The 57,671-nt window shown below is 48.8% G+C and carries 51 protein-coding genes (1 of these 51 running past the window's edge); 38 read left to right on the top strand and 13 right to left on the bottom strand.

Annotated elements, in window-relative coordinates; translation table 11 throughout:
• The 6 genes from FEK50_RS13780 to FEK50_RS13755 form a co-directional block, all read left to right on the top strand.
• On the top strand, positions 1-4,689 hold part of the coding region annotated (locus FEK50_RS13780) for an autotransporter outer membrane beta-barrel domain-containing protein (protein ID WP_138211667.1) (this coding region is incomplete at its 5' end). Its footprint begins 868 nt before the window's first position; 4,689 of 5,557 annotated nt are visible.
• A gap of 220 nt (positions 4,690-4,909) precedes the next feature.
• Positions 4,910-5,761: a pyridoxine 4-dehydrogenase gene (gene pdxI, locus FEK50_RS13775; RefSeq protein WP_131162343.1), complete on the top strand. Its 852-nt coding sequence runs from the start codon at positions 4,910-4,912 to the stop codon at positions 5,759-5,761.
• 74 nt (positions 5,762-5,835) lie between these two features.
• Positions 5,836-6,441, top strand: a complete 606-nt coding sequence (locus tag FEK50_RS13770) for a CDP-alcohol phosphatidyltransferase family protein (protein ID WP_131162344.1) — start codon at positions 5,836-5,838, stop codon at positions 6,439-6,441.
• Entirely contained in the window at positions 6,441-7,337 is an 897-nt protein-coding gene (locus tag FEK50_RS13765; protein WP_131162345.1) for a phosphatidate cytidylyltransferase, read from the top strand. Before FEK50_RS13770 ends, FEK50_RS13765 begins: the two co-directional genes overlap by 1 nt.
• Before the next feature lie 15 nt (positions 7,338-7,352).
• A complete protein-coding gene (locus tag FEK50_RS13760) occupies positions 7,353-9,110 on the top strand; it encodes a bifunctional alpha/beta hydrolase/class I SAM-dependent methyltransferase (RefSeq protein WP_131162346.1) in 1,758 nt (585 codons plus the stop codon).
• Between the two features lie 13 nt (positions 9,111-9,123).
• Positions 9,124-10,425, top strand: a complete 1,302-nt coding sequence (locus FEK50_RS13755) for a phosphatase PAP2/dual specificity phosphatase family protein (protein WP_240780282.1) — start codon at positions 9,124-9,126, stop codon at positions 10,423-10,425.
• 41 nt (positions 10,426-10,466) lie between these two features.
• Here the strand turns inward: FEK50_RS13755 and azoR are convergent, their stop codons facing one another.
• Positions 10,467-11,072, bottom strand: a complete 606-nt coding sequence (azoR, locus tag FEK50_RS13750) for an FMN-dependent NADH-azoreductase (protein ID WP_000048948.1) — start codon at positions 11,070-11,072, stop codon at positions 10,467-10,469.
• Between the two features lie 200 nt (positions 11,073-11,272).
• Here azoR and hrpA point away from each other — a divergent pair, with 200 nt between their 5' ends.
• From hrpA to aldA, 3 genes are all read left to right on the top strand, one after another.
• Positions 11,273-15,175, top strand: coding sequence for an ATP-dependent RNA helicase HrpA (hrpA, locus tag FEK50_RS13745; protein WP_130210243.1), 3,903 nt, complete (start codon positions 11,273-11,275; stop codon positions 15,173-15,175).
• A gap of 272 nt (positions 15,176-15,447) precedes the next feature.
• The gene (ydcF, locus tag FEK50_RS13740; protein WP_130210241.1) at positions 15,448-16,248 is read left to right on the top strand and encodes a DUF218 domain-containing protein YdcF; all 801 of its coding nucleotides are present in this window, start codon (positions 15,448-15,450) and stop codon (positions 16,246-16,248) included.
• Between the two features lie 195 nt (positions 16,249-16,443).
• On the top strand, positions 16,444-17,883 hold the full coding sequence (gene aldA / locus FEK50_RS13735) for an aldehyde dehydrogenase (RefSeq protein ID WP_131162348.1): 1,440 nt from the start codon (positions 16,444-16,446) through the stop codon (positions 17,881-17,883).
• A 40-nt stretch (positions 17,884-17,923) separates the two neighbouring features.
• On the opposite strand, the gene gap is transcribed toward aldA, so the two are convergent.
• Positions 17,924-18,925: a type I glyceraldehyde-3-phosphate dehydrogenase gene (gene gap, locus FEK50_RS13730; protein WP_130210237.1), complete on the bottom strand. Its 1,002-nt coding sequence runs from the start codon at positions 18,923-18,925 to the stop codon at positions 17,924-17,926.
• A gap of 188 nt (positions 18,926-19,113) precedes the next feature.
• Between gap and cybB the strand changes: the two genes are divergently transcribed.
• Positions 19,114-19,644, top strand: a complete 531-nt coding sequence (gene cybB, locus FEK50_RS13725) for a cytochrome b561 (RefSeq protein WP_130210235.1) — start codon at positions 19,114-19,116, stop codon at positions 19,642-19,644.
• 272 nt (positions 19,645-19,916) lie between these two features.
• Positions 19,917-20,090, top strand: a complete 174-nt coding sequence (locus FEK50_RS13720) for a hypothetical protein (RefSeq protein ID WP_130210233.1) — start codon at positions 19,917-19,919, stop codon at positions 20,088-20,090.
• A gap of 65 nt (positions 20,091-20,155) precedes the next feature.
• Here the strand turns inward: FEK50_RS13720 and FEK50_RS13715 are convergent, their stop codons facing one another.
• Both FEK50_RS13715 and hokB read right to left on the bottom strand, forming a co-directional pair.
• The gene (locus FEK50_RS13715) at positions 20,156-20,305 is read right to left on the bottom strand and encodes a type I toxin-antitoxin system Hok family toxin (RefSeq protein ID WP_064527420.1); all 150 of its coding nucleotides are present in this window, start codon (positions 20,303-20,305) and stop codon (positions 20,156-20,158) included.
• A gap of 347 nt (positions 20,306-20,652) precedes the next feature.
• Positions 20,653-20,802, bottom strand: coding sequence for a type I toxin-antitoxin system toxin HokB (hokB, locus tag FEK50_RS13710; RefSeq protein ID WP_130219272.1), 150 nt, complete (start codon positions 20,800-20,802; stop codon positions 20,653-20,655).
• Positions 20,803-21,202: 400 nt separating this feature from the next.
• Between hokB and FEK50_RS13705 the strand changes: the two genes are divergently transcribed.
• Positions 21,203-22,843 (top strand): methyl-accepting chemotaxis protein, encoded by a 1,641-nt coding sequence (locus FEK50_RS13705; protein ID WP_131161510.1) that lies wholly within the window; start codon positions 21,203-21,205, stop codon positions 22,841-22,843.
• A 30-nt stretch (positions 22,844-22,873) separates the two neighbouring features.
• On the opposite strand, the gene FEK50_RS13700 is transcribed toward FEK50_RS13705, so the two are convergent.
• Positions 22,874-23,797 carry a LysR substrate-binding domain-containing protein gene (locus FEK50_RS13700; protein ID WP_130210229.1) on the bottom strand — a complete coding sequence of 308 codons (924 nt, stop codon included), beginning with the start codon at positions 23,795-23,797 and terminating at the stop codon, positions 22,874-22,876.
• A gap of 216 nt (positions 23,798-24,013) precedes the next feature.
• On the opposite strand from FEK50_RS13700, the gene FEK50_RS13695 reads away from it, so the two are divergent.
• From FEK50_RS13695 to rimL, 4 genes are all read left to right on the top strand, one after another.
• Positions 24,014-25,357: a VOC family protein gene (locus FEK50_RS13695; RefSeq protein ID WP_131161509.1), complete on the top strand. Its 1,344-nt coding sequence runs from the start codon at positions 24,014-24,016 to the stop codon at positions 25,355-25,357.
• A 224-nt stretch (positions 25,358-25,581) separates the two neighbouring features.
• Positions 25,582-27,237, top strand: a complete 1,656-nt coding sequence (opgD, locus tag FEK50_RS13690; protein ID WP_131161508.1) for a glucan biosynthesis protein OpgD — start codon at positions 25,582-25,584, stop codon at positions 27,235-27,237.
• Between the two features lie 141 nt (positions 27,238-27,378).
• On the top strand, positions 27,379-27,603 hold the full coding sequence (locus FEK50_RS13685) for a YdcH family protein (RefSeq protein ID WP_001296778.1): 225 nt from the start codon (positions 27,379-27,381) through the stop codon (positions 27,601-27,603).
• Positions 27,604-27,665: 62 nt separating this feature from the next.
• Positions 27,666-28,205, top strand: coding sequence for a 50S ribosomal protein L7/L12-serine acetyltransferase (rimL, locus tag FEK50_RS13680; protein WP_131161507.1), 540 nt, complete (start codon positions 27,666-27,668; stop codon positions 28,203-28,205).
• On the opposite strand, the gene ydcK is transcribed toward rimL, so the two are convergent.
• Positions 28,197-29,177, bottom strand: coding sequence for a YdcK family protein (ydcK, locus tag FEK50_RS13675; RefSeq protein WP_131161506.1), 981 nt, complete (start codon positions 29,175-29,177; stop codon positions 28,197-28,199). The genes rimL and ydcK overlap by 9 nt on opposite strands.
• 123 nt (positions 29,178-29,300) lie before the next feature.
• On the opposite strand from ydcK, the gene tehA reads away from it, so the two are divergent.
• The 3 genes from tehA (at position 29,301) to FEK50_RS13660 (ending at position 31,849) form a co-directional block, all read left to right on the top strand.
• On the top strand, positions 29,301-30,293 hold the full coding sequence (tehA, locus tag FEK50_RS13670; protein WP_130210219.1) for a dicarboxylate transporter/tellurite-resistance protein TehA: 993 nt from the start codon (positions 29,301-29,303) through the stop codon (positions 30,291-30,293).
• Complete coding sequence (gene tehB, locus FEK50_RS13665) at positions 30,290-30,883, top strand: tellurite resistance methyltransferase TehB (RefSeq protein ID WP_130210217.1); 594 nt, start codon at positions 30,290-30,292, stop codon at positions 30,881-30,883. The genes tehA and tehB overlap by 4 nt, the downstream gene beginning before the upstream one ends.
• A 297-nt stretch (positions 30,884-31,180) precedes the next feature.
• Positions 31,181-31,849 (top strand): DUF3313 domain-containing protein, encoded by a 669-nt coding sequence (locus tag FEK50_RS13660; protein WP_130219290.1) that lies wholly within the window; start codon positions 31,181-31,183, stop codon positions 31,847-31,849.
• Between the two features lie 34 nt (positions 31,850-31,883).
• Here the strand turns inward: FEK50_RS13660 and ydcO are convergent, their stop codons facing one another.
• Entirely contained in the window at positions 31,884-33,095 is a 1,212-nt protein-coding gene (ydcO, locus tag FEK50_RS13655; protein ID WP_131161505.1) for a BenE family transporter YdcO, read from the bottom strand.
• Positions 33,096-33,147: 52 nt separating this feature from the next.
• Here ydcO and FEK50_RS13650 point away from each other — a divergent pair, with 52 nt between their 5' ends.
• Positions 33,148-33,684, top strand: coding sequence for an XRE family transcriptional regulator (locus FEK50_RS13650; protein ID WP_130210213.1), 537 nt, complete (start codon positions 33,148-33,150; stop codon positions 33,682-33,684).
• A gap of 72 nt (positions 33,685-33,756) precedes the next feature.
• A complete protein-coding gene (gene rlhA, locus FEK50_RS13645; protein WP_130210251.1) occupies positions 33,757-35,718 on the top strand; it encodes a 23S rRNA 5-hydroxycytidine C2501 synthase in 1,962 nt (653 codons plus the stop codon).
• Positions 35,719-35,810: 92 nt separating this feature from the next.
• Here the strand turns inward: rlhA and FEK50_RS13640 are convergent, their stop codons facing one another.
• Entirely contained in the window at positions 35,811-36,041 is a 231-nt protein-coding gene (locus FEK50_RS13640; RefSeq protein WP_130260851.1) for a YncJ family protein, read from the bottom strand.
• Positions 36,042-36,262: 221 nt separating this feature from the next.
• Here FEK50_RS13640 and hicA point away from each other — a divergent pair, with 221 nt between their 5' ends.
• From hicA to patD, 8 genes are all read left to right on the top strand, one after another.
• The gene (gene hicA / locus FEK50_RS13635; protein ID WP_000813796.1) at positions 36,263-36,439 is read left to right on the top strand and encodes a type II toxin-antitoxin system mRNA interferase toxin HicA; all 177 of its coding nucleotides are present in this window, start codon (positions 36,263-36,265) and stop codon (positions 36,437-36,439) included.
• Positions 36,440-36,482: 43 nt separating this feature from the next.
• Positions 36,483-36,899, top strand: a complete 417-nt coding sequence (gene hicB, locus FEK50_RS13630; RefSeq protein WP_130210249.1) for a type II toxin-antitoxin system antitoxin HicB — start codon at positions 36,483-36,485, stop codon at positions 36,897-36,899.
• 79 nt (positions 36,900-36,978) lie between these two features.
• On the top strand, positions 36,979-38,388 hold the full coding sequence (locus FEK50_RS13625) for a PLP-dependent aminotransferase family protein (protein WP_131161504.1): 1,410 nt from the start codon (positions 36,979-36,981) through the stop codon (positions 38,386-38,388).
• A gap of 241 nt (positions 38,389-38,629) precedes the next feature.
• Positions 38,630-39,775, top strand: coding sequence for a putative ABC transporter substrate-binding protein YdcS (ydcS, locus tag FEK50_RS13620; RefSeq protein ID WP_131161503.1), 1,146 nt, complete (start codon positions 38,630-38,632; stop codon positions 39,773-39,775).
• A gap of 17 nt (positions 39,776-39,792) precedes the next feature.
• Positions 39,793-40,806 (top strand): ABC transporter ATP-binding protein, encoded by a 1,014-nt coding sequence (locus tag FEK50_RS13615; protein WP_131161502.1) that lies wholly within the window; start codon positions 39,793-39,795, stop codon positions 40,804-40,806.
• Positions 40,807-41,748, top strand: a complete 942-nt coding sequence (locus FEK50_RS13610; RefSeq protein WP_131161501.1) for an ABC transporter permease — start codon at positions 40,807-40,809, stop codon at positions 41,746-41,748.
• The gene (locus tag FEK50_RS13605; RefSeq protein ID WP_130260846.1) at positions 41,738-42,532 is read left to right on the top strand and encodes an ABC transporter permease; all 795 of its coding nucleotides are present in this window, start codon (positions 41,738-41,740) and stop codon (positions 42,530-42,532) included. Before FEK50_RS13610 ends, FEK50_RS13605 begins: the two co-directional genes overlap by 11 nt.
• Before the next feature lie 21 nt (positions 42,533-42,553).
• Positions 42,554-43,978, top strand: coding sequence for an aminobutyraldehyde dehydrogenase (gene patD / locus FEK50_RS13600; RefSeq protein ID WP_131161500.1), 1,425 nt, complete (start codon positions 42,554-42,556; stop codon positions 43,976-43,978).
• A 98-nt stretch (positions 43,979-44,076) separates the two neighbouring features.
• On the opposite strand, the gene yncL is transcribed toward patD, so the two are convergent.
• The gene (gene yncL, locus FEK50_RS13595) at positions 44,077-44,172 is read right to left on the bottom strand and encodes a stress response membrane protein YncL (RefSeq protein ID WP_074399477.1); all 96 of its coding nucleotides are present in this window, start codon (positions 44,170-44,172) and stop codon (positions 44,077-44,079) included.
• Positions 44,173-44,366: 194 nt separating this feature from the next.
• Here yncL and FEK50_RS13590 point away from each other — a divergent pair, with 194 nt between their 5' ends.
• On the top strand, positions 44,367-44,540 hold the full coding sequence (locus tag FEK50_RS13590; RefSeq protein ID WP_130260844.1) for a GhoT/OrtT family toxin: 174 nt from the start codon (positions 44,367-44,369) through the stop codon (positions 44,538-44,540).
• Positions 44,541-44,625: 85 nt separating this feature from the next.
• Complete coding sequence (gene ydcY, locus FEK50_RS13585) at positions 44,626-44,859, top strand: DUF2526 family protein YdcY (protein WP_113649882.1); 234 nt, start codon at positions 44,626-44,628, stop codon at positions 44,857-44,859.
• Here ydcY and FEK50_RS13580 read toward each other — a convergent pair whose 3' ends face one another.
• Both FEK50_RS13580 and mddA read right to left on the bottom strand, forming a co-directional pair.
• Positions 44,860-45,309, bottom strand: coding sequence for a DMT family transporter (locus tag FEK50_RS13580; RefSeq protein ID WP_001548534.1), 450 nt, complete (start codon positions 45,307-45,309; stop codon positions 44,860-44,862).
• Entirely contained in the window at positions 45,306-45,824 is a 519-nt protein-coding gene (gene mddA / locus FEK50_RS13575; protein ID WP_130210195.1) for an L-methionine sulfoximine/L-methionine sulfone acetyltransferase, read from the bottom strand. Before mddA ends, FEK50_RS13580 begins: the two co-directional genes overlap by 4 nt.
• Before the next feature lie 180 nt (positions 45,825-46,004).
• On the opposite strand from mddA, the gene curA reads away from it, so the two are divergent.
• Together curA and mcbR are read left to right on the top strand one after the other, a co-directional pair.
• Complete coding sequence (gene curA / locus FEK50_RS13570; protein ID WP_131161499.1) at positions 46,005-47,042, top strand: NADPH-dependent curcumin/dihydrocurcumin reductase; 1,038 nt, start codon at positions 46,005-46,007, stop codon at positions 47,040-47,042.
• Between the two features lie 198 nt (positions 47,043-47,240).
• Entirely contained in the window at positions 47,241-47,906 is a 666-nt protein-coding gene (gene mcbR, locus FEK50_RS13565; RefSeq protein WP_131161498.1) for a colanic acid/biofilm transcriptional regulator McbR, read from the top strand.
• Positions 47,907-48,048: 142 nt separating this feature from the next.
• Here the strand turns inward: mcbR and pqqU are convergent, their stop codons facing one another.
• Positions 48,049-50,151 (bottom strand): TonB-dependent receptor PqqU, encoded by a 2,103-nt coding sequence (gene pqqU / locus FEK50_RS13560; protein ID WP_131161497.1) that lies wholly within the window; start codon positions 50,149-50,151, stop codon positions 48,049-48,051.
• A gap of 240 nt (positions 50,152-50,391) precedes the next feature.
• Here pqqU and FEK50_RS13555 point away from each other — a divergent pair, with 240 nt between their 5' ends.
• Positions 50,392-51,453: a YncE family protein gene (locus FEK50_RS13555; protein ID WP_105268474.1), complete on the top strand. Its 1,062-nt coding sequence runs from the start codon at positions 50,392-50,394 to the stop codon at positions 51,451-51,453.
• 80 nt (positions 51,454-51,533) lie between these two features.
• Here the strand turns inward: FEK50_RS13555 and ansP are convergent, their stop codons facing one another.
• On the bottom strand, positions 51,534-53,033 hold the full coding sequence (gene ansP / locus FEK50_RS13550; RefSeq protein WP_131161496.1) for an L-asparagine permease: 1,500 nt from the start codon (positions 53,031-53,033) through the stop codon (positions 51,534-51,536).
• Between the two features lie 973 nt (positions 53,034-54,006).
• Between ansP and FEK50_RS13540 the strand changes: the two genes are divergently transcribed.
• The 4 genes from FEK50_RS13540 (at position 54,007) to FEK50_RS13525 (ending at position 57,599) form a co-directional block, all read left to right on the top strand.
• A complete protein-coding gene (locus FEK50_RS13540; RefSeq protein ID WP_131161495.1) occupies positions 54,007-54,537 on the top strand; it encodes a type IV secretion protein Rhs in 531 nt (176 codons plus the stop codon).
• Positions 54,534-54,890, top strand: a complete 357-nt coding sequence (locus FEK50_RS13535; protein ID WP_130210181.1) for a hypothetical protein — start codon at positions 54,534-54,536, stop codon at positions 54,888-54,890. Before FEK50_RS13540 ends, FEK50_RS13535 begins: the two co-directional genes overlap by 4 nt.
• Before the next feature lie 210 nt (positions 54,891-55,100).
• Entirely contained in the window at positions 55,101-57,095 is a 1,995-nt protein-coding gene (gene tssI / locus FEK50_RS13530) for a type VI secretion system tip protein TssI/VgrG (protein ID WP_131161494.1), read from the top strand.
• Between the two features lie 51 nt (positions 57,096-57,146).
• Positions 57,147-57,599 (top strand): DcrB-related protein, encoded by a 453-nt coding sequence (locus tag FEK50_RS13525; protein ID WP_131161493.1) that lies wholly within the window; start codon positions 57,147-57,149, stop codon positions 57,597-57,599.
• The last annotated feature ends 72 nt before the right edge of the window (positions 57,600-57,671 follow it).

Here is a 57,671-nt window from a genome sequence, read left to right as displayed (position 1 = left end):
GAAGGCGACAGCACCATCACCAACGGAGGCACCGGCACACAGATTAACGGTGACGACGCCACGGCGAATAACGGCGGCAAAACCACCGTTGATGGCAACGATGCCACTGGCACGGAAATCAACGGCAATAACGGCACCGTTATTCAGGACGGCGATCTGGACGTCAGCGGCGGCGGTCACGGGATTGATATCACCGGCGACAGCGCGACGGTGGATAACAAGGGCACCATGACCGTCACCGATCCGGAGTCCATCGGTATTCAGATCGACGGCGACAAGGCGGTTGTCAATAACGAAGGCGACAGCACTATCACCAACGGCGGCACCGGCACACAGATTAACGGTGACGATGCTACCGCCAACAACAACGGCAAAACCACCGTTGACGGCAAGGACTCCACCGGCACAGAAATCGCTGGAAATAATGCGACAGTCAATCAGAACGGTGATCTGAATGTAAGTGGCGGGGCTCATGGAATGGATATCACCGGTGACAGTGCGACGGTGAATAACAAGGGCACCATAACCGTTACAGATGAGGGTTCGATCGGTATTCAGATCGAAGGTGAGAACGCGACCTTTTCGAATACCGGCAAGGTTGATGTTACGAATTCAGCTACCGGGTTTAGCATCACTACTAATAATGGGGATGTCTCAGTGGCTGGCGATATGCAGATTGGTGATTTCTCCACGGGGCTTGTGCTCAATGGTGACGACAACAAATTAACGTTGGCTACGACCGATCTGAATGTAACCGGGCAGTCGGCCACTGGGGTTAATGTTAATGGTGATGGTAATAACGTTGATATCACTGGCAACATCAAGGTTGATAAAGATCAGTTAGCGGATAATGGTGCTGAAAAATTTTACGATACTTCTACTGGCATTAGTATTAAAGGCAATAATAACAATACAAATGTCGATGGTAAATTGACAGTTGTTGCCGATAGTGAAACGACTACCCAGTCATATTTAAAATATGATGGTAGTCAGGAGAATATCTCTGGTTTGGTAGTGACAGGTGATGACAATACAATTAATTTAAATAGTGGCATTCATCTGGTAGGTGAGGCTAATCAATTAACCGATGGTTCTGCTATAGCTGCGCAGCGCAAGGGATATGGCGATGTTCAGGTCATTAGTGTTGATGGACAATCCACTGTTCATCTTAAAGGGGATTCAACAATAAGTGGTGATTTCCCATTAGGTTATGAAAGTATCATTCAGTTAAATAATAAAGCTATACTTGAGGTCGATGTTGGTGCCACACTAAGTATGGGTGATATTACTTCTTATGATCATTACAACACGCCAGAATCAAGACTCATAGGTGTTAATTCAGGAGCGAGTGCAATAAATAATGGTGACATAGCACTAAGAAACATTGGATTTGCAACAGTATCAGACGCTGACTCTACCGGTATTAACAATGGTTCCATTACATTGGAACAATATTTTTATGGGCAAGTACAAACTGCTGGTGCTGGATTCTTTGCGACACAAGATGGTAATGCAACAAATAATGGGACAATTACCGCAAAAATAATGCAGCAACAGAGTGTGATGAATATCTATTCTGACCTTGGAAGTACAACCCCAGCTGCGTTCTATAATAGAGCATCTGGCACTACAGGGATGGAGTCGTTCATCAATGGCTCAGTGGTCAATACTGTAGACGGAATTATTGATTTGTATGGACGCGGCACGATCGGTATGCTGGCCATTGATAATTCCACTGCAGATAATGCGGGGAAAATCAGTCTGGATTCGTTGTGGGTTGATGTAAACGACACAACTACGTTGAATAATAACATTGGCTCCGCTGACGCCAGAGATTTTGGCGTAGGTATGGCTGTGGGTACCGATACAGGTAGTAGCCCAAAAGAAAACGCAGTTGCAACCAACCAGCAAGGCGGGGTCATCACCGTCTATAACGCCGGTGCAGGGATGGCTGCTTATGGTGCAAGCAATATCGTCATAAACCAGGGGACGATTAATCTTGAGAAAAATAGTCATTATGATGCAAACCTGGCAGCAAACACCCTGGTAGGGATGGCTGTTTATAACTATGGTACTGCTATCAACGACCAGACAGGTATTATTAATATTAATGTTGATACCGGTCAGGCGTTTTATAACGATGGCACAGGTACAATCCTTAATTATGGTGCTATTAATCTGTTTGGTGTTCCTATGGATGAAGCTGATCCACATATGGGGGCTACAACAGAAAACAAAGATCTATTAAGAGAGCTGAGCAAGAGTGGTGAATCAGTTACCAAAACATCCACTAAGGATGGATTTATCATTACTGCGCCATTAGTTAATGATGGTAATGAAACGTTGAATGGTGATTTAAAAGCATCAAACTGGTTGTACAATGAAGAAAATGCCAGTCTGACGGTTAATGGTAAGTTGGATATCATAAAAGGATTGGAAAATAAAGGAGTGCTGGAGTCCGACACCATCAATGCTAGTACCAGTATTTATAACCGTGCTTCGGGAAGTATCACAACCGATCTGTTAACGTTGAATGGTGGAATAAACTTCTATAATGAAGGTATTTTCAGCGGTGTTATTAATGGAACTAGTTATAAACAAAATATTGTTAACACTGGTGATATGACAGTAACTGCTGATGGTAGCTCTTTAATAAACGGTAGTTTCTTGCTTTATAATGAAGCAGGTTCGACGCTCACAAATAGCGGCAATGCTATTGCGGGAGGGGAAAATGCTATCGTTAATGTGACTCGTACTGGTGATTCACTTGCCCAGGTTAACCGCGGTACTATTACCGCGACTAATGGTTACAGCGCGATTAAAACCGCTAATACCGGTTCAAATAGTAATGGTAAGTGGATCTGGAATACGGAAACTGGCGTTATTAATGGTATTAATCCAACTGCGCCATTGATTGATTTAGGCCGTGGATATAATTTCGCAAATGCCGGAACAATCAATATTCAGGGTGATGGTGCAGTTGCCATTAGTGGAGGAGCTACCAGTTACACAATCCAGTTGGTGAACAGTGGCACGATTAACGTGGGTACTGAACAGGGCAAAGCTGATGGAAGCAACGGTGAAGGCCTGATTGGCATTAAAGGTAATGGTTCTGCAACGACGATTAATAACACTAAAGACGGCGTTATTAATCTTTACGCAGATAATTCATGGGCGTTTGGTGGTTCCACTAAAGCGATCGTCAATAACGGTATTATCAACCTGCTGTGTAATATTGGTTGCGATATTTATGCACCAAATACAACAGGGACGAGAAATGATCATGATGGTACTACTGATATCACCGTACCGAATGCTTCTGCGACACCAGGACAAGGCAATGTACCTGCTGCGCCTGTTGAGTCAGTTACCCAGCAAAAACTCACCAATTACACCATTGGTACCAACAGTGACGGAAGTTCCGGCACGTTGAGAGCCAATAATCTGGTCATAAGTGACAACGTCACGGTCAATACCGGCTTCAGTGCCGGTACTGCTGATACCAGCGTAGTGATTGATGATGTTTTCAAAGGTGAAAATATCAGCGGCGTGGAGAATATTACTTCCTCCTCAGTTGTCTGGAACGCTAAAGGCAGCACCGATGTCAATGGCAACGTTGACGTCACCATGAGTAAAAACGCCTACACCGAGGTGGCAACTGATGCTTCGGTGAATGACGTCGCGAAAGCACTGGATGCGAGTTATACCAACAACGAGCTGTACACCAGCCTTAACGTTGGTACTACGGCAGAATTGAATAGCGCACTTAAGCAAATCAGCGGCAGCCAGGCCACGACAGTGTTCCGTGAAGCGCGCGTGTTAAGTAATCGCTTCAGTATGCTGGCGGATGCGGCACCGAAGGTGGGTAACGGTCTGGCGTTCAATGTAGTCGCAAAAGGCGATCCGCGTGCCGAGTTGGGCAACAACACCGAGTACGACATGCTGGCATTGCGTAAAACTCTCGATCTGAGCGAAAGCCAGAGCCTGAGTCTGGAGTATGGTATCGCGCGTCTCGATGGCGATGGTGCACAGAAAGCGGGTGATAACGGGGTGACTGGCGGCTACAGCCAGTTCTTTGGCCTGAAACATCAGATGTCCTTCGAGAATGGCATGAGCTGGAATAACGCATTGCGTTATGACGTGCATAACCTCGACAGCAGTCGTTCAATTGCATTTAGCAACACGAGCAAAACGGCAGATACCGATGTGAAACAGCAGTACCTTGAGTTCCGTAGCGAAGGAGCGAAGACCTTCGAGCCGAGCGAGGGGCTGAAGCTCACACCATATGCGGGTGTAAAACTGCGTCACACACTGGAAGGTGGCTATCAGGAGCGAAATGCCGGAGACTTTAACCTGAGTATGAACAGCGGCAGCGAAACGGCAGTAGACAGTATCGTCGGGTTGAAACTGGACTACGCAGGCAAAGACGGCTGGAGCGCGAACGCGACACTGGAAGGTGGGCCAAACCTGAGTTATGCGAAGAGCCAGCGTAATGCAAGCCTTGCCGGCGCAGGCAGTCAGCACTTTAATGTTGATGACGGTCAGAAAGGCGGCGGTATTAATAATCTTGCAAGCGTTGGCGTGAAGTACAGCAGTAAAGAAAGTTCGCTGAATCTAGATGCTTACCACTGGAAAGAGGATAGCATCAGCGATAAAGGCGTAATGCTGAACTTTAAGAAAACGTTCTAATGATTAGGTCGTGAAGAAAACCGCAACGCTGATTCAGGTTGCGGTTTTTTATTGCCAGATGCGACGCCTGGCATGTCTTATCCAGCCAACGGTTTGCTGCTTTTCCCTGCGCCGGTATGTGCAGTACATCCGGCAATCTTGTTTACGTCTTCGCATTTATTTTCGTTTTTCATTTCTATACTGATTTTTCGTATTCCGTTTTATTACAGGGCAGGGTGTTATGAGCAGCAACACATTTACTCTCGGTACAAAATCCGTTAATCGTCTTGGTTACGGTGCAATGCAACTGGCTGGGCCTGGCGTTTTCGGCCCTCCGAAAGATCGCCATATCGCAATTACCGTGCTGCGTGAGGCACTGGCATTGGGCGTCAATCACATTGACACCAGCGACTTTTATGGTCCGCATGTCACCAATCAGATTATCCGTGAAGCGCTTTATCCTTACTCTGACGACCTGACAATTGTCACTAAAATTGGCGCGCGGCGTGGTGAGGATGCTTCCTGGCTGCCCGCTTTTTCTCCGGCAGAGCTGCAAAAAGCGGTGCACGATAATCTACGTAATCTCGGCCTGGACGTACTGGATGTGGTTAACCTGCGCGTTATGTTTGGCGATGGTCATGGCCCAGCGGAAGGATCGATTGAAGCCAGCCTGACCGTGCTGGCGGAGATGCAACAACAAGGGCTGGTAAAACATATTGGTCTGAGTAACGTCACACCGACGCAGGTTGCAGAGGCGCGTAAGATTGCCGAAATCGTCTGTGTACAGAACGAATACAACATCGCGCACCGTGCTGATGACGCAATGATTGATGCTTTGGCCCGCGATGGCATTGCATACGTACCGTTCTTTCCGCTCGGTGGTTTCACGCCGCTGCAATCCTCCACGCTTTCGGAAGTGGCAGCAAACCTTAATGCGACACCGATGCAGGTGGCGCTGGCATGGCTGTTACAGCGTTCACCGAATATTTTGCTTATCCCTGGGACGTCTTCCGTCGCGCATTTACGGGAGAATATGGCTGCTGAAAAATTGCATCTTTCTGAGGAAGTGTTGTCTACGTTGGATAGTATTTAACAAACAACAGGGGGGAACATTCCGGTTCCCTTTTTTACAGCATGGAGTGCATATGTTTAAAACAAGGATTGATAATGACGCTCTATCAGGTTAAACCGCTTTTCCAGTCGTTGTTAAGACCGGTAATGTTTTGGCTTCATAAGCGTCATGTCACAGCAAATCATATTACTCTTGCTGCACTGGCACTTTCTCTTCTTACCGGATTGCTGTTAACGCTACTGCCACAGCCGATGTTGTTTCTGCTACTGCCCGTCGTTTTGTTTGTCCGTATGGCGCTTAACGCGCTGGATGGTATGCTGGCGCGCGAGTGTAATCAGCAAACACGACTGGGCGCAATATTGAATGAGACGGGCGATGTTATTTCTGATATCGCGCTCTATTTTCCGTTTCTGTTTTTACCTGACAGTAATGCATCGCTCGTGATACTCATGTTATTTTGCACCATATTGACCGAGTTTTGCGGTTTACTCGCGCAGACGATTAACGGTATTCGCAGTTATGCCGGTCCATTTGGCAAAAGCGACCGTGCGTTAATATTTGGTATATGGAGCATAACTATTGCTGTCTATCCACAGTGGATGCAATGGAATAATATTTTATGGGGCATTGCGATAATACTGCTGCTATGGACGGCGATTAATCGTTGTCGGAACGCGCTCCTTATGGGAGCTGAAAAATAATGCTAGAGAAATCACTGGCGATACTTTTTGCTCTCTTAATATTAGCGACGCTGATAAATCTTTTTCGGGTACGGCGGATACCAGAGAGAAAGAAGGATGAAGTCTCATTACGTATTCGTAGCTGGTGGGGCATTATTATTTGTTTCTCACTGGCAATTTCAGGGCCATGCTGGGTAACGCTAACGTTTTTTTCGTTGATTAGCTTTCTGGCGTTGAAAGAGTATTTAAGGCTTATCTCCATCGATTTTCCTTGTTGGTTATATGTAGTCATTCCCATTAACTATTTGCTGGTTAGTTTTAATTATTTTGAATTGTTTCTGCTGTTTATACCGCTGTGTGGATTTTTGATATTAGCCACACGGCAGGCCTTCGTTGGTGAAACAGCAGGTTTTCTGCATTCCGTAAGCTGTATTTACTGGGGCTGGATAATGACCATCTTTGCGCTGAGCCATGCCGTATGGTTATTGATGTTACCAGCTATACATATTCAGAGTGGGGGATTGTTGGTGTTGTTTCTGCTGACGTTAACTGAATCAAACGATATTGCGCAGTATTTATGGGGAAAATCTTTCGGCAAAAGAAAAGTAGTACCTAAAGTGAGCCCAGGAAAAACACTGGAAGGCCTGGTGGGGGGCGTAATCACCACGATGATTGCGTCACTGATTATTGGACCGTTACTGACGCCGCTAAATACAATACAAGCATTATTAGCGGGTTTGTTAATTGGTATTAGTGGTTTTTGTGGCGATGTAGTGATGTCAGCCATCAAACGAGATGTTGGTGTTAAAGATAGTGGCACACTATTTCCTGGACATGGTGGTCTGCTGGACAGGATTGACTCATTAATTTTCTCCGCCCCGTTGTTTTTTTATTTCATTCGCTACTGCTGTTACTGAAGGAAAATAGAGAAAATGGAAAATTCACGCATCCCTGGGGAACATTTTTTTACCACCAGCGATAATACAACGTTGTTTTATCGGCACTGGCCCGCTTTACAGCCAGGGGCGAAAAAGGTCATCGTCTTATTTCATCGCGGTCATGAACATTCTGGTCGTCTACAACATCTCGTTGATGAACTGGCTATGCCAGATACTGCTTTTTATGCCTGGGATGCCCGAGGGCATGGAAAAACTTCGGGGCCGCGTGGTTATAGCCCGTCTCTTATGCGCTCAGTGCAGGATGTTGATGAATTTGTCCGTTTTGCTGCCAGCGACAGCCAAGTCGGACTGGAAGAAGTGGTTGTGATCGCGCAAAGCGTCGGCGCAGTGCTGGTTGCCACATGGGTTCATGATTATGCGCCTGCAATTCGTGGGCTGGTGCTGGCTTCTCCGGCCTTTAAGGTTAAATTGTATGTGCCGCTGGCACGTCCTGCGCTGGCGTTATGGCATCGTCTGCGTGGTCTGTTTTTTATTAATTCCTATGTGAAAGGACACTATTTGACCCACGATCGGCAACGGGTAGCGAGTTTCAATAACGATCCGCTGATCACACGGGCGATTGCCGTCAATATCTTGCTCGATCTCTATAAAACGTCTGACCGTATTGTCAACGATGCGGCGGCGCTTACGCTCCCCACGCAACTTCTGATATCAGGCGATGACTATGTTGTGCATCGCCAACCACAGATCGACTTTTATCTGCGTTTACGTAGTCCACTGAAAGAGCTGCATCTGCTGCCAGGCTTTTATCACGATACGCTGGGCGAAGAGAACAGGGGGCAGGCGTTTGAGAAGATAAGCCGTTTTATTAGACGCTTGTACGCAAATGAGCCACAGACGTTTGATTATCAACATGAGGACCGTACAGGACCATCGGCGGATCGCTGGCGACTGCTTTCTGGTGGCCCTGTGCCGCTATCTGCTGCTGACCTGCAATACCGTGTGATGCGTAAAGCAATGAACGTGTTGGGTGAGCAGTCTGTTGGCGTACAGCTTGGAATGAGCACTGGCTTTGATTCAGGCAGTTCGCTGGATTATGTCTATCAAAATCAACCGCAAGGTAGTAACGCATTCGGGCGCTTAATCGACAAAATCTACCTAAATAGTGTTGGCTGGCGCGGTATTCGCAAGCGCAAAACCCATTTACAAATGCTGATTAAACAAGCCGTTGCCGATCTCCACGCCAAAGGTTTACCCGTCCGCGTGGTTGACATTGCCGCAGGGCATGGGCGCTATGTACTGGATGCACTGGCAAACGAGCCTGCCGTAAGCGATATTTTGTTACGTGATTACAGTGAGTTAAATATTGCACAGGGGCAAGAGATGATTGCCCAACGGGGAATGTCTGGGCAGGTGCGTTTTGAACAGGGCGATGCGTTTAACCTGGAGGAACTCAGCGCGTTAACTCCGCGGCCTACCTTGGCGATTGTCTCTGGACTGTATGAGCTTTTTCCCGAAAATGAGCAGGTAAAGAACTCCCTCGCAGGTCTTGCCAATGCCATCGAACCGGGCGGCATTCTCATCTACACCGGGCAGCCGTGGCACCCACAACTGGAGCTGATTGCCGGGGTGTTAACCAGTCATAAAGATGGTAAACCGTGGGTGATGCGCGTGCGTTCGCAAGGGGAGATGGATTCGCTCGTGCATGATGCCGGATTTGATAAATGCACACAACGGATTGATGAGTGGGGTATTTTTACGGTTTCGATGGCGGTGCGTCGTGATAACTGAACGCCGGAACGTATTGCTACAAGGAGCTGGCTGGTTATTGTTGCTTGCCCCGTTTTTCTTCTTCACCTATGGATCTCTTAATCAGTTCACCGCGGTTCAGGACCTTAACAGCCATGATATCCCCAGTCAGGTATTCGGTTGGGAAACGGCGATCCCTTTTCTTCCTTGGACTATTGTTCCTTACTGGAGTCTGGATCTTTTATATGGGTTTTCGTTGTTCGTTTGTAGTTCGACATTCGAACAGCGCCGACTGGTTCACCGGCTTATTCTGGCAACGGTAATGGCCTGCTGCGGTTTTTTTCTCTATCCGCTGAAGTTTAGTTTTATCCGTCCTGAAGTGAGTGGGGTGACAGGATGGCTATTTTCGCAACTTGAACTGTTTGATCTGCCTTATAACCAGTCTCCTTCGCTGCATATTATTCTCTGCTGGCTACTTTGGCGTCACTTTCGTCAGCATCTGGCTGTGAGGTGGCGTAAAGTCTGCGGCGGATGGTTTTTACTCATCGCCATTTCGACGCTGATGACCTGGCAGCATCATTTTATTGATGTCATCACGGGGCTGGCGGTAGGTATGTTAATTGACTGGATGGTGCCCGTCGACCGTCGTTGGAATTACCAGAAACCTGATCAACGTCGAATCAAAATAGCACTGCCATATGTCGTAGGCGCGTGCTCGTGCATTGTGTTGATGGAGCTAATGATAATGCTTCAGTTATGGTGGTCAGTCTGGTTATGTTGGCCAGTATTATCGCTATTCATTATTGGCCGTGGGTACGGTGGGCTTGGCGCGATAACAACAGGGAAAGATAGTCAGGGGAAACTCCCGCCCGCCGTTTACTGGCTGACATTGCCCTGGCGTATCGGGATGTGGCTGTCTATGCGTTGGTTTTGTCTTCGCCTGGAGTCGGTGAGCAAAATTACTACTGGTGTTTATTTAGGGGCGTTTCCACGACATATTCCGGCACAGAATGCGGTTCTGGATGTCACCTTTGAATTCCCTCGTGGACGAGCGACAAAAGATCGACTCTATTTCTGTGTGCCGATGCTGGATCTGGTGGTTCCGGAAGAGGGGGAGCTTCGGCAGGCCGTGGCGATGCTGGAAACATTACGCGAAGAGCAAGGCAGCGTTCTGGTCCATTGCGCATTGGGATTATCGCGCAGTGCTCTGGTGGTGGCGGCATGGTTGTTATGTTACGGACACTGTAAAACCGTTGATGAAGCGATTAGCTATATTCGAGCCAGACGCTCGCAGATTGTGCTGAAGGAAGAGCACAAAGCGATGCTGAGATTGTGGGAAAATAGGTTAGCGGATTGAGATGTGGACTGAACTACAGTCCACATCAAGATCGTGTCCGGTTATGCAGCAACAATGCTATCAATGGCTGCTTTCGCGTCAGACTGTGCTTTTGCTGCCATTTCCGGACCGTAGGCAATCCCTTCGGCGAAAACAAATTTCACATCGGTAATGCCGATAAAGCCGAGGAACGTGGACAGATACGGCGTCACCAGGTCCGTTGGTCCATCTTTGTGGATCCCACCGCGGCTGGTAATAACGATGGCTTTTTTACCCGTTACCAGACCTTCCGGACCATTCTCGGTATAGCGGAAAGTAACGCCTGCACGTGCAACCAGGTCAAAATAGTTTTTCAACTGAGTCGAGATGTTGAAGTTGTACATCGGTGCCGCAATAACGATAACGTCGTGGGCTTTCAGCTCGGCAATTAGCTCATCGGAAAGCGCTAAAGCCTCCTGCTGACGCGGAGTCAGCGGCGCATCGCTCGGACGCAGAGCGCCAACCAGTTCACCATCCAGGACCGGAATCGGATTTGCAGCCAGGTCACGAACAGTGATTTCATCAGCGGAATGCTTTTCACGCCACTGTTCAACAAAATAATCGGACAACTGATTAGACTGAGAGTACCCTGCCAGGATGCTGGATTTAAGAACTAATACCTTGCTCATGGTGTTTCCTTATAGATGTTTGAATGGGCGATGCCCCGTTGCTTGTTGACACTTTATTCACAATCCTGCCACAGAGATAGCGCAATATATCGAAGTCTATGTTCGAATTTATTGAACAACACATAAAAAGCTGCGATGTGGTACTCTATATCTATCATTTAAAAGAAAATTAATCAGGCACGACGCTGCCCTCTAACGTTATGACAGAACAACAAAAATTGACCTTTAACGCCTTACAGCAACGGCTGGATTCGCTGATGCTGCGTGACAGACTGCGTTTTTCTCGCCGTCTGCACGGTGTGAAGAAGGTTAAAAATCCTGATGCACAACAGGCCATTTTCCAGGAGATGGCGAAAGAGATTGACCATGCGGCAGGGAAAGTCCTGCTGCGTGAAGCGGCACGACCGGAAATTACTTATCCGGACAATTTACCGGTTAGTCAGAAAAAACAGGACATTCTCGAAGCAATTCGTGATCACCAGGTGGTGATCGTCGCCGGGGAAACGGGTTCTGGTAAAACGACTCAGCTACCGAAAATCTGTATGGAGCTGGGGCGCGGGATTAAAGGGCTGATCGGCCATACCCAGCCGCGTCGCCTGGCGGCAAGAACGGTGGCGAACCGTATTGCGGAAGAGCTGAAAACGGAGCCGGGCGGTTGCATCGGTTACAAAGTGCGTTTCAGCGATCACGTAAGTGATAACACGATGGTCAAGCTGATGACCGACGGTATCTTGCTGGCGGAAATCCAGCAAGATCGCCTGTTGATGCAGTACGACACCATCATCATCGACGAAGCGCACGAACGTAGCCTGAACATTGATTTTCTGCTCGGCTATTTGAAAGAGTTGCTGCCGCGGCGTCCTGACCTAAAAATCATTATCACTTCCGCGACTATCGACCCGGAACGCTTTTCGCGCCACTTTAATAATGCGCCGATTATTGAAGTCTCCGGTCGGACCTATCCGGTGGAAGTGCGCTATCGCCCGATTGTTGAAGAAGCCGATGACACCGAGCGCGACCAGTTGCAGGCTATTTTCGATGCCGTAGATGAACTGAGCCAGGAAAGCCCTGGCGACATTCTGATCTTTATGAGCGGCGAGCGAGAAATTCGCGATACCGCCGATGCGCTGAACAAGCTGAACTTACGCCATACCGAAATCTTGCCGCTTTATGCGCGGCTTTCGAACAGCGAACAGAACCGCGTCTTCCAGTCGCACAGCGGACGGCGCATTGTGCTGGCGACCAACGTTGCAGAAACCTCGCTGACCGTACCGGGTATAAAGTACGTTATCGATCCAGGTACGGCGCGTATCAGCCGTTACAGCTATCGCACTAAAGTGCAGCGTTTGCCGATTGAGCCAATTTCGCAGGCTTCAGCTAATCAGCGTAAAGGCCGCTGCGGACGTGTGTCAGAAGGGATCTGTATTCGTCTCTATTCGGAAGACGATTTCCTCTCGCGCCCGGAGTTTACCGATCCGGAGATTCTGCGTACTAACCTGGCATCGGTTATTTTGCAGATGACCGCGCTGGGGCTGGGCGATATCGCCGCGTTCCCGTTTGTTGAAGCGCCAGATAAACGCAATATTCAGGATGGTGTGCGTCTGCTCGAAGAGCTGGGCGCGATCACCACGGATGAACAGGCCAGTGCCTATAAACTGACGCCGCTCGGTCGCCAGCTCTCGCAGTTGCCTGTCGACCCACGTCTGGCGCGTATGGTGCTGGAAGCGCAAAAACATGGCTGCGTGCGTGAGGCGATGATTATCACGTCCGCGCTCTCCATTCAGGATCCGCGCGAGCGTCCGATGGATAAACAGCAGGCATCGGACGAAAAACATCGTCGCTTCCACGACAAAGAGTCTGACTTCCTCGCGTTTGTAAATCTGTGGAATTATCTTGGCGAGCAGCAAAAGGCGCTTTCTTCAAACGCCTTCCGTCGCCTGTGTCGTACCGATTATCTCAACTATCTGCGCGTGCGCGAATGGCAGGATATCTACACCCAGTTGCGCCAGGTAGTTAAAGAACTCGGCATTCCGGTGAACAGCGAACCGGCGGAGTATCGCGAAATTCACATCGCCTTACTGACCGGTTTGCTTTCCCATATCGGCATGAAAGATGCCGATAAACAAGAATATACCGGCGCACGTAACGCGCGTTTTTCCATTTTCCCCGGTTCCGGTTTATTCAAAAAGCCGCCGAAATGGGTGATGGTGGCGGAACTGGTAGAAACCAGCCGCCTGTGGGGGCGCATTGCGGCACGCATCGATCCGGAATGGGTGGAACCCGTCGCTCAGCATTTGATTAAACGCACCTACAGTGAACCGCACTGGGAACGGGCGCAGGGCGCGGTGATGGCAACGGAAAAAGTCACCGTTTATGGCTTGCCGATTGTCGCCGCGCGTAAGGTTAACTACAGCCAGATTGATCCTGCGCTGTGTCGTGAACTCTTTATTCGCCATGCGCTGGTGGAAGGTGACTGGCAGACGCGTCACGCTTTCTTCCGCGAAAACCTGAAACTGCGGGCAGAAGTGGAAGAGCTGGAACACAAATCACGTCGCCGCGATATTCTGGTTGATGACGAAACGTTGTTTGAGTTCTACGACCAGCGCATCAGCCATGATGTGATCTCTGCACGCCACTTCGACAGCTGGTGGAAAAAAGTCAGCCGCGAAACGCCTGATTTGCTCAACTTTGAAAAGAGTATGTTGATCAAAGAAGGTGCGGAAAAAATCAGCAAGCTGGATTACCCAAACTTCTGGCATCAGGGCAATCTCAAGCTGCGTTTGAGCTATCAGTTTGAGCCAGGTGCAGATGCTGACGGTGTGACCGTACATATTCCGCTGCCGTTACTTAACCAGGTTGAGGAGAGTGGGTTTGAGTGGCAGATCCCCGGCCTGCGCCGCGAACTGGTGATTGCTCTGATTAAATCGTTGCCAAAACCGGTACGCCGTAATTTTGTACCCGCGCCAAACTACGCCGAAGCGTTTTTAGGCCGCGTCACACCGCTGGAGTTACCGTTGCTCGACAGCCTTGAACGCGAGCTACGGCGGATGACCGGCGTTACCGTTGACCGCGAAGACTGGCACTGGGATCAGGTGCCTGATCACCTGAAAATCACCTTCCGCGTGGTGGATGACAAAAACAAGAAGCTAAAAGAAGGACGCTCGCTACAAGATCTGAAAGATGCCCTGAAAGGCAAAGTGCAGGAAACGCTGTCTGCGGTGGCGGATGACGGTATCGAGCAGAGCGGCTTACATATCTGGAGTTTTGGTCAACTGCCGGAAAGCTACGAACAGAAGCGTGGCAACTACAAAGTGAAAGCGTGGCCGGCGCTGGTGGATGAGCGCGACAGTGTGGCGATCAAACTGTTTGATAACCCGCTGGAGCAAAAGCAGGCAATGTGGAACGGTCTTCGCCGTCTACTGCTGCTGAATATTCCATCGCCGATCAAGTATTTGCATGAGAAGTTACCAAACAAAGCTAAGCTGGGGCTGTACTTTAACCCGTATGGTAAAGTGCTGGAGCTGATTGACGACTGTATTTCCTGCGGTGTGGATCAACTGATCGACGCCAATGGTGGACCGGTCTGGACGGAAGAAGGCTTTGCTGCGCTGCATGAAAAAGTGCGCGCTGAACTGAACGACACGGTGGTGGATATTGCGAAGCAGGTCGAACAAATCCTCACTGCGGTGTTCAATATCAACAAACGCCTGAAAGGTCGGGTGGATATGACGATGGCGCTGGGACTGTCGGATATCAAAGCGCAGATGGGCGGGCTGGTTTATCGCGGTTTTGTTACTGGTAACGGCTTCAAACGGCTGGGCGACACGCTGCGATATTTGCGGGCGATTGAAAAACGACTGGAAAAACTGGCGATTGATCCACATCGCGACCGTGTGCAGATGCTGAAAGTCGAAAACGTCCAGCAGGCGTGGCAGCAATGGATCAACAAACTGCCGCCTGCACGTCGTGAGGATGAAGACGTGAAAGAGATCCGCTGGATGATAGAAGAGCTGCGCGTTAGTTACTTCGCTCAACAGTTGGGGACACCTTATCCGATTTCAGATAAGCGTATTTTGCAGGCGATGGAGCAGATTAGCGGTTAACCCTGCTATTTGCCTGATAAATCTAAAACCCGGTAAGCCTATGCTGCTGGGTTTTTTATTAATTCTAAAAACGGTAAAGGCAAAAATTGGGGAATTCAGAAAAATACAATTCTCTGCTGCAAGATGAATAATGTTTATCTACAGCTTTTCCGTAAAAGATATGTCAGGCTTGCGGAGAGGTGGTTAAGGAAATACGGCTTCCTCCTTTCAGAGTGCTCCGCTTCTCATTATTATCTCACGCAGTATTCTTAAGGGAACGATAAGGAGGGACCATGAATATTAACCCGTTTCCGACGCTTTCAGCGTCAACCATTGATGCTATAAACGTTATCGGTCGATGGCTGGCGCAGGATGATTTCTCCGGTGAAGCTCCGTATCAGGCCGATTGCGTGATACTTGCAGGCAATGCTGTCATTCCCACTATCGATGCCGCTTGTAAGATTGCAAGAGATCAGCAAATTCCTTTACTGATTAGCGGTGGTATAGGTCACTCGACAACTTTTTTGTATAGCGCCATCGCACAGCATCCGCACTACAACACTATCAGCACCACTGGCAGGGCAGAAGCTACCATCCTGGCGGATATCGCTCATCAGTTCTGGCACATTCCGCAGGAAAAAATCTGGATTGAAGACCAGTCAACTAACTGTGGAGAAAATGCCCGTTTCAGTATCGCATTATTGAATCAGTTAGCAGAGCGAGTCCATACCACGATTGTCGTCCAGGATCCCACTATGCAACGCCGAACCATGGCGACGTTCCGTCGTATTACCGGAGATAATCCTGATGCGCCTCGCTGGCTAAGTTATCCGGGATTCGTACCACAGTTGGGAAATGATGCAGGCAGCGTGACGTTTGCTAATCCGCTGACAGGACTATGGCCAGTTGAGCGATATTTGTCTCTACTTACTGGCGAGCTGCCACGCTTGCGCGATGACAGCGATGGCTATGGACCGCGCGGACGCGATTTTATCGTTCACGTCGATTTTCCGTCAGAAGTTATGCAGGCATGGCAGCTATTACAGTATGACGCTGTGCTTATTGAGGCAATGGAGAGTCGCTCACTGCGCTAATAATTGCCCGTTTGTGAACAAATGATTGCAAACGGGTAATAATCTGATCTTTTTCTTCCTCTCTTTATTCCCGTCGTATCTCTTTTTATGAAGCCTTTCACAAAATTGCACATCCACGATGCCTTCTCTGCTGTGATTGATGTTAATTAACGCATGAGTTACAAAATATAAACATATCAATCGCAGGAGTAGCCCATGTCTGTACCCGTTCAACATCCTATGTATATCGATGGACAGTTTATCACCTGGCGCGGCGACGCATGGATTGATGTGGTTAACCCCGCAACAGAGGCAGTGATTTCCCGCATTCCTGATGGCCAGGCTGAAGATGCTCGCAAAGCAATCGATGCGGCAGAGCGAGCGCAGCCAGAATGGGAAGCATTACCCGCGATTGAACGAGCGAACTGGTTACGGAAAATCTCTGCGGGGATCCGCGAACGGGCCAGTGAAATTAGCTCATTGATCGTCGAGGAAGGTGGCAAAATTCAACAGCTGGCCGAAGTCGAAGTCGCTTTTACTGCTGACTATATCGATTACATGGCGGAATGGGCTCGTCGCTACGAGGGCGAGATTATTCAAAGTGATCGTCCTGGGGAAAACATCCTGCTGTTTAAACGTGCGTTGGGCGTAACGACCGGTATCCTACCGTGGAACTTCCCGTTTTTCCTGATCGCTCGCAAAATGGCGCCAGCTCTTCTCACAGGCAATACCATCGTCATCAAACCGAGCGAATTTACGCCAAACAATGCGATCGCATTTGCTAAAATCGTCGACGAAATTGGCCTACCACGCGGCGTGTTTAACCTTGTGTTAGGACGCGGTGAAACGGTAGGTCAGGAGTTGGCGGGTAATCCAAAAGTCGCTATGGTCAGCATGACAGGCAGCGTCGCTGCCGGAGAAAAAATCATGGCGACCGCGGCGAAAAATATCACCAAAGTGTGTCTGGAGCTGGGGGGCAAAGCCCCTGCTATCGTGATGGATGACGCCGATCTTGAATTGGCCGTCAAAGCCATTGTTGATTCACGCGTGATAAATACCGGGCAGGTGTGTAACTGTGCGGAACGTGTCTATGTGCAGAAAGGTGTTTACGATCGCTTTGTTAATCGACTGGGCGAGGCAATGCAGGCGGTTCAATTTGGTAACCCCGCCGAACGTAACGACATTGCGATGGGGCCGCTGATTAACGCTGCAGCTCTGGAAAGGGTGGAACAAAAGGTAGCGCGGGCAGTAGAAGAGGGCGCGAGAATCGCGTTGGGTGGTAAGGCTGTAGAAGGGAAAGGTTATTATTATCCGCCAACGTTGCTTTTGGATGTCCGCCAGGAAATGTCCATTATGCACGAAGAAACCTTTGGGCCAGTGCTGCCGGTAGTCGCTTTTGACACGCTGGAACAGGCTATCTCCATGGCCAACGACAGCGATTATGGCCTGACGTCATCGATATATACCGAGAATCTTAACGTGGCGATGAAAGCCCTCAAAGGACTCAAGTTTGGCGAAACCTACATCAACCGAGAAAACTTCGAAGCTATGCAAGGTTTCCATGCTGGATGGCGTAAGTCGGGTATTGGCGGCGCAGATGGCAAACATGGTTTGCATGAGTATCTACAGACTCAGGTGGTCTATTTGCAGTCGTAAGATATGAAAGAGGCGGAGGTTTTTCCTCCGCCAGTGCTGGTCAGAGTTTGGCGAATTTTTCCAGAGTACGAATGAGTTGAGTGACAAAACCATACTCGTTATCGTACCAGGCGACGGTCTTCACCAGTTGTAAATCGCCCACTGCGGTGATTTCCGTTTGGGTCGCATCAAACACCGAACCAAAATGGCTGCCAATGATATCGGAAGAGACAATCTCTTCGTCGGTATAACCAAATGACTCGTTATTGGTCGTTGCTTTTTTAAGTGCGTTATTCACCTCTTCAGCAGTCACTTTTTTCCCAAGGATAGACACCAGCTCGGTCACTGAACCTGTTTTCACTGGCACGCGTTGCGCATGGCCTTTAAGTTTGCCGCTAAGTTCCGGGATCACCAGACCAATGGCTTTTGCCGCACCGGTAGTGTGGGGGATGATATTTTCCGCCGCTGCCCGCGATGCACGTAAATCTTTACCACGCGGACCATCCACCAGAGACTGGGTGCCGGTATAGGCATGGATCGTTGTCATTGTGCCAACTTCTATCCCAAAACTGTCATGCAATGCTTTGGCCATCGGCGCAAGACAGTTGGTTGTGCATGACGCCACAGAAATAATGGTGTCGTTGCCATCCAGAGTGCCATCATTGACGTTATAAACGATGGTTTTCATTTCTCCTGCCGGTGCGGAAATCAACACCTTTTTCGCTCCAGCGTCCAGATGCGCCTGGGATTTTTCTGCGGAAGTATAAAAACCGGTACATTCAATGACAATTTCAGCACCTTTTACTTTCCAGGGGATATTTTTCGCGTCTTTTTCGGCGTAAACCGCAATACTTTTTCCATCAACAATAAGTGAATCCTCTGTGAAATCGACGCTCCAGGGGAAAGGACCGTAGTTTGAGTCGTGCTTTAGTAGGTAGGCGAGAATTTTCGGAGACGTAAGATCATTAATGGCGACAACGTCAATGTTACTTTTAATCTCAAGTAGCCGACGTAATACCAGTCGGCCGATACGACCAAAACCGTTAATGCCAACTTTGCTCATGGTTTTCTCCAGTCAAGAACTTGTGGGTAAAAATTAGTCCTTTCCAGGCTTAGACCAGGATGACAGGATGGGCAATCTACCTTTTTGCCATGAAACGTAACGTACTGAAAACGGGTGAACAATATTTAATGAAATTTTAAGAAAAGCTCGTTATGTTAACGGCAAATTGTGTTAAAGCAGGAAATGTTATGGGAATTAGATATTCAAGGTTACAAATTGGCATTCACTGGTTGGTCTTTTTGCTGGTTATTGCAGCCTATTGTGCGATGGAGTTTCGTGGATTTTTCCCGCGTAGCGATCGTCCGGTGATCAACATGATCCACGTTTCATGTGGCATCTCAATTCTCGTGCTGATGGTGGTTCGTCTGTTACTCAGATTGAAATACCCAACGCCGCCCATTGTACCGAAACCCAGGCCCATGATGACGGGACTCGCTCATTTGGGACATTTGGTGATCTATCTCCTGTTTATTGTATTGCCAGTGATTGGTTTGGTGATGATGTATAACCGGGGTAATCCGTGGTTTGCGTTTGGTCTGACAATGCCTTACGCGTCAGAGGCCAATTTTGACCTGGTGGATAGATTAAAGTGGTGGCATGAAACGTTGGCCAATCTGGGATATTACGTTATCGGGCTTCATGCGGCTGCTGCTCTGGCACACCACTATTTATGGAAAGACAACACGCTTTTGCGCATGATGCCGCGTAAGCGCTCCTGAAGGTATTAGAAGAAAGCGCCTGTACTAAACCAGACCCGTGGTACAGGCGAAGAATACGGGCCTACATCGGAAGCGCCTATTATATTTATTTGTATGACAAATAAAACCATAATCCGAGTTTATATGTTCAACGGGTTGATATTTAATCAATATATATACTGTTAAGATTGAAATTCAATTTCTCCAATCTTTGATCTCCCTAAGTGAAATAAAGACCGCACAGCGTATAACTTTTATACCGAACATAAGATTCGGCAAGCCATGGAGGTTGTATGAAAAAGTTGCTCTTTATTTTACTGATGGGATTACTGATGTCTTTTTATGTTGATGCCGGGCGCAAACCCTGTTCTGGTGCGAAAGGGGGGATCTCTCACTGTACAGCTGGCGGCAAATTTGTCTGTAATGATGGTTCTATCAGCGCATCGAAAAAAACATGCACTAACTAAAAGGGGCGCCATGAGAAAATGAACTCGTCAACCAGATGCGCGGGGAATGCTCCCCGCGCAGGCCCTTACCTGGACTGACAGGCCATGAGAGCCGCTACCTCCTTATCACCGTCCCGGAATCGCAGTTCGTAGAGCGTTTGTCGGGTCAGGAGTGTGAATGCCAGAATCGTGATACAGATAATGAGCAGACACACCACCAGGGGGTTGCGCTTCATAGCCTTTCTCCTTGCCGGATGGCAGGTAAGAGGCTAACATCTGAATTGCTAGGTTCATTCGTTGGCCTCGGTTGATAGAAATATCGGTCGGGGCCTTCGTCTTTCTGATTCCCGGTAAGCCTGAAAACAGAAAGTCTCAGGCGCCCGCAAACATCCTATGTAATTACCCTTACCATCGAAATAATCACTTCACGAAATTGCGTGACGGCTTCCGGTAAATCGTTATCAGAGAACACTCGCGGCAAGACTCAATGCGAGCGAGTTTCCAGTTGAGGCATGAATAAGGGGCGCCATGAGAAAATGAACTCGTCAACCAGATGCGCGGGGAATGCTCCCCGCGCAGGCCCTTACCTGGACTGACAGGCCATGAGAGCCGCCACCTCCTTATCACCGTCCCGGAATCGCAGTTCGTAGAGCGTTTGTCGGGTCAGGAGTGTGAATGTCAGAATCGTGATACAGATAATGAGCAGACACACCACCAGGGGGTTGCGCTTCATAGCCTTTTCTCCTTGCCGGATGGCGGGTAAGAGGCTAACATCTGAATTGCTGGTTTCATTCGTTGGCCTCGGTTGATAGAAATATCGGTCGGGGCCTTCGTCTTTCTGATTCCCGGTAAGCCTGAAACCAGAAAGTCTCAGGCGCCCGCAAACATCCTATGCAATTATCCTTACCAGCGAAATAATCACTTCACGAAATTGCGTGGCATTTTCCAGAATTTTTCGTAATACGCCTTACAAGGTATAACTACTCGTAAGTCTCTTCATTCCGATGGTAATAATCTCTCATCGCAAAAATTGTTGTAAAAATGTGATATGAACAGGTTTTTGCCAGTAAGCAATTACCATCGATTGCCGATGACTCACTATCGGGAGTAAACCAGGAAGAGAGACAACGGTCATGAATACAACATCCTCACACCGCTTAGGCTTTTTACATCACATCAGGCTGGTTCCATTATTTGCCTGCATTCTTGGCGGCATCCTGTTTCTGTTTGCCTTGAGTTCATCCCTGGCGGGGTATTTTCTCTGGCAGGCAGACCGCGATCAGCGTGACGTCAGCGGCGAGATCCAGATACGCACGGGTTTAGCAAACAGCTCTGATTTATTGCGTTCAGCCCGGATCAATATGATTCAGGCCGGGGCAGCAAGTCGTATCGCTGAAATGGAAGAGATGAAACGAAATATTGCGCAAGCGGAATTGCAAATAAAGCAATCGCAACAAGGCTATAACGTTTACCGTACTCGTCTGGTGAAAACGCCCGCTGACGATGCGCTGGACGGAGAATTAAATCAGCGTTTCCAGGCTTATATTTTCGGTCTGCAACCCATGTTGAAATATGCCAAAAATGGCATGTTTGAAGCCATTATCAATCATGAAAGTGAGCAGATCAGAACGCTTGATAATGCCTATAACCAGCAGTTAAGCAAAGCCATTGAAATACGTAGCGCCAGAGCTAACCAGCTAGCGGAACAGGCGCATCAGCGTACTCGTCTGGGAGGGATGTTTATGATTGGCGCATTTATACTTGCGCTGGTAATGACGCTGATAACCTTTATGGTGTTACGCCGGATTGTCATTCGTCCACTGCAACATACTGCCCAACGGATTGAAAAAATTGCCAGTGGCGATCTGACTCTGGTTGACGAACCCACTGGCCGCAGTGAAATTGGACGCTTAAGTCGCCATCTACAGCAAATGCAGCATTCGCTGGCGCTGACGGTGGGAACGGTGCGTCAGGGGGCTGAAGAGATCTATCGTGGCACCAGTGAGATTTCTGCCGGTAATGCTGACCTTTCCTCACGCACCGAAGAACAAGCGGCGGCAATTGAACAAACCGCCGCCAGCATGGAGCAACTCACCGCGACAGTGAAGCAAAATTCTGATAACGCACATCATGCCAGCAAACTGGCGCAAGAGGCCTCAAGTAAAGCCGGAGATGGCGGACAAACAGTTTCCGGTGTAGTGCGGACAATGGGTAATATCTCCAGTAGCTCGAAGAAAATTTCTGAAATCACGGCTGTTATCAACAGTATTGCCTTCCAGACCAATATCCTGGCGCTCAATGCCGCCGTTGAGGCCGCACGAGCCGGTGAGCAAGGGCGGGGATTTGCCGTTGTCGCCAGCGAAGTGCGTACACTTGCAAGCCGCAGCGCCCAGGCGGCGAAAGAGATTGAAGGCTTGATCAGTGAGTCCGTCAGGTTAATTGGTCAGGGGGCCGATGAGGTGGCAACGGCAGGGAAAACCATGAGCGCTATTGTTGATGCCGTGGCGAGCGTCACACATATCATGCAAGAAATAGCTGCCGCCTCAGATGAACAAAGCAGAGGTATCACACAAGTTAGCCAGGCGATTTCTGAAATGGATAAAGTGACGCAACAGAACGCTTCTCTGGTGGAAGAGGCTTCAGCTGCGGCGGTATCTCTTGAAGAACAGGCGGCGCGGTTAACTGAAGCCGTGGATGTGTTCCGTCTGAAGAAACAACCAGTTCAGGCGGCTCAACAAGGAACAGGGAATTCAGTGAGTTTGGCAACGGTGTGATAAAAAAGGGATCGTAAGATCCCTTACTTTTCAGAACGGCATTGATTTTCGAATGGCGTTAATCATCAACTGACAACCGGAAGAGAGTGTTGCATCTACGCGGGTCAGTATTCCAATAGGTTCGCCTGCTCCATGCCCCGGAACAGGCAGGGCCACCAGTGTTGCATGACGCAGGTCGTCTTTTACCGCGCCAGAAGGAACAAACCACACGTAGTCGTATTCAACCGTAAGCTGACGTGAAAGCGATGCAGACAACGTTTCAATGCAGCCTGAAGGAATTTTACATCCCTGGCTTTTTACTAATGCCTCAGAATGCTGCCGTGGCGCGGTGCCTTCTGGTGATACGACAACAGGCCATTCCAGTACCCGACTTAACGTTACGTTCTCCTGAAGCAGGGGGTGATTAGGCCTAACAACTAACTTAAGTGATTCGAGAAACAACAGCTCGTAATTAAGTCCGGTCATCAGTTCAGGATCTGACATCCGACCAACACCAATATCGATTTCCCCTGTTTTTAATCCCGCCAGGATCATCGTGTTACTCATGGTGGCAACTTGCAGTGTGGTTTCTTTTTGTTGCTGATGAAACTGACCTATAACCGAAGGTAATATCCCTAGTGCCGCGGTAGGTAGCGCGCCCACTCTGACGACATCATTGTTAAGGCCTTCTTTACGATTAAGTGACTGTCCAGCGGTGTTAATGGCGTCAAGAACTCTGACTGCGTGAGTTAAAAATTGCTCGCCAGGTAAGGTGAGCTGCGCGCCTTGACGTCCTCGGTCGAACAGGCGAGCACCCGTCAATTGCTCCAGCTCATTCAATGTCTTAGAGAGTGCCGGTTGACTCAGATTAAGGGTTTCAGCCGCGCGCCCCAAAGTTCCTTGTTGTGCGACAGCTACGAATGTATGAAGGTGGCGCAAACGGATGCGCTGACTAAACAGACTATTTTTTTCCATAAGCGATGTTAAAAACGAAGCGGTGCCGCTGACAAGTGATGTTGTTTGATTATGATAACTTGATTGCAAAATATTATTAACATTTAAAGTAATTATGTTACATCGAAATCGATAATATTGATGATTTCGCGGCGAGATCACAGTTTGTAAATTCTTCCCACCAGAGTGAATGCGGTTACCTACACTCGAAATAATTGACCACTGGGGGTAGGCATTATGGCGAACAGCATCACAGCGGATGAGATTCGGGAACAGTTTTCGCAGGCAATGTCAGCCATGTATCAACAAGAAGTTCCACAGTACGGTACGTTGCTGGAACTGGTCGCTGACGTGAATCTGGCTGTGCTGGAAAATAATCCCCAACTGCATGAAAAAATGGTTAATGCGGATGAACTGGCGAGGCTTAACGTTGAACGTCATGGGGCGATACGTGTAGGAACCGCGCAGGAACTTGCCACATTAAGGCGGATATTCGCCATTATGGGAATGTATCCGGTGAGTTATTACGATCTCTCGCAGGCTGGCGTGCCGGTACATTCTACGGCATTTCGGCCCATCGATGATGCCTCGCTTGCGCGTAATCCTTTCCGCGTTTTTACCTCATTGCTCCGCCTTGAGCTTATCGAAAACAAAACATTGCGCCAAAAGGCGGCGGAGATTTTACGCCAGCGCGATATCTTTACCCCACGTTGTCGGCAACTGTTAGATGAATATGATCGGGAGGGCGGTTTTAGCGAAGCGCAAGCGCGGGAGTTTGTGCGAGAAGCCCTGGAGACATTTCGTTGGCATCAGTCAGCAACGGTAGATGAAGAAACCTATCACGCGTTGCATAACGAGCATCGGCTGATCGCTGATGTAGTCTGTTTTCCGGGCTGTCATATCAATCACCTGACGCCACGCACGCTGGACATTGATCGGGTGCAGTCGATGATGCCCGAATGCGGTATCGAACCAAAAATTCTCATCGAAGGACCGCCGCGCCGCGAGGTGCCGATTTTATTGCGTCAAACCAGCTTTAAGGCACTGGAAGAAACGGTTCTGTTTGTGGGGCAACAGCAGGGGAGGCATACCGCGCGATTTGGTGAGATAGAACAGCGCGGAGTGGCGTTAACGCCGAAAGGGCGGCGACTGTATGATGAACTTCTGCGTAATGCCGGAACTGGACAGGATAATCTCACTCATCAACTGCATTTGCAGGAAACCTTTCGCGCTTTCCCGGACAGCGAATTTTTGATGCGCCAGCAAGGGCTGGCATGGTTCCGTTATCGACTGACACCATCGGGTGAAGCGCATCGTCAGGCGATACATCCTGGGGACGATCCGCAACCTTTGATTGAACGTGGCTGGGTTGTCGCACAACCTATTACGTATGAGGATTTTTTGCCGGTGAGTGCGGCGGGGATCTTCCAGTCCAATCTCGGTAACGAAACGCAGACGCGCAGTCATGGTAATGCCAGTCGTGAGGCATTCGAGCAGGCGCTGGGCTGCCAGGTTTTTGATGAATTTCAGTTATACAAGGAAGCGGAAGAACGCAGTAAACGCCGCTGTGGATTGCTTTAAAATCGGGCCATCCTGCTTTGCAAAAATTTGCCTGATTTTACAAATGAATCAGGCTCTTCCCATCGACATAAAAAAATTGCCGATTTGTGCAGATTCTCCATGCTCAACAATTGGATTATTAATAAATATTGTCTAGAGTGAGCGGTCATTAATAAGCACTTTCTTGCCGCTGAAAACGACCAGCGCGGGACCATTCACAACACCAGAAGGACTCACTGTCAGGTATGGATCGTAGACGATTTATTAAAGGTTCAATGGCTATGGCCGCCGTGTGCGGTACCAGCGGTATTGCTTCTCTTTTTTCTCAGGCTGCGTTCGCGGCAGATTCTGATATTGCCGATGGGCAAACTCAGCGTTTTGACTTTTCGGTTTTACAGTCGATGGCGCATGATTTAGCGCAAAAGCCGTGGGGTGGCGAGCCGCGTCCGTTACCCAACACGTTGGCGACAATGACCCCGCAGGCTTATAACAGCATTCAATACGACGCAGAACAATCACTGTGGCATAACGTTGAGAACCGTCAACTGGACGCTCAGTTCTTCCATATGGGAATGGGATTCCGTCGCCGCGTTCGTATGTTTTCTGTTGATCCAGCAACACATCTGGCGCGTGAAATTCACTTTCGCCCGGAGTTGTTCAAATACAACGATGCGGGTGTTGATACCAAACAATTAGAAGGGCAAAGCGATCTCGGCTTTGCAGGCTTCCGCGTGTTTAAAGCCCCCGAACTGGCGCGGCGTGATGTAGTATCATTCCTCGGAGCGAGTTATTTCCGCGCCGTTGATGACACGTATCAATACGGTTTGTCGGCCCGCGGTTTGGCGATTGATACTTATACCGACAGCAAAGAAGAGTTCCCCGACTTTACCGCTTTCTGGTTTGATACCGTAAAACCAGGCGCAACCACCTTTACCGTTTATGCCTTACTCGATAGCCTCAGCATTACCGGTGCCTACAAGTTCACCATCCAGTGTGAAAAGAGTCAGGTGATTATGGATGTTGAAAACCATCTGTATGCGCGTAAAGAGATAAAGCAATTGGGTATTGCGCCGATGACCAGTATGTTTAGTTGCGGCACTAATGAACGTCGTATGTGCGATACTATTCATCCGCAAATCCATGATTCCGATCGTCTTTCCATGTGGCGGGGCAATGGCGAGTGGATCTGTCGGCCGCTAAATAATCCGCAGAAATTGCAGTTCAATGCCTACACCGACAATAACCCGAAAGGTTTTGGTTTATTGCAACTGGATCGTGATTTCTCCCATTATCAAGACATCATGGGCTGGTACAACAAACGACCAAGTTTGTGGGTAGAGCCTCGTAATAAATGGGGCAAAGGCACCATTGGTCTGATGGAAATCCCAACAACGGGTGAAACGCTGGATAACATTGTCTGCTTCTGGCAGCCAGAAAAAGCAGTAAAAGCAGGGGACGAGTTTGCATTCCAGTATCGTCTATACTGGAGCGCACATCCCCCTGTTCAATGTCCATTGGCACGTGTTATGGCGACGCGTACCGGCATGGGAGGTTTTCCGGAAGGGTGGGCGCCGGGTGAGCATTATCCAGAAAAATGGGCGCGTCGTTTTGCCGTCGATTTTGTTGGTGGTGACCTGAAAGCGGCTGCGCCTAAGGGGATTGAACCTGTTATTACGCTCTCCAGCGGTGAAGCGAAGCAAATCGAAATTCTCTACATTGAACCGATTGATGGTTACCGTATTCAATTTGACTGGTATCCGACTTCGGACTCTACTGATCCGGTTGATATGCGGATGTATCTCCGCTGTCAGGGCGATGCCATCAGTGAAACATGGCTGTATCAGTATTTCCCACCAGCTCCGGATAAGCGCAAATACGTTGACGATCGCGTGATGAATTGATCGTCATTTTTTTCGGCACCTTCTGACGGAAGGTGCCGTCTGGTAAAACACGATCCCGCTCGCATTTTTCCCCAAACTATCTGAGTAATCTGATGATGTGTATTTCATGTACACTTTGTCAGCCACTAACAGGGAGTGCGTATGTTTCCAGAATACCGAGATTTAATATCCCGTCTGAAAAACGAAAATCCTCGCTTTATGTCCTTGTTCGATAAACACAATAAACTTGATCATGAAATTGCCAGAAAGGAAGGTTCCGACGGTCGAGGATACAATGCGGAAGTGGTCCGCATGAAAAAACAGAAGCTCCAGTTGAAAGATGAGATGCTCAAAATCCTGCAACAGGAGAGCGTCAAAGAGGTGTAAACTTTCTTAAGCCGCCTGCCAGGCGGCTTTTTTAACAACTGCATGGATTGACTGGAGATAAGATGACTGAAACGATAAAAGTAAGCGAATCACTTGAATTACATGCTGTTGCAGAAAGTCATGTCACACCTCTTTATCAGTTAATCTGTAAAAATAAAACCTGGTTACAGCAGTCGCTAAACTGGCCGCAGTTTGTTCAAAGTGAAGAGGACACGCGAAAAACGGTGCAGGGTAATGTGATGTTGCATCAGCGTGGATATGCCAAAATGTTCATGATTTTCAAAGAAGATGAACTTATCGGCGTTATCTCGTTTAATCGTATTGAACCACTGAATAAAACCGCGGAAATCGGCTACTGGCTGGACGAATCTCATCAGGGGCAGGGGATCATTTCTCAGGCGCTGCAGGCATTGATTCATCATTACGCTCAGTCTGGTGAACTCAGACGCTTCGTGATCAAATGTCGGGTGGACAATCCCCAAAGCAACCAGGTAGCTTTGCGCAATGGTTTTATCCTTGAAGGTTGCCTTAAACAGGCTGAGTTCCTGAATGAGGCCTTTGATGATGTGAACTTATACGCGCGTATTATCGATTCACAATAACCCTGGCAGCGGCGTTCGCGTAATGCGCTCCTCGCCGTTAATAACTTTTGGACCACGGACATGAACCGTGTCGCCATCAAAGGCTGCAACGACGGCGTGGTCGGTTAACTCCACATGGTTTTCAATCATCACCGCACCTGTAATGCGGCTGTTCCCCTGTATGGTGACGTGATTGTCGAGTAAAACCGGACCACCACGTACGAGTGCATGACCACCCACCAGAACATGATGTTTTAACACACAATTGCCTTCTACCGAGGCATGTTCCGCTACCTGCGAACTGTAATGAAGCGTGGGAATGGCATCTTCTTCTGTTCCGGCGATCACACGTGCATGTCCGTAGACTTTCGCGCAGTCACACAGCCAGACGTTGTTCTCTTCATTACCTTCAATACTTGCAAAATCAAAAACTTCGGCGCGATGCTCAATGAACGCAAATTTCACAATGGCATCACCATATATTTGCGCCTGATGAACAATGCGCGAGGCGCTGACTCTTGCGCGATCATAAATTTGCAACAGAAGATGGTGGTCGGGCGTTAAACCTTGCGCAGCGACTACCATTGAGTTCTGATCAATGCAGGCATGACCAGAAATCCTGCAATTTCCGCATATTAATGAATCATGAATTGTGACGTTGTCACTTATCAGAGCGCCCTGACTGATTTTGCTATTATCGATCCAGACGTTATCCTTCGCGCAAACATCGCCCCATAGCTCGCTGCTTCCGGTGATGCGTGTATTACCGGATATCACCGTTCCGGCAAATGCGATGGCATTCTGGTCATAGATCCAACAATTTCCGTCCTGGGCCAATACGGTTTCATTATCAATCCAGCCGCCAGGCGTTCCGGCTATTACGTCATTAAAATCAGCGATGGCAATAATCTGCCGCAATAAAACACTCTTTTTATCACTATCTTCCTGATAACTAAAAGCTCGTTGTTCTTCACTAAGACGATATTTGCGCATAGCGTTTTCCCGCAGGTGACCTACTATAACCGTAGCAAATTCTGTGACTCTGGCTATGTTTAGCAAATTTCCATAAAATGCATTTCAAATATACTTTATAAATTAAACAAAATGAGTAAGAAGATGCAGAGCGATAAAGTGCTCAATTTACCGGCAGGTTACTTTGGCATTGTGTTGGGGACGATAGGGATGGGATTTGCCTGGCGTTATGCCAGCCAGGTTTGGCAGGTCAGTCACTGGTTGGGCGATGGGCTGGTGATTCTGGCAATGATCATTTGGGGATTACTGACTAGCGCATTTATTACCCGACTCATACGCTTTCCGCATAGCGTGCTGGCGGAAGTGCGTCATCCAGTGATGAGCAGTTTTGTGAGTTTGTTTCCGGCAACAACGATGCTGGTGGCAATTGGTTTTGTCCCCTGGTTTCGTCCGCTGGCGGTGGGCCTGTTCAGTATTGGTGTTGTGATTCAACTGGCTTATGCCGCCTGGCAAACAGCCGGTTTATGGCGCGGTTCCCATCCTGAGGAAGCTACGACACCCGGACTTTATTTACCGACTGTTGCCAACAACTTCATCAGTGCAATGGCCTGTGGAGCATTGGGCTACACCGATGCTGGTCTGGTATTTTTAGGGGCTGGCGTTTTCTCCTGGTTAAGTCTTGAGCCGGTGATCCTTCAGCGTCTGCGTAGCTCGGGAGAATTGCCCACGGCACTGCGTACATCGTTGGGTATTCAGCTTGCACCGGCGCTGGTGGCATGTAGCGCCTGGTTGAGCGTCAACGGTGGCGAGGGCGATACGCTGGCGAAAATGCTTTTCGGTTACGGTCTACTGCAACTTCTTTTTATGTTACGCCTGATGCCGTGGTATCTCTCCCAGCCGTTTAATGCCTCATTCTGGAGTTTCTCGTTCGGCGTATCTGCACTGGCAACCACCGGTTTGCATTTAGGAAGCGGTAACGACAATGGCTTTTTCCATACCCTGGCTGTGCCGCTATTTATTTTTACCAATTTTATTATCGCATTACTGCTCATCCGTACTTTCGCGCTTCTGATGCAGGGAAAATTGTTAATCAGAACCGAGCGCGCCGTTTTAATGAAAGCTGAGGACAAAGAATGATTATTCGTGATGAAAACTACTTCACTGATAAATATGAATTAACTCGCACACACTCTGAAGTTCTGGAAGCGGTGAAAGTGGTTAAGCCGGGTAAAACGCTGGATCTGGGCTGTGGTAATGGCCGTAACAGCCTTTACCTGGCAGCCAATGGTTATGATGTCGACGCATGGGATAAAAATGCCATGAGCATTGCCAACGTCGAGCGCATCAAATCCATTGAAAAACTGGAAAATTTGCGCACCCAGGTTGTTGATCTAAATAACCTGACGTTTGATGGACAATACGATTTTATTCTTTCTACCGTGGTGCTGATGTTCCTGGAGGCGAAAACCATTCCTGGATTGATTGCCAATATGCAGCGTTGCACCAAACCCGGTGGTTATAACTTGATTGTGGCAGCAATGGACACCGCTGATTTTCCATGTACCGTCGGGTTCCCCTTTGCCTTTAAAGAAGGGGAGTTACGTCAATATTACGAAGGCTGGGAGATGCTGAAATACAATGAAGACGTGGGTGAACTCCACCGCACCGACGCTAACGGCAATCGTATTAAACTACGTTTCGCCACGATGCTGGCACGTAAAAAATAAGCTAACAGGGCAAGGTGCATGAAAATGTCCACGTGAGATGTTTAACTGTTTTTTTGCGGTAGGCATATTTTTTATCGAGGTGATGTGAAATATATCACAGTGGTTGAAGTTTTTTATCGGCTTAACTGCCTGAAATTTAACAACTGAAGATTGACTCTGCCCCCTTTTCGTCATTGACTATATTGTCAGAAAAGGGGCTGGAAAATTTATTTTCACCAACACTTTTTTTGCCACAACACGAAGCGGTACTTTTTGCTATAACTTAAAAAGTAATATAATCATCTCAGGAAACTATTCATGCGTACCACATCAATTGCGAAAGTTGCGGCTTTATGCGGCTTGTTGGCTCTGTCAGGTTGTGCCTCTAAAATCACCCAGCCAGATAAATATTCTGGTTTTTTAAACAATTACTCCAACCTTCAAGAAACAACTTCAGCAACGGGCAAACCGGTATTACGCTGGGTTGATCCAAATTTTGATCAAAGTAAATATGACAGCATCGTCTGGAACCCAATCACCTATTATCCGGTGCCTAAACCTTCTACCCAGGTAGGGCAAAAAGTTCTGGATAGAATTTTGAGCTATACCAATACTGAAATGAAAGAAGCCATCTCACAGCGTAAACCACTGGTTACTACCGCTGGGCCTCGTAGTCTGATTTTCCGTGGTGCTATTACTGGTGTAGATACCAGCAACGAAGGGTTACAGTTCTATGAAGTTGTTCCTGTCGCATTAGTAGTAGCGGGGACGCAAATGGCGACGGGTCACCGTACCATGGATACCCGCCTGTACTTTGAAGGTGAGCTGATTGATGCGGCTACCAACAAACCGGTTATCAAAGTGGTTCGTCAGGGCGAAGGTAAGGACCTGAATAACGAAAGCACACCAATGGCTTTCGAAAATATTAAGCAAGTTATTGATGACATGGCGACCGACGCGACCATGTTTGACGTTAACAAAAAGTAATGCCAGTCGCGCCATCGCAAGATGGCGCTTCTGATTATCGGCTTCTGTCAGCGATCAAATTCAATACGACATAACAGACACCACCGGCAATTAATCCCCAAAACGCCGAGCCAATACCTACCAGCGTCAGCCCACTTGCCGTTACCAGAAAAGCCACCACAGCAGCGTCGCGCTCACGCTCATTATGCAAAGCCTGATACAAACTGCCTCCGATGGTACTTAACAGCGCCAGACCAGCCAGCATCTGGATCCAACTTACAGGCAGGGCAGCCATCATCCCGGTAATGGCACTGCCAAACAGACCCGCCAGTAAATAAAAGACGCCAGCCGCAGCGGCAGCCAGCCAACGCTGATCTTTGTCCGGGTGCGCCTCCGGGCTCTGGCAAATAGCCGCAGTGATAGCCGCAATACCTACGGAATAGACGCCGAAAGGAGAAAACAGAAGCGCCAGTAATCCAGTAAATACAATCAATGGCGAAACAGGAGCTGAATACCCGGCGGCTTTCATCGCCGCAATCCCTGGCGCATTTTGCGATGCCATCGTCACCAGAAAAAGGGGGAGTGCAACGCTCAAACTGTGAGCAAACGAAAATTCAGGGGCGAGATAAGCGGGGAGAACGGGTTTGAAAACGATATCTTTTGTGACAACGTCACCTTGCGCGATAACGACCACGATCCCAACAATCATCGCCGCAATTACCGCATAACGCGGCGCAAAAACCTTTGTCGCCAGCCACGCCAGCAACATACTACCGCATAACATAAACTGACCATCCAGACTGGCAAACGCCTGTAAACCAAAGCGTAACAAAATTCCGGCCAGCATTGCCGCTGCCAGCGAGTGCGGAATAATACGCATCAGACGGGCGAATAATCCTGTCACACCACAGAGAACAATTAGCGCATTCGTGACAATAAAAACGCCGATGGCCTGGTTTAGCGTTAGTCCCTGTAACCCGGTGACCAGCAACGCAGCACCGGGCGTTGACCATGCGGTAAGAACAGGCACGCGATACCACAACGTCAGAGCCAGCGTACTGACGCCCATTGCCAGCCCCAGCGCCGACATCCAGCCGGAGATTTGCTCTGTGGTGGCTCCAGCGACAATCGCCGCTTGCCATATTATTGCCGCAGAGCTGGCATAACCAATCAATACCGCCAGAAACCCTGCAAGCAGTGTGGGAGGAGGAATGGAAAACAGACGCATAGTTACCTCGTGCGTTATAGCGTACAGGCACCGTAGCATTTGTCCGTTATAACGCACAAGTGATAAGCTCCCGTTTTGCAGGAGGAGTCGCATGGAAAATCTCGCTCGCTTTTTATCCACTACGCTTAAACATCTTCGTCAGCAGCGAGGCTGGAGTCTTTCGCGACTGGCAGAAGCAACGGGCGTTTCAAAAGCGATGTTAGGGCAGATTGAACGTAATGAATCCAGCCCGACGGTTGCAACATTATGGAAAATAGCTACTGGAATGAACGTACCGTTTTCGACGTTTATTTCGCCACCGCAGACCGCTACGCCATCCGTTTATGATCCACAACAGCAGGCAATGGTGATCACTTCTTTATTTCCTTATGATCCGCAACTCTGTTTTGAACATTTCTCGATCATGATGGCCCCTGGTGCAATAAGCGAATCGACGCCGCACGAAAAGGGTGTTATCGAGCATGTTGTCGTCATTGGTGGGCAGCTTGACCTGTGCGTTGGTGGTGAGTGGCGAAGCCTTAAAAGTGGAGAAGGTGAACGCTTTGCCGCAGATGTTGCCCATGCCTATTGCAACCGTGGCGAGCAAACCGTGCATTTTCATTCCATTATCCATTACCCGCGTAGTTGAACAGGAAAACTATTTCGCAACGTCGCGCTTGTGGCTAAAATAACCGCCTTTTTTCAGCTACTGGATAAGAAAGTGACCGTATCTTCTCATCGTCTTGAACTGTTAAGCCCGGCACGCGATGCCGCCATTGCCCGCGAAGCTATTTTGCACGGTGCCGATGCTGTTTATATCGGCGGCCCTGGTTTTGGTGCCCGTCATAACGCCAGTAATAGTCTGAAAGATATCGCCGAACTGGTGCCATTTGCCCACCGTTATGGCGCAAAAATTTTCGTCACGCTTAACACCATTTTGCATGACGACGAACTGGAACCGGCGCAACGACTGATTACCGATCTTTACCAGACAGGCGTCGATGCGCTGATTGTTCAGGACATGGGGATTCTGGAACTTGATATTCCGCCGATTGAACTGCACGCAAGTACGCAGTGTGATATTCGTACTGTAGAGAAAGCGAAGTTCCTCTCTGACGTTGGCTTTACCCAGATTGTGCTGGCGCGTGAACTTAACCTGGAGCAGATTCGTGCGATTCATCAGGCCACGGACGCGACTATTGAGTTCTTTATTCATGGCGCATTGTGTGTGGCATATTCCGGTCAGTGCTACATTTCTCATGCACAAACGGGACGTAGCGCCAACCGTGGTGATTGCTCCCAGGCGTGCCGTTTGCCATACACATTGAAAGACGATCAGGGGCGGGTGGTTTCCTATGAAAAACATCTGCTGTCGATGAAAGATAACGATCAGACTGCCAACCTCGGCGCGTTGATCGATGCGGGCGTACGCTCCTTCAAGATTGAAGGCCGTTACAAAGATATGAGCTACGTGAAGAATATCACCGCCCATTATCGCCAGATGCTGGATGCCATTATTGAAGAGCGCGGCGATCTGGCTCGTGCTTCATCAGGTCGTACTGAACATTTCTTTGTGCCTTCGACAGAAAAAACCTTCCATCGTGGTAGCACAGACTACTTTGTTAACGCGCGTAAAGGTGACATTGGCGCGTTCGATTCGCCGAAATTTATCGGCCTGCCGGTGGGTGAAGTATTGAAAGTGGCGAAAGATCATCTCGATGTTGCCGTCACCGAGCCACTGGCAAATGGCGATGGCCTGAACGTAATGATTAAACGTGAAGTGGTTGGCTTTCGTGCCAATACGGTAGAGAAAACCGGAGAAAATCACTACCGCGTCTGGCCAAATGAAATGCCAGCAGATTTGCATAAAATTCGCCCACATCATCCGCTTAACCGTAACCTTGACCATAACTGGCAACAGGCACTGACGAAAACCTCCAGCGAGCGTCGGATCGCGGTAGACATTGAACTGGGTGGCTGGCAAGAACAACTCATTCTGACGTTAACCAGCGAAGAGGGCGTTAGCATCACTCATACCCTGGATGGGCAGTTCGACGAAGCGAATAACGCCGAAAAAGCGCTGAATAACCTGAAAGATGGCCTGGCAAAACTGGGGCAAACCATCTATTACGCCCGCGATGTGCAAATTAATTTGCCGGGGGCGCTGTTTGTGCCAAACAGTCTGTTAAATCAGTTCCGCCGTGAAGCCGTCGAAATGCTGGATGCTGCACGTCTTGCCAGCTACCAGCGCGGCAGTCGTAAACCGGTTGCTGAACCTGCGCCGGTTTATCCGCAAACGCATTTGAGTTTCCTCGCGAACGTCTACAACCATAAAGCACGCGAGTTCTATCATCGCTATGGCGTACAACTGATTGATGCGGCGTATGAAGCGCATGAAGAGAAGGGCGAAGTCCCGGTGATGATCACCAAACACTGCCTGCGCTTTGCCTTCAATCTGTGTCCGAAACAGGCGAAAGGTAATATTAAAAGCTGGAAGGCAACGCCGATGCAACTGGTTAACGGTGATGAAGTACTAACGCTGAAGTTTGATTGCCGCCCGTGTGAGATGCACGTCATCGGTAAAATTAAAAATCATATTCTGAAAATGCCGTTACCGGGAAGCGTTGTCGCATCTGTAAGCCCGGATGATCTGCTGAAAACATTGCCGAAGCGGAAAGGATAAAACGCAAGCTTTCAGGGGTATTCACAACTCATTGAATCTGCATGATATTGTTGCCGAATAAGGCGTTCATGCCACATCCGGCAACAAACGACTCAAGGTTGTCCCGTTTCTGGTTTGCGTGATTTTTGCCAGTAATAATGCTCGCGCAAACCTTCCGCCGACTCTTCCGCCACAGCCCGCAATTCATCGCTGTCCGCCTCATGACGCAGTTGATGATCCACATTCTTCACCCACAAAAATTCATGTCCTTTGTGTCCCGCCATGAGCTGTCCTGAGAACAGCGCACACGTTAATAAGACTACCGATAACGCTTTCGTAAACATTCCGCCACCCGTTTATTACACTTTGCCGCTATGATGCCGATAGTTTCTTTAAGTTATTATTCTGTTTTGCAAATTAGCGCAAAGAATTTCTGGAACCTGCCTTCCTGATTTGGCACTGCTTTTCACCGTTGCGGCGAATTAGTGCTATTTTCGAGCAAATTAAAAAAGGAGGTAAACATTAATGTTTACTTTGTTGATATACTCAGCGGCAGGGAGGCGATGTGAAACAAAGCGAGTTCAGACGTTGGCTCGAGTCTCAGGGCGTAGATGTGGCGAATGGCAGCAACCATTTGAAACTCAGGTTTCAGGGGCGACGTAGTGTCATGCCGCGTCACCCCAGTGACGAGATCAAAGAACCATTGCGTAAAGCAATCCTGAAACAACTCGGTTTAAATTAATCGCCATAAGAAGGTTAATGACATGCGAGAGACAGTCAAAATTATGCGTTATCCCGTCACTCTTACACCTGCGCCGGAAGGCGGTTATGTGGTTTCTTTTGTAGATATCCCTGAAGCGTTAACGCAGGGAGAAACTGTTGCTGAAGCGATGGAAGCAGCAAAAGATGCCTTACTCACCGCATTTGATTTTTATTTTGAAGATAACGAGCTAATCCCGTTGCCTTCGCCATTAAATAACAACGATCACTTTGTTGAAGTGCCTTTAAGTGTCGCTTCTAAGGTATTGCTGTTAAATGCTTTTTTGCAGTCAGATATCACCCAGCAAGAGCTGGCGAGGCGGATTGGTAAACCCAGGCAGGAGATCACTCGCTTGTTTGATTTGCATCATGCGACAAAAATCGACGCCGTCCAGCTTGCGGCTAAAGCCCTGGGCAAAGAGTTATCGCTGGTAATGGTTTAATTACAGTTAACGTAAAGTTGTCATTTTTAACAACTGATATAGACTGCCGGATCACCTGCACATAATAACGATCCAATTAATGAAAAAATACCAGCAGCTCGCAGAACTATTACGTGAGCAAATTGCGTCAGGCATCTGGCAACCCGGCGATCGCCTGCCTTCTCTACGTGAACAGGTTGCGATTTCTGGCATGAGCTTTATGACTGTCGGTCATGCTTATCAGTTGCTCGAAAGTCAGGGGTATATTATTGCGCGGCCGCAGTCAGGTTATTACGTTGCGCCGCGCACGGTGAAATCACCGCAGGCACCTGCTATTCCGGTAACGCGTGATGAAACGGTCGATATTAACACCTATATTTTTGATATGTTGCAGGCCAGTCGCGATCCGTCAGTGGTGCCGTTTGCCTCGGCCTTTCCCGACCCGCACCTGTTTCCGCTACAGCAACTGAACCGCTCGCTGGCGCAGGTGAGTAAAACCGCCACGGCGATGAGCGTGATTGAAAACTTGCCGCCAGGGAATGCAGAACTGCGTCAGGCTATTGCTCGTCGCTATGCCTTACAAGGCATCACTATTTCTCCTGATGAAATTGTCATTACCGCCGGGGCGTTAGAGGCATTAAACCTCAGTTTGCAAGCGGTCACTGAACCGGGTGATTGGGTGATTGTCGAGAATCCTTGTTTCTACGGCGCGTTGCAGGCGCTGGAGCGGCTACGGTTGAAAGCGTTATCGGTGGCGACGGACGTTAAAGAAGGGATAGATCTTCAGGCGCTGGAACTGGCGTTACAGGAGTATCCGGTCAAAGCCTGCTGGCTAATGACTAATAGCCAGAATCCACTCGGATTTACCTTAACGCCACAGAAAAAAGCGCGGCTGGTAGAGTTGCTCAATCAGTACAACGTGATGTTAATTGAAGATGACGTTTACAGTGAGCTTTACTTTGGTCGGGAAAAACCGCTACCCGCGAAAGCGTGGGATCGTCACGATGGTGTACTGCTTTGCTCATCATTTTCTAAATGTCTGGTGCCAGGTTTTCGCATTGGTTGGGTCGCCGCCGGAATACATGCACGCAAAATCCAGCGATTGCAGTTGATGAGCACGCTTTCCACAAGTTCGCCAATGCAGCTTGCACTGGTGGATTACCTTTCTACTCGTCGTTACGATGCCCATCTTCGTCGTCTACGTCGTCAGCTTGCGGAACGTAAACAACGTGCCTGGCAGGCGCTGCTGCGTTATCTGCCTGCGGAAGTGAAAATTCATCACAATGACAGCGGTTATTTTCTCTGGCTGGAGCTTCCCGAACCGTTAGATGCGGGCGAATTAAGTGTTCAGGCATTGGCGCATCACATCAGCATTGCGCCGGGTAAAATGTTTTCTACTGGCGAAAGTTGGTCCCGTTTTTTCCGTTTTAATACTGCATGGCAGTGGGGGGAGCGCGAAGAACAGGCGGTTAAACAATTAGGTCACCTTATTAAAGAATACCTGAAATAGATCCTCATTTAATTTCTCTCAGGTTGGGTAATATGAATTTCGAATAGAAGCTATATTTCCTAACCCCTTGTCTATACTCCAGAAGATAGTCTCACAAACGGCATAATGCGCGTTAGCTCACATCCTGATTAAATTTTCTCGGGGGCGAGGGTGCGCCTGCAAGCCGCCGTCTATGGTTAAACAAGGAGATATTTTTACGGCACGGCGGCTGAACAATTAATTACGACAGGAGTAAGACTTTATGAGCAAGACATTTGCCCGCAGCAGCCTGTGTGCGCTTACCATGACATTAATGACCGCCCACGCCGCCGAACAGCCTACCAATTTAGATAAACCGGAAGGACGACTGGATATTATCGCCTGGCCGGGATACATCGAACGCGGACAAACCGATAAACAATACGACTGGGTGACGCAATTTGAAAAAGAAACAGGTTGTGCGGTCAATGTGAAAACTGCGGCGACTTCCGATGAAATGGTCAGCCTGATGACCAAAGGAGGTTACGATCTGGTCACGGCGTCCGGCGATGCCTCGCTGCGTTTGATTATGGGTAAACGCGTGCAGCCGATTAATACCGCATTGATTCCCAACTGGAAAATGCTCGATCCGCGCGTGGTTAAAGGCGACTGGTTTAACGTGGGTGGAAAAGTCTATGGCACGCCATATCAATGGGGTCCGAACCTGTTGATGTACAACACCAAAACCTTCCCGACACCACCAGATAGCTGGCAAGTGGTTTTTGTTGAGCAGAATCTACCGGACGGTCAGAGTAATAAAGGCCGCGTGCAGGCTTATGACGGCCCTATCTACATTGCGGATGCTGCGCTGTTCGTCAAAGCGACTCAGCCGCAGTTGGGTATCTCCGATCCATACCAACTCACTGAACAACAGTATCAGGCGGTACTGAAAGTGCTGCGCGATCAACATAGTTTGATCCATCGCTACTGGCATGACACTACCGTGCAAATGAGCGATTTCAAAAACGAGGGCGTGGTGGCCTCCAGCGCCTGGCCGTATCAGGCCAACGCATTGAAAGGCGAAGGCCAACCGATCGCCACCGTCTTCCCGAAAGAGGGCGTTACCGGTTGGGCTGACACCACTATGTTACATAGCGAAGCGAAACATCCGGTTTGTGCCTACAAATGGATGAACTGGTCATTAACGCCGAAGGTGCAGGGCGATGTAGCGGCCTGGTTTGGTTCGCTGCCGGTAGTACCGGAAGGCTGCAAAGCCAGTCCGTTACTGGGCGATAAAGGCTGTGAAACCAACGGCTTTAACTATTTCGATAAAATTGCCTTCTGGAAAACGCCTATAGCCGAAGGGGGCAAGTTTGTTCCCTACAGTCGCTGGACGCAGGATTACATTGCCATTATGGGCGGTCGCTAACTTCGCTGGGGTGTTTTATGACGTACGCAGTGGAGTTTGACAACGTCTCGCGGTTGTACGGCGACGTGCGCGCGGTAGATGGCGTCAGTATTGCGATAAAAGATGGTGAGTTCTTCTCTATGCTGGGACCGTCCGGTTCCGGCAAAACCACCTGCCTGCGCCTGATTGCTGGCTTCGAACAGCTTTCCGGCGGGGCGATTGCTATCTTCGGCAAACCGGCCAGTAATCTACCGCCGTGGGAGCGGGACGTGAATACCGTCTTCCAGGACTATGCACTGTTTCCCCATATGTCGATTCTCGAGAATGTGGCCTACGGGCTGATGGTTAAAGGCGTGGATAAAAAGCAGCGCTACGCAATGGCGCAAGAGGCGCTGGAGAAAGTGGCGTTGGGGTTTGTACAGCAACGTAAACCGTCCCAGCTTTCTGGTGGTCAGCGCCAGCGAGTCGCCATCGCCAGAGCACTGGTGAACGAACCGCGCGTGTTGTTGCTGGATGAACCGCTCGGCGCGCTGGATCTCAAATTGCGCGAACAAATGCAGCTTGAGCTGAAAAAGCTGCAACAGTCTCTCGGTATCACTTTTATCTTCGTTACCCACGATCAGGGCGAAGCGTTATCGATGTCCGATCGGGTGGCGGTTTTCAATAATGGACGCATTGAACAGGTCGATTCCCCGCGCGATCTCTATATGCGCCCGCGCACGCCGTTTGTTGCGGGATTCGTCGGGACATCCAACGTTTTTGATCCGCTAATGGCCGAGAATCTTTGCGGCATGGTGGGCAGTTTTGCCCTGCGGCCGGAACATATTCGCCTGAATACACCAGGTGAAGTGCAGGCCAATGGCACGATTCAGGCGGTGCAATATCAGGGGGCAGCCACACGTTTTGAACTGAAACTTAACAGCGGTGAAAAACTGCTGGTTAGCCAGGCAAATGTAACGGGCGAAGACTTACCCAACACGCTCACGGCGGGTCAACAGGTGATGGTTTCCTGGGCGCGTGATGTGATGGTGCCGCTGGTTGAGGAGAGGTGAATGGCGATGAACGTATTGCAATCACCTTCACCTCCAGGTCTGGGTAAGGTGTCCGGTTTCTTCTGGCGTAATCCGGGGCCGGGGCTGTTTTTGCTGCTGCTTGGCCCGCTAATGTGGTTTGGCATTGTCTATTTCGGCTCGCTGCTGACGTTGTTATGGCAGGGCTTTTATACCTTTGACGATTTCACCATGTCGGTAACGCCGGAACTGACGCTGGCGAATATTCGTGCGCTGTTTAATCCGGCGAATTACGACATCATTCTCCGCACACTGACAATGGCTGTGGCAGTCACTATCGCCAGTGCCATTCTGGCCTTTCCGATGGCGTGGTATATGGCGCGCTTTACCAGCGGCAAAATGAAAGCGTTTTTTTACATTGCGGTGATGTTACCCATGTGGGCAAGCTACATTGTTAAAGCCTATGCCTGGACCTTATTGCTGGCTAAAGACGGTGTGGCGCAGTGGTTTTTACAACATCTGGGGCTGGAGCCACTACTCACGGCATTTCTCACACTACCGGCAGTGGGTGGTAATACGCTGTCAACTTCCGGGCTGGGGCGCTTTCTGGTGTTTCTCTATATCTGGCTGCCGTTCATGATCCTGCCCGTGCAGGCGGCGCTTGAGCGTTTGCCGCCGTCATTGTTGCAGGCGTCGGCTGATCTTGGCGCGCGTCCACGGCAAACCTTTCGTTATGTGGTGCTGCCGCTGGCGATCCCTGGGATAGCTGCCGGGTCTATTTTTACTTTCTCGCTGACTCTTGGCGACTTTATCGTCCCGCAGCTGGTTGGCCCGCCAGGGTATTTTATCGGCAATATGGTCTACTCCCAGCAGGGGGCGATTGGCAATATGCCGATGGCGGCGGCATTCACCCTGGTGCCGATTGTTCTTATCGCACTTTATCTGGCGTTCGTGAAACGTCTGGGAGCGTTCGATGCACTCTGAACGCGCACCGTTTTTCCTCAAACTGGCGGCCTGGGGCGGCGTGGTTTTCCTACATTTTCCCATCCTTATTATTGCTGCCTATGCTTTTAATACTGAAGAAGCAGCATTTAGCTTCCCCCCGCAAGGTCTGACACTGCGCTGGTTTAGCGTGGCAGCACAGCGTAGTGATATTCTTGATGCCGTGACACTGTCACTTAAAGTGGCGGCGCTGGCAACATTAATTGCGCTGGTGTTAGGGACGCTGGCAGCTGCCGCGCTGTGGCGACGAGACTTTTTCGGCAAAAACGCCATTTCTCTGTTACTGCTGCTGCCTATTGCGCTGCCAGGCATTGTTACTGGTCTGGCGTTATTAACCGCGTTTAAAACCATCAATCTGGAGCCGGGATTTTTCACCATCGTGGTCGGGCATGCGACTTTTTGCGTAGTGGTGGTGTTTAACAATGTCATTGCCCGTTTTCGCCGCACCTCGTGGAGTCTGGTTGAGGCGTCAATGGATCTTGGGGCTAATGGCTGGCAAACCTTTCGTTATGTGGTGTTGCCGAATCTCAGTTCGGCGCTACTGGCAGGAGGGATGCTGGCGTTTGCCTTGTCGTTCGATGAAATCATCGTTACGACCTTTACGGCAGGCCATGAACGGACGTTACCGTTGTGGTTGCTCAATCAGCTTGGGCGACCACGTGATGTACCGGTAACCAACGTGGTGGCACTGCTGGTTATGTTGGTAACAACCTTGCCGATCCTGGGAGCCTGGTGGCTAACCCGCGAAGGCGACAATGGTCAATAACCACTGATACAGGAATATGCTATGCAACATAAGTTACTGATTAACGGAGAACTGGTTAGCGGCGAAGGGGAAAAACAGCCTGTCTATAATCCGGCAACGGGGGACGTTTTACTGGAGATTGCCGAGGCATCGGCAGAGCAAGTTGATGCTGCTGTTCGCGCGGCAGATGCGGCATTTGCCGAATGGGGGCAAACCACGCCGAAGGTGCGCGCAGAATGCCTGCTGAAACTGGCTGATGTTATTGAAGAAAATGGTCAGGTTTTTGCCGAACTGGAGTCTCGTAACTGTGGCAAGCCTCTGCATAGTGCGTTCAATGATGAAATTCCTGCGATTGTCGATGTTTTTCGCTTTTTCGCCGGAGCTGCTCGCTGCCTGAATGGTCTGGCGGCAGGAGAATATCTCGAGGGACATACTTCGATGATCCGCCGCGATCCGCTGGGCGTTGTGGCTTCTATTGCCCCCTGGAATTACCCATTGATGATGGCTGCATGGAAACTGGCTCCGGCACTGGCGGCGGGGAACTGCGTGGTACTGAAGCCATCAGAAATCACGCCGCTGACCGCACTAAAACTGGCAGAGCTGGCGAAAGATATCTTCCCGCCGGGCGTGATCAATGTACTGTTTGGCCGGGGCCAGACCGTGGGCGATCCGCTGACCGGGCATCAAAAAGTGCGCATGGTTTCGCTGACGGGGTCTATCGCCACCGGTGAGCACATCATCAGCCATACCGCGCCATCCATTAAGCGCACCCACATGGAGTTAGGCGGCAAAGCGCCGGTCATTGTTTTTGATGATGCTGATATTGAAGCTGTGGTTGAAGGTGTCCGCACGTTTGGTTATTACAACGCTGGTCAGGATTGCACCGCAGCTTGTCGAATCTATGCGCAAAAAGGCATTTACGATGCGCTGGTGGAAAAACTCGGCGCCGCTGTCGCAACCTTGAAATCGGGCGCGCCGGATGACGAATCAACAGAACTGGGGCCGTTGAGTTCCCAGGCTCATCTCGACCGCGTCAGCAAAGCAGTGGAAGAGGCGAAAGCGACGGGACACATTAAAGTGATCACCGGTGGGGAGAAACGAAAAGGTAACGGTTATTACTATACGCCGACGCTGCTGGCAGGCGCGTTGCAAGAAGATGCTATCGTTCAAAGAGAGGTATTTGGTCCAGTGGTGAGCGTGACTGTCTTCGATAATGAAGAACAGGTAGTGAACTGGGCAAATGATAGCCAGTATGGCTTAGCCTCTTCAGTGTGGACGAAAGATGTGGGGCGGGCGCATCGCGTTAGTGCACGTCTGCAATATGGCTGCACATGGGTCAATACCCATTTCATGCTGGTAAGTGAAATGCCGCACGGTGGTCAGAAACTTTCAGGTTATGGCAAGGATATGTCACTTTATGGGCTGGAGGATTACACCGTTGTCCGCCACGTAATGGTTAAACATTAAGGATAATATTGTAGCCAGGGAGAGTGTGAGAAGATCTAACACACTGTCAGAGAGTTGATATCTCTCTGACAGTGTGTACTGCGTGCAATATCGCTACATCAAATAAACCAACCAAATCTCATAGAGATAAGAGCAAACAATCCAACAGCAGCAAAGAGATTTATAAGCACTACAGTTCTACTGGAAACATTCATATTTTGCCACCTTTTGTCATAGCCCCTATGTGTATAGTACGGGTTAAGTAAATCTGCAATAATACTCATTCTGAAGATGGACAAGGGAAGCTCCCGGGTTATGGAAATATCTCAAACGGGTTGAAAAACTTGATGTGCATCAAAAAATAACGCATATTTGCGCGCGTTTTATTCCTCTGGCTGGATGCCCGTACATGTCTCTTTATCAATACCTGCTTGTTTTTTATGCTGTTATGGCAGCTATCGCGTTTGTTACTACCTGGTTTCTTTCCCACGAGAAGAAGCACATTCGTTTTCTGAGCGCCTTCCTGGTAGCGGTGACCTGGCCGATGAGTTTTCCGGTGGCGCTGCTGTTTTCGCTGTTTTAAATCTTGAGCACTAGCTTGACGGCACAACGCAGACTTATATCATTTGGGAGAATCGATAATTTTCACAAGTGGCTAAGGAGAAAGTATGTCGCATCTGGAAGAGGTCATCGCACGCGTGGATGCAGCGATTGATGAGAGCGTCATTGCCCATATGAACGAATTATTAATCGCCCTGAGCGATGACGCAGAGTTAAGCCGGGAAGAACGTTACACTCAGCAGCAGCGTTTGCGTACAGCAATCGCTCATCACGGGCGTAAGCATAAAGAAGATATGGAAGCTCGCCACGAACAGTTAACCAAAGGCGGCACTATCCTGTGATTAAAACGAGCGTCTGGCCACCAGCCAGGCGCCAACCACAAGTAAAATTGCGCCACAAATTGGGCCGATCAACGCCCGTAATGGCACGCCATGGCTACGCAAAATATCCAGCACCAGCCCTCCAATCAACTGACTGGCGACCAGTACTGCAATGGTCGTAGCTGCCCCCACATTCTGATATCCGCTGATACTGGCAAAGACAAAAAATGATCCCAGCAAGCCAGGAATCAGTGTCCACCAACGCACGCTGGAAACCAGTTCGCCAAACCCTGCCATCCCTTGTTTAAACCATAAAATGGAGACGAATAGCACAATCCCCACCAGTGAGTTCAGCAACATGGCGATGAGAATGGTAGAGGAGGTCTGGGTGATGCGCACCATCAGCGTGTTTTGCACCACCAGGCCAATTCCGGCGGCAATCAAAAAGGCAAGGGTGAGCGACTGATTCATCCAATCGCGTCCGGTTCAGTGCGCTCGTCGAGTTGCAACTGCATAAATGTCAGATCCAGCCAACGACCAAATTTAGTGCCTACCTGCGGCATTTGTGCGGTGACGACAAATCCCAGAGACTGGTGGAGATGCAGCGAGGCCAGATTTTGCGATTCGATCCCGGCGACCATGACATGCTTCCCGCAATCCCGCGCTTCATCGATCAATCGGCTTAACAATTTACGCCCAAGACCTTTGCCCTGATGATCGGGATGGACATAAACCGAATGTTCCACGGTATGGCGAAAACCATCGAAACTACGCCAGTCGCCAAACGAGGCATATCCCGTCACTACGCCGTTTTCCTCGCTCACCAGCACTGGATAACCTGCTAAAGTCCGCGCTTCAAACCAGGCAATGCGGTTATCTGCATCCACAGTTTGGTCATTCCAGATAGCCGCCGTATACAACACGGCGTGGTTATAAATTTCCGCAATAGCAGCACAATCGGCTTTGCAGGCAAAACGGATGGACATATCTGGCCTCGATTAAATATTGATGATGATGTTATCAATACTATCGAAAACAGCCGGAAGCAACGCAATCTACAATGAAATTATTGCGTGTTGTGGGAGGAATGTGATGCATACAGACAAATATAACCACGTGTGCCTGCTACCATTGATCGATTCATGCCAAAAGCACAGGAGAGCATTATGGGGCAACAAAAGCAGCGTAACCGCCGTTGGGTTCTGGCCTCGCGTCCGCATGGCGCGCCGGTTCCGGAGAATTTTCGTCTTGAAGAAGATGATGTCGCCACACCGGGTGAAGGACAGGTGTTACTGCGCACAGTTTATTTGTCACTGGACCCGTATATGCGTGGACGAATGAGCGATGAGCCATCTTATTCACCGCCCGTTGATATTGGCGGGGTGATGGTCGGCGGTACGGTGAGCCGTGTCGTGGAGTCGAATCATCCTGATTACCAGCCTGGCGACTGGGTGCTTGGCTACAGTGGATGGCAGGACTATGACATATCCAGTGGCGATGAACTGGTGAAACTTGGCGATCATCCGCAAAATCCTTCGTGGTCACTGGGTGTGCTGGGGATGCCCGGCTTTACCGCTTATATGGGCCTACTGGATATCGGTCAGCCCAAAGAGGGCGAAACGTTGGTGGTTGCTGCAGCGACAGGACCAGTGGGTGCGACGGTGGGGCAAATCGGAAAACTTAAAGGTTGTAGGGTAGTTGGAGTGGCCGGTGGCGCGGAAAAATGCCGCCATGCTACCGAGGTGCTGGGCTTCGATGTTTGCCTTGACCACCACGCGGATGATTTTGCCGGGCAGCTGGCGAAAGCGTGTCCGAAAGGGATTGATATCTATTATGAAAACGTTGGCGGGAAGGTGTTTGATGCCGTGCTGCCGTTGCTTAATACCTCCGCGCGTATTCCTGTCTGTGGCTTAGTAAGCGGATATAATGCGACGGAGTTGCCATCGGGGCCAGACCGTTTACCGTTGTTGATGGCCACGGTGCTGAAAAAACGTATTCGCCTGCAAGGCTTTATTATCAGTCAGGATTATGGCCACCGAATCCATGAGTTCCAGCAGGAGATGGGACAATGGGTGAAAGAGGGTAAAATTCACTATCGTGAACAAATTACCAACGGTTTGGAGAACGCACCGCAGACGTTTATCGGCCTGCTGAGCGGCAAAAACTTCGGCAAAGTTGTTATTCGTGTCGCGGGTGATGACTAAAGATACGGCGGCGGCGTAAAGCCGCCACAAAAATCCAGGCAAAAATCTTATTTCCAGCTTTAATTAACTAATCACATCACTGTTCTGTAGCTAATAACAATAAAGATGAGTGGATAATGATTATTCAGCTTCATACACCAGGTAAACGACTTCTGCTATACCGGCAGAGTTGGAACGAATACACCTGAAGGAAATAACATGCCTGGAACGGAAAAAATATCGTATATCAGTTTGACTATGCAAGTTGAGAACGACCTGAAACATCAGCTTAGTATTGGTGCACTGAAACCTGGCGCACGCTTGATCACTAAAAATCTGGCGGAGCAATTAGGCATGAGTATTACACCCGTGCGTGAAGCACTATTACGCCTGGTTTCGGTTAATGCGCTCTCTGTCGCACCTGCACAAGCATTTACAGTACCGGAAGTAAGGCAAAGTCAATTAGACGAAATCAATCGGATCCGCTACGAACTGGAATTAATGGCAGTTGCCCTGGCTGTTGAAAACATTTCCTCGCAAGACATAGCGGAACTTCAGGAATTGCTCGAGAAATTACAGCAGGCGCAAGAAAACGGCGATATGGAACAACTCATTAATGCAAACAAACTATTTCGCTTAGCGATTTATCATCGTTCAAAAATGCCCATTCTGTGTGAAATGATTGAGCAATTATGGGTCAGGATGGGACCTGGTTTACATTATCTTTATGAAGCGATTAATCCAGCGGAATTACGTGAGCGTATTGAAAGCTATCATGTACTATTCGCCGCGTTAAAAGCAAAAGACAAAGAGGGATGCAGACATTGTCTTGCTGAAATTATGCAAAAAAACGTTGCTATGTTGTGCCAGCAATACAGTTGTTAAATTAAAACGCCCGGCAAATATCGGGCATCAATGTATACTCGTCATACTTCAAGTTGCATGTGCTGCGTCTGCGGGTTATTCGGCCCATCCATGGGCCTCACCCCTTACGGGGCCGCTGCAACTCGAATTATTTAGAGTATAGTTATTCAAATCGCCATGCGATATTCACGCCGACACCATAATTACGCCCGGGAGCTGGTTCGTAATATCGACCATTTGATTCATTAACAATCACCGATCCGACATATTCTTTATCGAATAAATTATCGACACGACCAAATAAATCCATAGTTAGATTGTGGTAATTGTATTTATACCCGGTGAATAAGCCGACGAGAGTATAAGAAGGCGCTTTGGCCGTATTTTCATCATCTGCCATTATATCGCCCATGTAACGCGCTTCCGTGCCTGCATACCAGCCATCTTCCGGTACATAACCTATCGACGCAAAACCCATATTACGGGCGATCCCTGGCATCCGGTTACCGTTACAATCCTGTTCACTGCAAACATTGCTGCGATAGGTGGCATCAAGCCAGGTCCAGGACGCTTTTACGCGAAAATCTCCCGCGAAACGTTGATCCCATGCCAGTTCAGCGCCCTGACGACGCGTTTTACCGGCATTTTTATACGTGGTGCGTCCACCGCTACTGCTATCGACAACAATTTCATCATCGGTGTCGGTCTGGAACAATGCGAGACTAAGCAACCCATCACCAATACGCGTTTTACTGCCGATCTCAATTGTATCGTTGGCGGAAGGTTTTAAACCAAAGTTCATACCGCTTTGCCCATCAGCGCGATAAGACAGTTCATTAATCGTCGGCGTTTCAAAACCGCGTCCGGCTGCCAGATAAATATTCCAGGCATCGGTCATTGCATATTTTAGCGATCCGGCTGGTAGCCATTTGTGATAACTGGCATCACCGCTATCATCGCCGTTACCCGGAGTAACGTAATGATCGTTGGAATCAAACCATACGGAGCTGTAGCGCACGCCAGCATCCAGCGACAGTTTTTCGCTCAGCTGCCACTGTGCCTGTAAATAGGGATCGACGTTCCACATCAGATTGCGTTCGTCGCGGCGCAACTCACCTTTTTGCCCGTATTCCGGCACGCCGCTATTCAGGCGAAAATTATTGTAGCCTTTGCGGTTTTCACTCATGTTTTCGTAGTTCAGGCCGGTAGTGAACGTGACCGGAACGCCCAGTTCACCACGGTGTGTCCAGCGGCTGTCTATCCCCTGGTAATGGCGTTGCAGAGTAATCACGCCGCCCGCATGCGACGGGTTAAGTTGCGGTGTCATTGGGATTGACTGATACTGGGTCGTTTCTCGCTCTCCGGCATACATCATCACACTCATATCATCCCGCGAACTCAGGCTACGCTCATAGCGCAGCCCAGCCTGAGTTTGCTTGATGGTTTTTCGCGTGTCGTACTGTTCAGCGCGTGGCGCTTGTTGCGGATTCGCCTTCCATTCTGCTTCGGTTAATCCACCTGGATCATCTGCTTTGATATCCACGCTGTTGAAAATCAGGCTTAATTTGCTGGCGTCATCAATGCGTACGCCCAGTTTGGCATTGGCTAAATTTTTCTGTGCACCACTATGGTCACGATAGCCGTGGGTCGTAAAGCGTGTGGTTGAGACGGTGTAATCGACATCGCCCGGCTGTGTGCCGTCGCCCGTCGCGCCCGTTGCTTTCAGCCCATAGCGCCAGCTGCCAAAACTGCCATAGTAACTACTGGCTTCAATGGTTGGCGGCTGTTGCCCGGTTTGAGTAGTGACATTCATCACCCCGCCAGACGCGTTGCCATATAGGGCAGAGAAGGGGCCACGCAGCACTTCCACATTTTGCACACTGCTTAAATCGATGTTGGATGTTTGCCCTTGTCCGTCGGGCATGGTGGCGGGAATACCGTCCACATACAGGCGAATACCGCGAATTCCGTAAGTGGAGCGGGAACCAAATCCGCGAATCGACAGCTGTAAATCTTGCGCATAGTTCTGCCGGTTTTGTACCTGCAAACCGGGCACGCTGGTCAGTGATTCAGACAAATTGATGCGCGGTGTTGCCAGGCGCATCTCCTCGCCATCCACCGCGCTAACGGCTGCTGGCGTATCCAGCTCGGAAATCACTTGTGGCGCGGCACTGACAATCATGGTTTGTTCATTGGTTGCAAAAGCGGAAGGAGAAAGGGCAATCAGTGCGGGCAAAATGGTCTGTCGGACGGAAAAAATCTTCATGAAAAAGCCAGGTTAAGAATGGGAATACGCCGTCATGGTAATAAAATTGTAAATTTATGGAAAACTAAACGGCACAATACGTTAAGTAATTGAGAAAATTGTAGTCGTAACGACAAGAAATACTCCACATTTGAGAAAATAATGATTACCATTCCCATTTATAACAAGAGTGTAACGATGATTACGCTCAGCGAAGCATTGTGAAGCAGCAAAAATATCGGTTCATCAAAGGGAGTCGTCATGCATTTACGTCATCTGTTTTCATCGCGCCTGCGTGGTTCATTACTGTTAGGTTCATTGCTCGTTGCTTCATCATTCAGTACGCAGGCCGCAGAAGAAATGCTGCGTAAAGCGGTAGGTAAAGGTGCCTACGAAATGGCTTATAGCCAGCAGGAGAACGCGCTGTGGCTTGCTACTTCGCAAAGCCGCAAACTGGATAAAGGCGGCGTGGTTTATCGTCTCGATCCGGTCACTCTGGAAGTGACTCAGGCGATCCATAACGATCTCAAGCCGTTTGGTGCCACCATCAATAACACGACTCAGACGTTGTGGTTTGGTAACACCGTAAACAGCGCGGTCACGGCGATAGATGCCAAAACGGGCGAAGTGAAAGGGCGTCTGGTGCTGGATGATCGTAAGCGCACGGAAGAGGTGCGCCCGTTGCAGCCGCGTGAGCTGGTAGCTGACGATGCCACGAACACGGTTTACATCAGTGGTATTGGCAAAGAGAGCGTGATTTGGGTCGTTGATGGCGAGAATATCAAACTGAAAACCGCCATCCAGAACACCGGTAAAATGAGCACTGGTTTAGCGCTGGATAGTAAAGGCAAACGTCTTTACACCACTAACGCTGACGGCGAATTGATTACCATCGACACCGCCGACAATAAAATCCTCAGCCGTAAAAAGCTGCTGGATGACGGCAAAGAGCACTTCTTTATCAACATCAGCCTTGATACCGCCAATCAGCGTGCATTTATCACCGATTCAAAAGCGGCAGAAGTGTTAGTGGTCGATACCCGTAATGGCAATATTCTGGCGAAGGTTGCGGCACCGGAATCACTGGCTGTGCTGTTTAACCCAGCGCGTAATGAAGCCTACGTGACGCATCGTCAGGCGGGTAAAGTTAGTGTGATTGATGCGAAAAGCTATAAGGTGGTGAAAACGTTCGATACGCCGACTCATCCGAATAGCCTGGCGCTGTCTGCCGATGGCAAAACGCTGTATGTCAGTGTTAAACAAAAATCCACTAAACAGCAGGAAGCTACCCAGCCGGACGATGTGATTCGTATTGCACTGTAATCGACACAGGGGAGTTTGTCTTTCGTAAGCCGGATGCGGCGCTAGCGCCGCATCCGGCTTTAAACCGAGCAATTATGCAATTAACTCGTCGTTTCAGGCTTAAACACAATTTCCTGTTTTTCTTCATCTTCCTCGATGACTGGCGCAGTGCTGTGAATTTCAGCAACGCGTTTGCGCACACCAAACCAGCCTATAACCAGCAGAATACCGATAATCGGCAGCGCAGCGATGGTATAAGTCCCGTTCGGGTAATCGAACGCCATCAGCACCAGCACGCACAGCAAAAACAGTAGCGTCAGCCAGGATGTGAAGGGCGCGCCAGGCAGTTTAAAACTGACGTCCGCTGCTTTGCCTTCTTTAATCGCTTTACGCAGGCGCATCTGGCACACGATGATAAACGCCCACGAGGCGATAATTCCCAGCGACGCGAAGTTCAGGACAATCTCAAATACGCGAGACGGCACCAGATAGTTAAGGAATACGCCAACAACATAAACGACCAGCGTCGCCAGGATCCCGGCATACGGCACATGCTGACGGCTCATTTTCGCCATAAAACTCGGTGCGGAACCGCCCATCGCCATCGAGCGCAGAATACGTCCGGTGCAGTACAGACCTGAGTTCAGGCTGGAGAGGGCAGCGGTCAGCACTACAATGTTCATAATGCTTCCGATGTACGGCACACCCAGTTTAGAGAAGAATGTCACGAACGGACTTTGCCCCGCCTGATACGCGCTCCACGGCAATAACATAACCAGCAACACCACGGAGCCGACGTAAAACAGGCCAATACGCCAAATCACACTGTTAATTGCTTTAGGCACCATGGTCTGCGGGTCTTTACATTCTCCGGCAGCTGTACCAACCATTTCAATGGAGGCAAAAGCAAACACTACGCCCTGAATCAACACCAGCGCAGGCAGCAAACCGTGGGGGAAGAAGCCGCCGTTATCGGTAATTAAATGAAAGCCAGTGGTGTTGCCATCCAGCGGCTGACCGCTACCGAGGAACACTGTACCCACGACCAAAAAGGTCACAATGGCGAGCACTTTAATAAGCGCAAACCAGAACTCCATCTCCGCAAACCATTTCACACCGATCATATTCATGGTGCCAACGATGGTCAGCGCAGCGAGCGCAAAGACCCACTGCGGCACGCCGCCAAACGCACCCCAGTAATGCATATACAGAGCGACGGCGGTAATATCGACAATCCCCGTCATCGCCCAGTTGATGAAGTACATCCAGCCAGCAACGTAAGCAGCTTTCTCTCCTAAAAACTCTCGGGCATAAGAGACAAAACTGCCACTGGAAGGGCGATGTAATACTAACTCACCCAATGCACGCAGAATAAAAAACGAAAACAAACCACATATTAAATAAACCAGTGCCAGCGCAGGACCTGCCATTTGCAGTCGGGCTCCTGCACCTAAAAACAAGCCGGTGCCAATCGCGCCGCCGATGGCGATCATCTGCACCTGGCGATTGCCCATCGCTTTGTGATACCCCTCTTCGTGGGCATTAAGCCAGCGGCGTTTCGCGGCGTGTTGATCTGAAGTGTCGGTGTCGTGTTTACTCATTGCTCTCCCTGATTGCTTTAATGAAAAAGTCATATAAGTTGCCATGAACAATGTTTATTCATCCTGGCGATGACAAGATTCACCATTATTCTTTATGGGTATAACTGTCGGCGCAGAATCCTACCCGTTATCGTGTAATGATGCAAAATAATCCCGCTATAAATGTGTGGGGATAATGGCGGCTAGCGACAAAGTCGCAACCTGATGAAATTATGACGGAAAAACCACTTTTGGTTCGATGATACTCGACGGTCGCCGACTTTTTCACCACTCGTTCGTTGCTCTGAACGCCAGTGGTTGCAGTGGACACTGGTGTGGTTGGTCGTCGCTGATTATCATTGAATAGTGAAGGACTAGCGTATGACTGGTTTCAGGGGTAATACGCCAAAGACCAATACAATTGCTGATTAGAAATGCCAGTTACCGACGTTACAGAAAATGCCAAAAAATGTAAGAGGGATATAGGGTGATAAACGCGCTATTGCCCAACAGAAACTTCTTGAATTAGTCCCGTTCCAGGGACATTACAACCCTTAAAACATTACTTCAATATAATTAATGTGTATATCATTCTCGATATTAATTTATGAAGTGAATTTGATATATTCCGAATTCTTAATTTACATTACTAATGTATGGGGCATAACGTTAAGATGGCTATGTGCAGATTAAGATATCAGGGTGGGGCGGTAGCGTTTACAGATATTAATTAATTGATGAAAATTATGTTATCCGTGTAATCATTTACATTAACTATTGATATTGAAGATGGATAAATAAAGATGCTGAGAACTAATGTTAAGGAATCGTAATGGAAATCGTTGAGAACTTGCTTTGATTTCATTGTCTATGAAGATGATGCCATCAATACTGCATAAAGTGGAAATGTTGAACATCAAAGAGAACCCTATTTAATAAATAATAAAAGAGCGTTTGTTTTTATCTGAAAAATATTATCTCCAGGAGGAATGATATGTCATTAAGGAGAATGACATCTGGTGAATTAACATTAGCCAGATCGATTTTTGAGAATACACTTGATTATAACAAGGTATGGATCCACAATGAAAAATATTTGCCAGGTCAAGGGGAAAGAACAGCGATGACCCCAAACGGGGAAATGTATTATCCTGATGCTGTTTATAGTTCAGATTTTTCATCGCAAGCAATGCCTGGCGATCGTGAAACAGTAGCAGGTGCTTCTCACTTGTTTATCCATGAAATGATGCATGTTTGGCAATATCAGAAAGGGTATTCAGTTAAGTTACGTGGTTTATTTTCCTGGGCGGCAAATTATCATTACGATCTTAATTTACAGTCAATTTCTTCTTATCCCATGGAACAACAAGCATCTATAGTTTCTGATTATTGGCTATTGATTAACTATGGACTGGTAGCTGATTTGGCAAATGTTAACTATATAGGTGATACAACTGAATCAGTGGACACTTTATCGAAAAAATACAAAAAGGTACTTAATTTATTTCCTGCGGGCGTCATATGAAGAGATTCTTTTTGTTGCTCTTTTTGTCGGGATGCACTGTTGGTGATTATGTTCGCCCATTGTTGCCCGGTAATATATATTTACAAGACGGACGGGTTTGTTCAAAACCAGACGATGGGAATATGATTTCAAATTATATTTTATATGAAGGTAAATATGGCAATGCAATAAAACTGAAAAGAGTGACTGGTCAGTTCGATCCCGTATGCATTGACATAAATAAGCTATCTCCAGATGTTATTTATATTGGAAAATATATGCTCTCTTCCGGAAGTGATAAAGAATACTATGGTTTTAGCATAATTAGGTCAGGGGAGCGTATTTTAAGACTTGATGATAATCATACTAAATAACAAATTAAATAGTTTCATTGATTTTATTAATGTGCTTTAGGTGAATATTTTTATCAGGTTAACATGACTATGGTATATATAGTTGATAGTATCTTCAGTAGCATTCATAAGTATTGAGATGTTTTATGCCAACTACGAATATATTGCATATTTTACTCTCTGTAAGATTTCTTATTAGCACTTGGCCATTTCTAGTTAAAAGGATTAATTATGAGTTTTACAGCTACAGATTATCCATCCGGTGCACTAATTGGATCGGGTACACATAACGTGACTTTGAGCGGCAGTGCAGTTCCTGATGGAATGTTACTGTTTGCAAGCTTGGGGGGTACAGAAACAGTAGGGGAACTATTTACTTATTCTATTAAATTAAAAACTCCTGACATCCTGAACCTGGGCTATGTTTCCCCCGCAGCCAACCTGCAGCTCAAACCGATGGTGGGCAAAGATCTGTGCGTCCATATCGAATTGGATGACGGCGGAAAACGTTATATCAGCGGGCTGGTGACGGCGGCACGCGTGGCTGGTCATCAAGGACGTTCGGTGGTGTATGAACTGCGGATCGAACCGTGGTTAAAAATACTGACCCACACTAGTGACTACAAAGCGTTTCAGAATAAAAACGTGGTGGACATTCTGGATGAGGTACTGGATGAGTACCCCTGGCCAGTCGAAAAACGACTGGTGGAAAATTATCCGACTCGTGCCTGGCAGGTGCAGTACGGTGAAACAGATTTCGATTTTATTCAGCGCCTGATGCAGGAATGGGGTATCTACTGGTGGTTTGAGCACAGCGAGAACAGTCACACGTTAGTGCTGGCTGATGCCATTAATGTCCACAAGGCATGCGCAGATTCGCCGCTGGTGTGTTATTACCAGGAAGGGCTGAAACTGGACAAGGAGTTTATCCATACCATCACAGCAAATGAAAGCCTGCGCAGCGGACAGTGGGTGCTGAATGATTTCGACTTTATGAAGCCGCGTTCACTGCTGAAGAGCACCGTGGCTAATCCGCGTGAAACCGGCCTTGCTGAATATGAGCACTATGAATGGCCGGGAGACTACTTCACAAAGAGTGAAGGTGAAATGCTGACACGCATCCGCATGGAAGAACAGCGTAGCCCCGGTAGTCGGGTACAGGGCAGCGGCAATATTCGTACCCTGATGACAGGTTTTACCTTCACCCTGGAAAACTATCCGACAGCCGAAGTGAACCGGGAATATCTGCTGGCACAGACCACGCTATTTATACAGGACAATGCGCAACACAGCGGCCAGGAGCAGCACTTCTCTTACTCAACCAGCTTTGAGTTACATCCCACCAATGAAGTTTACCGTCCGCAGCGAACCTTGAGCAAACCCCACACCAAAGGCCCACAGAGCGCCATCGTGACCGGCCCGGCGGGACAGGAAATCTGGACAGATAAATATGGAAGGGTGAAAGTTCAGTTTGGCTGGGATCGTTACGGTAAGAATGATGAAAACAGTTCCTGCTGGGTCCGTGTCAGTTATCCGTGGGCGGGTAAAGGATTCGGTGGCATTCAGATCCCGCGCATTGGTCAGGAAGTTCTGGTGGATTTCAAAAATGGTGATCCGGATTTACCCATTATCGTAGGGCGGACATACAACCAGGACACCATGCCACCGTGGGGACTACCGGGCGCAGCGACGCAAAGCGGGTTTTACAGCCACACCATCGGCGGCGGCCCAACCAATGCTAACGCCCTGCGTTTTGAGGATAAAACTGGCGGAGAAGAAATCTGGTTGCATGCCGAGAAAGATCAACGCATTGAAGTAAATAATAATGAAAGCCATTGGGTGGGCAATAATCGCCTTAAAGTCATTGATAAAACAGAAACTGCGATTATTGGTGAGAAACGTTCTCTAACAGTCCAGACAGATGATATCTCTCTCGCCGGAGGAGATAAAACAATTCAGACAGTGCAGAATTTACGCCTTGCTGCGGGAGATTCCATTATTCTTAGCTGCGGAGAAACTATCCTGCAAATGACCAGTGGCGGGATATTTAATATAACCTGTAAGAATTTTAATATTACTGCAACAGAAAATGGGAAAATAAATACACAATCAGGGCAGCTTGATTTAAATATGAATGACAGAGCGGCTGATATACCTCCGCCTGGAGCATTAGAGAAAACAGCCCTTCAGACGGCAATAGACGTTACCTTCATGACTAAAAAATAAATAAAAACCAATCCATAAACAATTCGTTTATTAAAAAGGACTCATACCATTATGACGGAGTATTATCTTAATGAAGCTGTTGTAACTTTCCCTGGGAATATTATTCAGGACAGTACAATTAATATGCTGCGGCTCAGCAATCCCGACGCCGCACTAATTATCAGCCGGGGCCAGATGCAGGAAGGAGATGAATTAGCATCTCAGGTTGAACAGCAAATGAAAAAGCTGGAAAAGCAGGTAAAAGAACTGCGCTACACGCCCGTGCAGGTGACCCGCGTGGGGATTAATGACGCAGAGGAAGGGCTGGAAATACAGAGCCAGTTTCTCCGGGGTAACGAGCATGTATACCAGTGTCAGGTGGCATTTGTATTGCCGTGTGAGCGGGTCATGATGGCCTTCACCTACGCCAGAACCACACCGCTGACCCCGGCAGACATGACGCGCTGGGCTGAAATTAAAAAGAATCTGCGCTTCAGGATGCGGCAGGAAGCCAGAACGAATTAATCACACAGGGAACGGGACATGGAAGATGCATTCTGGGCGGCAAGACAGGGGGATGCCCTGCTGCATACGTCG

This window comes from Escherichia sp. E2586, from assembly GCF_005781105.1.
Classification (GTDB): Bacteria; Pseudomonadota; Gammaproteobacteria; order Enterobacterales; family Enterobacteriaceae; genus Escherichia.
Note: the sequence above shows the minus strand (reverse complement) of the source record. Positions and strands in the feature narration are given on the sequence as shown.

What these genes read in the sequence shown, in the direction of transcription:
- pdxI (WP_131162343.1), top strand. Translation starts at nt 4,910, where the DNA reads ATGAGCAGCAACACATTTACTCTCGGTACAAAATCCGTTAATCGTCTT.
- FEK50_RS13770 (WP_131162344.1), top strand. Translation starts at nt 5,836, where the DNA reads ATGACGCTCTATCAGGTTAAACCGCTTTTCCAGTCGTTGTTAAGACCG.
- FEK50_RS13765 (WP_131162345.1), top strand. Translation starts at nt 6,441, where the DNA reads ATGCTAGAGAAATCACTGGCGATACTTTTTGCTCTCTTAATATTAGCG.
- FEK50_RS13760 (WP_131162346.1), top strand. Translation starts at nt 7,353, where the DNA reads ATGGAAAATTCACGCATCCCTGGGGAACATTTTTTTACCACCAGCGAT.
- azoR (WP_000048948.1), bottom strand. Translation starts at nt 11,072, where the DNA reads ATGAGCAAGGTATTAGTTCTTAAATCCAGCATCCTGGCAGGGTACTCT.
- hrpA (WP_130210243.1), top strand. Translation starts at nt 11,273, where the DNA reads ATGACAGAACAACAAAAATTGACCTTTAACGCCTTACAGCAACGGCTG.
- ydcF (WP_130210241.1), top strand. Translation starts at nt 15,448, where the DNA reads ATGAATATTAACCCGTTTCCGACGCTTTCAGCGTCAACCATTGATGCT.
- aldA (WP_131162348.1), top strand. Translation starts at nt 16,444, where the DNA reads ATGTCTGTACCCGTTCAACATCCTATGTATATCGATGGACAGTTTATC.
- gap (WP_130210237.1), bottom strand. Translation starts at nt 18,925, where the DNA reads ATGAGCAAAGTTGGCATTAACGGTTTTGGTCGTATCGGCCGACTGGTA.
- cybB (WP_130210235.1), top strand. Translation starts at nt 19,114, where the DNA reads ATGGGAATTAGATATTCAAGGTTACAAATTGGCATTCACTGGTTGGTC.
- FEK50_RS13720 (WP_130210233.1), top strand. Translation starts at nt 19,917, where the DNA reads ATGAAAAAGTTGCTCTTTATTTTACTGATGGGATTACTGATGTCTTTT.
- FEK50_RS13715 (WP_064527420.1), bottom strand. Translation starts at nt 20,305, where the DNA reads ATGAAGCGCAACCCCCTGGTGGTGTGTCTGCTCATTATCTGTATCACG.
- hokB (WP_130219272.1), bottom strand. Translation starts at nt 20,802, where the DNA reads ATGAAGCGCAACCCCCTGGTGGTGTGTCTGCTCATTATCTGTATCACG.
- FEK50_RS13705 (WP_131161510.1), top strand. Translation starts at nt 21,203, where the DNA reads ATGAATACAACATCCTCACACCGCTTAGGCTTTTTACATCACATCAGG.
- FEK50_RS13700 (WP_130210229.1), bottom strand. Translation starts at nt 23,797, where the DNA reads ATGGAAAAAAATAGTCTGTTTAGTCAGCGCATCCGTTTGCGCCACCTT.
- FEK50_RS13695 (WP_131161509.1), top strand. Translation starts at nt 24,014, where the DNA reads ATGGCGAACAGCATCACAGCGGATGAGATTCGGGAACAGTTTTCGCAG.
- opgD (WP_131161508.1), top strand. Translation starts at nt 25,582, where the DNA reads ATGGATCGTAGACGATTTATTAAAGGTTCAATGGCTATGGCCGCCGTG.
- FEK50_RS13685 (WP_001296778.1), top strand. Translation starts at nt 27,379, where the DNA reads ATGTTTCCAGAATACCGAGATTTAATATCCCGTCTGAAAAACGAAAAT.
- rimL (WP_131161507.1), top strand. Translation starts at nt 27,666, where the DNA reads ATGACTGAAACGATAAAAGTAAGCGAATCACTTGAATTACATGCTGTT.
- ydcK (WP_131161506.1), bottom strand. Translation starts at nt 29,177, where the DNA reads ATGCGCAAATATCGTCTTAGTGAAGAACAACGAGCTTTTAGTTATCAG.
- tehA (WP_130210219.1), top strand. Translation starts at nt 29,301, where the DNA reads ATGCAGAGCGATAAAGTGCTCAATTTACCGGCAGGTTACTTTGGCATT.
- tehB (WP_130210217.1), top strand. Translation starts at nt 30,290, where the DNA reads ATGATTATTCGTGATGAAAACTACTTCACTGATAAATATGAATTAACT.
- FEK50_RS13660 (WP_130219290.1), top strand. Translation starts at nt 31,181, where the DNA reads ATGCGTACCACATCAATTGCGAAAGTTGCGGCTTTATGCGGCTTGTTG.
- ydcO (WP_131161505.1), bottom strand. Translation starts at nt 33,095, where the DNA reads ATGCTACGGTGCCTGTACGCTATAACGCACGAGGTAACTATGCGTCTG.
- FEK50_RS13650 (WP_130210213.1), top strand. Translation starts at nt 33,148, where the DNA reads ATGGAAAATCTCGCTCGCTTTTTATCCACTACGCTTAAACATCTTCGT.
- FEK50_RS13640 (WP_130260851.1), bottom strand. Translation starts at nt 36,041, where the DNA reads ATGTTTACGAAAGCGTTATCGGTAGTCTTATTAACGTGTGCGCTGTTC.
- hicB (WP_130210249.1), top strand. Translation starts at nt 36,483, where the DNA reads ATGCGTTATCCCGTCACTCTTACACCTGCGCCGGAAGGCGGTTATGTG.
- FEK50_RS13625 (WP_131161504.1), top strand. Translation starts at nt 36,979, where the DNA reads ATGAAAAAATACCAGCAGCTCGCAGAACTATTACGTGAGCAAATTGCG.
- ydcS (WP_131161503.1), top strand. Translation starts at nt 38,630, where the DNA reads ATGAGCAAGACATTTGCCCGCAGCAGCCTGTGTGCGCTTACCATGACA.
- FEK50_RS13615 (WP_131161502.1), top strand. Translation starts at nt 39,793, where the DNA reads ATGACGTACGCAGTGGAGTTTGACAACGTCTCGCGGTTGTACGGCGAC.
- FEK50_RS13610 (WP_131161501.1), top strand. Translation starts at nt 40,807, where the DNA reads ATGGCGATGAACGTATTGCAATCACCTTCACCTCCAGGTCTGGGTAAG.
- FEK50_RS13605 (WP_130260846.1), top strand. Translation starts at nt 41,738, where the DNA reads ATGCACTCTGAACGCGCACCGTTTTTCCTCAAACTGGCGGCCTGGGGC.
- patD (WP_131161500.1), top strand. Translation starts at nt 42,554, where the DNA reads ATGCAACATAAGTTACTGATTAACGGAGAACTGGTTAGCGGCGAAGGG.
- yncL (WP_074399477.1), bottom strand. Translation starts at nt 44,172, where the DNA reads ATGAATGTTTCCAGTAGAACTGTAGTGCTTATAAATCTCTTTGCTGCT.
- FEK50_RS13590 (WP_130260844.1), top strand. Translation starts at nt 44,367, where the DNA reads ATGTCTCTTTATCAATACCTGCTTGTTTTTTATGCTGTTATGGCAGCT.
- ydcY (WP_113649882.1), top strand. Translation starts at nt 44,626, where the DNA reads ATGTCGCATCTGGAAGAGGTCATCGCACGCGTGGATGCAGCGATTGAT.
- FEK50_RS13580 (WP_001548534.1), bottom strand. Translation starts at nt 45,309, where the DNA reads ATGAATCAGTCGCTCACCCTTGCCTTTTTGATTGCCGCCGGAATTGGC.
- mddA (WP_130210195.1), bottom strand. Translation starts at nt 45,824, where the DNA reads ATGTCCATCCGTTTTGCCTGCAAAGCCGATTGTGCTGCTATTGCGGAA.
- curA (WP_131161499.1), top strand. Translation starts at nt 46,005, where the DNA reads ATGGGGCAACAAAAGCAGCGTAACCGCCGTTGGGTTCTGGCCTCGCGT.
- mcbR (WP_131161498.1), top strand. Translation starts at nt 47,241, where the DNA reads ATGCCTGGAACGGAAAAAATATCGTATATCAGTTTGACTATGCAAGTT.
- pqqU (WP_131161497.1), bottom strand. Translation starts at nt 50,151, where the DNA reads ATGAAGATTTTTTCCGTCCGACAGACCATTTTGCCCGCACTGATTGCC.
- FEK50_RS13555 (WP_105268474.1), top strand. Translation starts at nt 50,392, where the DNA reads ATGCATTTACGTCATCTGTTTTCATCGCGCCTGCGTGGTTCATTACTG.
- ansP (WP_131161496.1), bottom strand. Translation starts at nt 53,033, where the DNA reads ATGAGTAAACACGACACCGACACTTCAGATCAACACGCCGCGAAACGC.
- FEK50_RS13540 (WP_131161495.1), top strand. Translation starts at nt 54,007, where the DNA reads ATGTCATTAAGGAGAATGACATCTGGTGAATTAACATTAGCCAGATCG.
- FEK50_RS13535 (WP_130210181.1), top strand. Translation starts at nt 54,534, where the DNA reads ATGAAGAGATTCTTTTTGTTGCTCTTTTTGTCGGGATGCACTGTTGGT.
- tssI (WP_131161494.1), top strand. Translation starts at nt 55,101, where the DNA reads ATGAGTTTTACAGCTACAGATTATCCATCCGGTGCACTAATTGGATCG.
- FEK50_RS13525 (WP_131161493.1), top strand. Translation starts at nt 57,147, where the DNA reads ATGACGGAGTATTATCTTAATGAAGCTGTTGTAACTTTCCCTGGGAAT.